Annotated in this window: 54 protein-coding genes and 1 pseudogene (1 of these 55 running past the window's edge); 24 read left to right on the top strand and 31 right to left on the bottom strand. The window is 72.1% G+C overall.

The features are described 5' to 3' along the window. The 4 genes and pseudogenes from D9C15_RS33300 to D9C15_RS02275 all read left to right on the top strand — a co-directional run. A pseudogene (locus tag D9C15_RS33300) lies at nucleotides 1–301 on the top strand (LPS-assembly protein LptD); the annotation flags it as partial. Further along, entirely contained in the window at nucleotides 294–1610 is a 1317-nt protein-coding gene (locus D9C15_RS02285; RefSeq protein ID WP_127995794.1) for a peptidylprolyl isomerase, read from the top strand. The pseudogene D9C15_RS33300 and the gene D9C15_RS02285, both read left to right, overlap by 8 nt. After that, a complete protein-coding gene (gene rsmA / locus D9C15_RS02280) occupies nucleotides 1607–2374 on the top strand; it encodes a 16S rRNA (adenine(1518)-N(6)/adenine(1519)-N(6))-dimethyltransferase RsmA (protein ID WP_127995793.1) in 768 nt (255 codons plus the stop codon). Before D9C15_RS02285 ends, rsmA begins: the two co-directional genes overlap by 4 nt. A 44-nt stretch (nucleotides 2375–2418) precedes the next feature. Continuing rightward, entirely contained in the window at nucleotides 2419–2607 is a 189-nt protein-coding gene (locus D9C15_RS02275) for a hypothetical protein (protein ID WP_127995792.1), read from the top strand. Here D9C15_RS02275 and D9C15_RS02270 read toward each other — a convergent pair. The 3 genes from D9C15_RS02270 to D9C15_RS02260 all read right to left on the bottom strand — a co-directional run bounded on the left by D9C15_RS02270 (nucleotide 2582) and on the right by D9C15_RS02260 (nucleotide 6037). Continuing rightward, a complete protein-coding gene (locus D9C15_RS02270; RefSeq protein ID WP_112188683.1) occupies nucleotides 2582–2977 on the bottom strand; it encodes a barstar family protein in 396 nt (131 codons plus the stop codon). The two genes, D9C15_RS02275 and D9C15_RS02270, sit on opposite strands and share 26 nt — an antisense overlap. A 45-nt stretch (nucleotides 2978–3022) precedes the next feature. Next, on the bottom strand, nucleotides 3023–3364 hold the full coding sequence (locus D9C15_RS02265) for a guanyl-specific ribonuclease (RefSeq protein ID WP_375138744.1): 342 nt from the start codon (nucleotides 3362–3364) through the stop codon (nucleotides 3023–3025). 354 nt (nucleotides 3365–3718) lie between these two features. Continuing rightward, complete coding sequence (locus D9C15_RS02260) at nucleotides 3719–6037, bottom strand: NADP-dependent malic enzyme (RefSeq protein WP_127995791.1); 2319 nt, start codon at nucleotides 6035–6037, stop codon at nucleotides 3719–3721. Between the two features lie 182 nt (nucleotides 6038–6219). On the opposite strand from D9C15_RS02260, the gene D9C15_RS02255 reads away from it, so the two are divergent. Genes D9C15_RS02255 through D9C15_RS02235 form a run of 6 tightly spaced genes read left to right on the top strand, consistent with a single transcriptional unit; the run spans nucleotide 6220 to nucleotide 11820 of the window. Further along, a complete protein-coding gene (locus D9C15_RS02255) occupies nucleotides 6220–8304 on the top strand; it encodes a sensor histidine kinase (RefSeq protein WP_127995790.1) in 2085 nt (694 codons plus the stop codon). Further along, the gene (locus D9C15_RS02250) at nucleotides 8301–8963 is read left to right on the top strand and encodes a response regulator transcription factor (RefSeq protein ID WP_127995789.1); all 663 of its coding nucleotides are present in this window, start codon (nucleotides 8301–8303) and stop codon (nucleotides 8961–8963) included. The genes D9C15_RS02255 and D9C15_RS02250 overlap by 4 nt, the downstream gene beginning before the upstream one ends. Before the next feature lie 16 nt (nucleotides 8964–8979). Continuing rightward, nucleotides 8980–9939: a thiamine-phosphate kinase gene (thiL, locus tag D9C15_RS02245; protein WP_127995788.1), complete on the top strand. Its 960-nt coding sequence runs from the start codon at nucleotides 8980–8982 to the stop codon at nucleotides 9937–9939. Then, nucleotides 9936–10445: a phosphatidylglycerophosphatase A family protein gene (locus D9C15_RS33885; RefSeq protein WP_240668257.1), complete on the top strand. Its 510-nt coding sequence runs from the start codon at nucleotides 9936–9938 to the stop codon at nucleotides 10443–10445. Before thiL ends, D9C15_RS33885 begins: the two co-directional genes overlap by 4 nt. Continuing rightward, entirely contained in the window at nucleotides 10436–10924 is a 489-nt protein-coding gene (locus tag D9C15_RS33880) for a CinA family protein (protein WP_240668256.1), read from the top strand. The genes D9C15_RS33885 and D9C15_RS33880 overlap by 10 nt, the downstream gene beginning before the upstream one ends. Next, nucleotides 10921–11820, top strand: coding sequence for a 2-hydroxyacid dehydrogenase (locus tag D9C15_RS02235; protein ID WP_127995786.1), 900 nt, complete (start codon nucleotides 10921–10923; stop codon nucleotides 11818–11820). Before D9C15_RS33880 ends, D9C15_RS02235 begins: the two co-directional genes overlap by 4 nt. Here D9C15_RS02235 and holA read toward each other — a convergent pair. From holA to D9C15_RS02200, 7 genes are all read right to left on the bottom strand, one after another. Continuing rightward, the gene (gene holA, locus D9C15_RS02230) at nucleotides 11814–12914 is read right to left on the bottom strand and encodes a DNA polymerase III subunit delta (RefSeq protein WP_127995785.1); all 1101 of its coding nucleotides are present in this window, start codon (nucleotides 12912–12914) and stop codon (nucleotides 11814–11816) included. The genes D9C15_RS02235 and holA overlap by 7 nt on opposite strands. Nucleotides 12915–12918: 4 nt before the next feature. Continuing rightward, nucleotides 12919–13410 (bottom strand): LPS-assembly lipoprotein LptE, encoded by a 492-nt coding sequence (locus D9C15_RS02225; protein ID WP_127995784.1) that lies wholly within the window; start codon nucleotides 13408–13410, stop codon nucleotides 12919–12921. Then, nucleotides 13407–16031, bottom strand: a complete 2625-nt coding sequence (leuS, locus tag D9C15_RS02220) for a leucine--tRNA ligase (protein ID WP_127995783.1) — start codon at nucleotides 16029–16031, stop codon at nucleotides 13407–13409. Before leuS ends, D9C15_RS02225 begins: the two co-directional genes overlap by 4 nt. 63 nt (nucleotides 16032–16094) lie before the next feature. Then, entirely contained in the window at nucleotides 16095–16517 is a 423-nt protein-coding gene (locus D9C15_RS02215; protein WP_127995782.1) for an ExbD/TolR family protein, read from the bottom strand. 1 nt (nucleotide 16518) lies between these two features. Beyond that, nucleotides 16519–17175, bottom strand: a complete 657-nt coding sequence (locus tag D9C15_RS02210; protein ID WP_127995781.1) for a MotA/TolQ/ExbB proton channel family protein — start codon at nucleotides 17173–17175, stop codon at nucleotides 16519–16521. After that, on the bottom strand, nucleotides 17175–17981 hold the full coding sequence (gene dapB, locus D9C15_RS02205; RefSeq protein ID WP_127995780.1) for a 4-hydroxy-tetrahydrodipicolinate reductase: 807 nt from the start codon (nucleotides 17979–17981) through the stop codon (nucleotides 17175–17177). The genes D9C15_RS02210 and dapB overlap by 1 nt, the downstream gene beginning before the upstream one ends. Further along, entirely contained in the window at nucleotides 17978–18499 is a 522-nt protein-coding gene (locus tag D9C15_RS02200; RefSeq protein ID WP_127995779.1) for an outer membrane protein assembly factor BamE, read from the bottom strand. Before D9C15_RS02200 ends, dapB begins: the two co-directional genes overlap by 4 nt. 100 nt (nucleotides 18500–18599) lie before the next feature. Here D9C15_RS02200 and fur point away from each other — a divergent pair, with 100 nt between their 5' ends. Further along, nucleotides 18600–19028 (top strand): ferric iron uptake transcriptional regulator, encoded by a 429-nt coding sequence (gene fur / locus D9C15_RS02195; protein ID WP_127995778.1) that lies wholly within the window; start codon nucleotides 18600–18602, stop codon nucleotides 19026–19028. 76 nt (nucleotides 19029–19104) lie between these two features. On the opposite strand, the gene hprK is transcribed toward fur, so the two are convergent. From hprK to hpf, 3 genes are all read right to left on the bottom strand, one after another. Next, nucleotides 19105–20055, bottom strand: a complete 951-nt coding sequence (gene hprK, locus D9C15_RS02190; protein WP_127995777.1) for an HPr(Ser) kinase/phosphatase — start codon at nucleotides 20053–20055, stop codon at nucleotides 19105–19107. Between the two features lie 10 nt (nucleotides 20056–20065). Next, nucleotides 20066–20536, bottom strand: coding sequence for a PTS sugar transporter subunit IIA (locus tag D9C15_RS02185; protein ID WP_127995776.1), 471 nt, complete (start codon nucleotides 20534–20536; stop codon nucleotides 20066–20068). A 221-nt stretch (nucleotides 20537–20757) separates the two neighbouring features. Beyond that, nucleotides 20758–21099, bottom strand: a complete 342-nt coding sequence (hpf, locus tag D9C15_RS02180; RefSeq protein WP_112188714.1) for a ribosome hibernation-promoting factor, HPF/YfiA family — start codon at nucleotides 21097–21099, stop codon at nucleotides 20758–20760. A 346-nt stretch (nucleotides 21100–21445) separates the two neighbouring features. Between hpf and corA the strand changes: the two genes are divergently transcribed. Next, nucleotides 21446–22408 carry a magnesium/cobalt transporter CorA gene (gene corA / locus D9C15_RS02175; protein ID WP_127995775.1) on the top strand — a complete coding sequence of 321 codons (963 nt, stop codon included), beginning with the start codon at nucleotides 21446–21448 and terminating at the stop codon, nucleotides 22406–22408. A gap of 9 nt (nucleotides 22409–22417) precedes the next feature. On the opposite strand, the gene D9C15_RS02170 is transcribed toward corA, so the two are convergent. The 9 genes from D9C15_RS02170 to D9C15_RS02130 form a co-directional block, all read right to left on the bottom strand. Further along, a complete protein-coding gene (locus D9C15_RS02170; protein WP_240668255.1) occupies nucleotides 22418–22831 on the bottom strand; it encodes a nuclear transport factor 2 family protein in 414 nt (137 codons plus the stop codon). Between the two features lie 23 nt (nucleotides 22832–22854). Continuing rightward, a complete protein-coding gene (locus D9C15_RS02165) occupies nucleotides 22855–23628 on the bottom strand; it encodes an SDR family NAD(P)-dependent oxidoreductase (RefSeq protein ID WP_127995773.1) in 774 nt (257 codons plus the stop codon). 9 nt (nucleotides 23629–23637) lie between these two features. After that, a complete protein-coding gene (locus D9C15_RS02160) occupies nucleotides 23638–24186 on the bottom strand; it encodes a DUF3833 domain-containing protein (protein WP_127995772.1) in 549 nt (182 codons plus the stop codon). Beyond that, a complete protein-coding gene (locus D9C15_RS02155) occupies nucleotides 24183–25454 on the bottom strand; it encodes an MFS transporter (protein WP_127995771.1) in 1272 nt (423 codons plus the stop codon). Before D9C15_RS02155 ends, D9C15_RS02160 begins: the two co-directional genes overlap by 4 nt. Then, nucleotides 25451–26011 (bottom strand): chalcone isomerase family protein, encoded by a 561-nt coding sequence (locus D9C15_RS02150; RefSeq protein ID WP_127995770.1) that lies wholly within the window; start codon nucleotides 26009–26011, stop codon nucleotides 25451–25453. Before D9C15_RS02150 ends, D9C15_RS02155 begins: the two co-directional genes overlap by 4 nt. A 7-nt stretch (nucleotides 26012–26018) precedes the next feature. Then, nucleotides 26019–27239 (bottom strand): SAM-dependent methyltransferase, encoded by a 1221-nt coding sequence (locus D9C15_RS02145; RefSeq protein WP_127995769.1) that lies wholly within the window; start codon nucleotides 27237–27239, stop codon nucleotides 26019–26021. Nucleotides 27240–27248: 9 nt separating this feature from the next. After that, nucleotides 27249–28016 (bottom strand): DUF1365 domain-containing protein, encoded by a 768-nt coding sequence (locus D9C15_RS02140; RefSeq protein WP_127995768.1) that lies wholly within the window; start codon nucleotides 28014–28016, stop codon nucleotides 27249–27251. Then, the gene (locus tag D9C15_RS02135) at nucleotides 28013–29314 is read right to left on the bottom strand and encodes an NAD(P)/FAD-dependent oxidoreductase (protein ID WP_127995767.1); all 1302 of its coding nucleotides are present in this window, start codon (nucleotides 29312–29314) and stop codon (nucleotides 28013–28015) included. Before D9C15_RS02135 ends, D9C15_RS02140 begins: the two co-directional genes overlap by 4 nt. A 318-nt stretch (nucleotides 29315–29632) precedes the next feature. Then, nucleotides 29633–30202 carry a glutathione peroxidase gene (locus D9C15_RS02130; RefSeq protein ID WP_240668254.1) on the bottom strand — a complete coding sequence of 190 codons (570 nt, stop codon included), beginning with the start codon at nucleotides 30200–30202 and terminating at the stop codon, nucleotides 29633–29635. A gap of 97 nt (nucleotides 30203–30299) precedes the next feature. Here D9C15_RS02130 and D9C15_RS02125 point away from each other — a divergent pair, with 97 nt between their 5' ends. From D9C15_RS02125 to rfaE2, 3 genes are all read left to right on the top strand, one after another. Beyond that, a complete protein-coding gene (locus tag D9C15_RS02125; RefSeq protein ID WP_240668253.1) occupies nucleotides 30300–31190 on the top strand; it encodes a MerR family transcriptional regulator in 891 nt (296 codons plus the stop codon). A gap of 69 nt (nucleotides 31191–31259) precedes the next feature. Then, entirely contained in the window at nucleotides 31260–32117 is an 858-nt protein-coding gene (locus D9C15_RS02120; RefSeq protein ID WP_127995765.1) for a ferritin family protein, read from the top strand. Next, entirely contained in the window at nucleotides 32114–32596 is a 483-nt protein-coding gene (gene rfaE2, locus D9C15_RS02115) for a D-glycero-beta-D-manno-heptose 1-phosphate adenylyltransferase (RefSeq protein WP_127995764.1), read from the top strand. The genes D9C15_RS02120 and rfaE2 overlap by 4 nt, the downstream gene beginning before the upstream one ends. Before the next feature lies 1 nt (nucleotide 32597). Here the strand turns inward: rfaE2 and D9C15_RS02110 are convergent, their stop codons facing one another. From D9C15_RS02110 to glnE, 3 genes are read right to left on the bottom strand one after another with little or no spacing between them, the layout of a single operon-like run. After that, complete coding sequence (locus D9C15_RS02110; RefSeq protein ID WP_127995763.1) at nucleotides 32598–33491, bottom strand: DMT family transporter; 894 nt, start codon at nucleotides 33489–33491, stop codon at nucleotides 32598–32600. Then, nucleotides 33484–34074 carry a rhombosortase gene (rrtA, locus tag D9C15_RS02105; RefSeq protein WP_127995762.1) on the bottom strand — a complete coding sequence of 197 codons (591 nt, stop codon included), beginning with the start codon at nucleotides 34072–34074 and terminating at the stop codon, nucleotides 33484–33486. The genes D9C15_RS02110 and rrtA overlap by 8 nt, the downstream gene beginning before the upstream one ends. Further along, nucleotides 34071–36824: a bifunctional [glutamate--ammonia ligase]-adenylyl-L-tyrosine phosphorylase/[glutamate--ammonia-ligase] adenylyltransferase gene (gene glnE / locus D9C15_RS02100; RefSeq protein WP_127995761.1), complete on the bottom strand. Its 2754-nt coding sequence runs from the start codon at nucleotides 36822–36824 to the stop codon at nucleotides 34071–34073. Before glnE ends, rrtA begins: the two co-directional genes overlap by 4 nt. Before the next feature lie 199 nt (nucleotides 36825–37023). Here glnE and D9C15_RS02095 point away from each other — a divergent pair, with 199 nt between their 5' ends. The 4 genes from D9C15_RS02095 (at nucleotide 37024) to D9C15_RS02080 (ending at nucleotide 46149) form a co-directional block, all read left to right on the top strand. Further along, complete coding sequence (locus tag D9C15_RS02095; protein ID WP_164886620.1) at nucleotides 37024–41088, top strand: YhdP family protein; 4065 nt, start codon at nucleotides 37024–37026, stop codon at nucleotides 41086–41088. A gap of 13 nt (nucleotides 41089–41101) precedes the next feature. Further along, a complete protein-coding gene (locus D9C15_RS02090) occupies nucleotides 41102–41914 on the top strand; it encodes a carbon-nitrogen hydrolase family protein (protein WP_127995759.1) in 813 nt (270 codons plus the stop codon). A gap of 121 nt (nucleotides 41915–42035) precedes the next feature. Beyond that, nucleotides 42036–44753, top strand: coding sequence for a DUF2339 domain-containing protein (locus D9C15_RS02085; protein WP_127995758.1), 2718 nt, complete (start codon nucleotides 42036–42038; stop codon nucleotides 44751–44753). Next, the gene (locus D9C15_RS02080; protein WP_127995757.1) at nucleotides 44740–46149 is read left to right on the top strand and encodes a DUF3999 family protein; all 1410 of its coding nucleotides are present in this window, start codon (nucleotides 44740–44742) and stop codon (nucleotides 46147–46149) included. The genes D9C15_RS02085 and D9C15_RS02080 overlap by 14 nt, the downstream gene beginning before the upstream one ends. 7 nt (nucleotides 46150–46156) lie before the next feature. Here D9C15_RS02080 and D9C15_RS02075 read toward each other — a convergent pair whose 3' ends face one another. The 6 genes from D9C15_RS02075 to D9C15_RS02050 are packed head-to-tail and all read right to left on the bottom strand — an operon-like array spanning nucleotide 46157 to nucleotide 51464. Beyond that, entirely contained in the window at nucleotides 46157–46960 is an 804-nt protein-coding gene (locus D9C15_RS02075; RefSeq protein ID WP_127995756.1) for a hypothetical protein, read from the bottom strand. A gap of 7 nt (nucleotides 46961–46967) precedes the next feature. Beyond that, complete coding sequence (locus D9C15_RS02070; RefSeq protein WP_164886619.1) at nucleotides 46968–47492, bottom strand: LemA family protein; 525 nt, start codon at nucleotides 47490–47492, stop codon at nucleotides 46968–46970. Nucleotides 47493–47497: 5 nt separating this feature from the next. Beyond that, on the bottom strand, nucleotides 47498–48199 hold the full coding sequence (gene queC / locus D9C15_RS02065) for a 7-cyano-7-deazaguanine synthase QueC (RefSeq protein ID WP_127995754.1): 702 nt from the start codon (nucleotides 48197–48199) through the stop codon (nucleotides 47498–47500). Nucleotides 48200–48204: 5 nt separating this feature from the next. Further along, complete coding sequence (locus D9C15_RS02060; RefSeq protein WP_127995753.1) at nucleotides 48205–49485, bottom strand: glutamate-5-semialdehyde dehydrogenase; 1281 nt, start codon at nucleotides 49483–49485, stop codon at nucleotides 48205–48207. 14 nt (nucleotides 49486–49499) lie between these two features. Next, the gene (locus D9C15_RS02055) at nucleotides 49500–50489 is read right to left on the bottom strand and encodes an AEC family transporter (protein ID WP_127995752.1); all 990 of its coding nucleotides are present in this window, start codon (nucleotides 50487–50489) and stop codon (nucleotides 49500–49502) included. A 48-nt stretch (nucleotides 50490–50537) separates the two neighbouring features. After that, nucleotides 50538–51464, bottom strand: coding sequence for a carbohydrate kinase family protein (locus D9C15_RS02050; RefSeq protein ID WP_127995751.1), 927 nt, complete (start codon nucleotides 51462–51464; stop codon nucleotides 50538–50540). A 184-nt stretch (nucleotides 51465–51648) separates the two neighbouring features. On the opposite strand from D9C15_RS02050, the gene D9C15_RS02045 reads away from it, so the two are divergent. The 5 genes from D9C15_RS02045 to D9C15_RS02025 form a co-directional block, all read left to right on the top strand. Continuing rightward, nucleotides 51649–52647 (top strand): sugar ABC transporter substrate-binding protein, encoded by a 999-nt coding sequence (locus D9C15_RS02045; RefSeq protein WP_127995750.1) that lies wholly within the window; start codon nucleotides 51649–51651, stop codon nucleotides 52645–52647. 96 nt (nucleotides 52648–52743) lie between these two features. Further along, nucleotides 52744–53703: an ABC transporter permease gene (locus D9C15_RS02040; RefSeq protein WP_127995749.1), complete on the top strand. Its 960-nt coding sequence runs from the start codon at nucleotides 52744–52746 to the stop codon at nucleotides 53701–53703. Continuing rightward, nucleotides 53703–54494: an ATP-binding cassette domain-containing protein gene (locus D9C15_RS02035; protein ID WP_127995748.1), complete on the top strand. Its 792-nt coding sequence runs from the start codon at nucleotides 53703–53705 to the stop codon at nucleotides 54492–54494. The genes D9C15_RS02040 and D9C15_RS02035 overlap by 1 nt, the downstream gene beginning before the upstream one ends. Before the next feature lie 15 nt (nucleotides 54495–54509). After that, a complete protein-coding gene (locus tag D9C15_RS02030) occupies nucleotides 54510–54965 on the top strand; it encodes an RbsD/FucU family protein (RefSeq protein ID WP_127995747.1) in 456 nt (151 codons plus the stop codon). Then, nucleotides 54965–55142: the 5' end (the start) of an ROK family transcriptional regulator gene (locus D9C15_RS02025; protein ID WP_127995746.1), read on the top strand. The gene runs 1052 nt beyond the window's last position; the window shows 178 of its 1230 coding nt (coding positions 1–178); the start codon lies at nucleotides 54965–54967; its stop codon lies beyond the right edge, outside the window. The genes D9C15_RS02030 and D9C15_RS02025 overlap by 1 nt, the downstream gene beginning before the upstream one ends.

Genomic DNA, 55142 nt, shown 5'->3' with positions numbered 1-55142 from the left:
CACGAACTGCCGCGGCAGCTGGTTCAGCGTGGGTCGCATCAACTACAGCATGCGCGACAGCCGCGTCACCGACTCCATCCTCGGCCTCGAGTACGACGCCGGCTGCTGGATCGGCCGCGTGGTGGCCGAGCGGCTGTCCACCGGGCGCAGCGAGGCCACCACGCGGCTGCTGCTGCAACTCGAGCTGGTCGGTCTCTCGCGGCTCGGCTCCAACCCGCTCCAGGTGTTGAAGGACAATATCCCCGGCTACCGGCTGCTGCGCGACGAGCGCAACCCGCCGGCGGCGACGACCTATGACTGATGTGCTGACCCGCTTCCGACCGCTGCTGCTGGCCGCCGCGCTGGCCCTGACCGCCCCGCTCCTGCAGGCGCAGGGGCGGGCCGCCGTCCGCAACGGCGACTTCATCGTCGCGGTCGTGAACCAGGAACTGGTGACGGCCTCCGAGCTCGACACCCGCCTGGCACGGGTGCGCCAGGAGGCCGCGCGCGGCCGCGCCTCGCTGCCGCCCGAGGACGAGCTGCGCCGCCAGGTGCTGGACACGCTGATCGACGAGCGGGTCCAGCTCACCTATGCGCGCGAGAACGGCCCGCGCGTGGACGAGGCCGAGGTCGACCGCGCCGTGGTCAACGTCGCGGTGCAGAACCAGCTCACGCCGGCACAGCTGCGCGAGCGACTGCGCCGCGAGGGCGTCGACTACGGCCGCTTCCGCAACAACGTGCGCGACCAGCTCGTGACCGAGCGGGTGCGCGAGCGCGAGGTGATCGCGCGCATCCGCGTCACCGACGCGGAGGTCGACGCCTTCCTCGACAAGCGGCGCGCCGAGTCCGGCAACGCGACCGAGTACAACATCGGGCAGATCCTGGTCAGCGTGCGCGAGGGGGCCGACGCGGCCGAGGTGGCGCAGCGCCGCGCCCGGGCCGACGCGGCGATGGCCCGCGTGCGCAACGGCGAGGCCTTCGAGGCGGTGGCGCGCGAGCTCTCCGAGGACCCGAACCGCCAGCAGGGCGGCACGCTCGGCATGCGACCGGCGGACCGGCTGCCCGACGTGTTCGTCGAGGCGGTGCGCGGGCTGAAGGTCGGCGAGACCGCGCCGGCCCTGCTGCGCACCGGCGCCGGCTTCCACCTGCTCAAGCTGGTGGACAAGCGCGAGGCCGATGCCTTCCGCGTGCCGCAGACCCGCGTGCGCCACATCCTGCTGCGCGTGTCGCCGCAGCTCAGCCAGGAGGCCGCACAGCGGCGCCTGTCCGAGTTCAAGCGCCGCCTCGAGGCCGGCAGTGCCAGCTTCGAGGCGCTGGCACGCGAGAACTCCGAGGACGGCAGCGCGCCGCAGGGCGGCGACCTCGGCTGGGCCGCGCCCGGTACCTTCGTGCCCGAGTTCGAGCAGGCGATGAACGCGCTGCCGGTCGGCGGCCTGTCCGACCCGGTGGTCTCGCGCTTCGGCGTGCACCTGCTGCAGGTGGTCGACCGGCGCCAGATCACGATGGACGTCAAGCAGCAGCGCGACATGGCGCGCAATGCCTTGCGCGAGCAGAAGTTCGACGACGCCTACGCCGAGTGGCTGGCGGACCTGCGCGCGCGCGCCTACGTCGAGATCCGCGAGGCTCCTTGAGCCATACCGCGCGCAAGCGCTTCGGGCAGCACTTTCTGGTCGACGACGGCGTGATCGCCGCCATCGTGCGGGCGATCGACCCGCGCCCCGGCGAGGCGATCGTCGAGATCGGTCCCGGCCTGGGCGCGCTGACGCAGCCGTTGCTGGAGCGCTGCGGTGCGCTGACCGTGGTCGAACTCGACCGCGACCTGGCCGCGCGGCTGCGCAAGCGAGCCGGGCTGGAGGTGGTCGAGGCGGACGTGCTGACGGTCGACTTCGCCACGCTGGCGCAGCGCCTCGCGCGGCCGCTGCGCGTGGTGGGCAACCTGCCCTACAACATCTCGACGCCGATCCTGTTCCACCTGCTCGGCGCGGTGGACCGGGTGGCCGACCAGCACTTCATGCTGCAGAAGGAGGTGGTCGAGCGCATGGTCGCCGGCCCCGGCGGCAAGGACTTCGGGCGCCTGACGGTGATGCTGCAGTGGCGCTACGAGATCGAGCCGGTGCTCGACGTGCCGCCCGAGGCCTTCGACCCGCCGCCGCGGGTCGATTCGGCGGTGGTGCGCATGACGCCGCTGCGCGAGGTGCCGGCGGTGGATGCGGCGCGCCTGTCGGAGATCGTCACGGTGGCGTTCTCGCAGCGCCGCAAGCTGCTGCGCCACACGCTCGGGCGCTGGCTCGAGCAGCACGGCCAGGGCGCCGGCTTCGACCTGCAGCGGCGCGCCGAGGAGGTGCCGGTGGCGGAGTACGTGGCGCTGGCCGCGCCAACGAAAACGGCGGCCTGAGCAGGCCGCCGTCCGGGTCGACAAGACGCCGCGCTCAGGCGGCGTTGAGCCACATCGCGGTGTCGAAGGCGCTGCTCATCATCGGCATGTTCATGCCGAAGTTGGGGTTGCCGGCGCTCTTGGCGCTCGGCTTCGCCGGCTTGTCCGCAACGCTGTTCTGGGCCGTTTCCGTCGCCCGCTCCCATGACCCGATTTCCTGGGAGCGGGCTACTGAAAAGAATAGAAGCACCTGAAGGGTATTCGTCGTTCGGCCCAGAAGTCGGCCGCGTCGCGGAACACGTCGAGCAGCTGCTCGCGCGCCTCGCGGTCGAAGCGCGGGTTGTCGGGCAGCTGCTCCAGCACGACCACGAAGCCCGGCTGCGTGCCGGCCTTGTGGACCAGATCGGTCATGCAGTCGTACAGCGCGTCCAGGTTCTTGCCGAAATGCGCCGGGAACAGGAAGGCCTGGGCGATCGCCTCCAGCACCTCCTGCTTGGACTGCGCATTGCTCAGGTTGGCGTAGAGGAAGTGCTGCCCCGCCGCCTGGGCGGCGTCGAGCAGGTCTTCCGGGCGGTAGGCACGTATCGACTGGACGATGTTGGGACGGACTGTCTGCAAGAGCATGGTCACGATCCTCCTCGAATCACAAGAACAATCTTCTGCTGCCGCTCAATCCACGATGAGCCGGAAGCTCGCGTAGTGGTCGGCGGTGTAGTAACAGGCATCCGGGGACTTCGGCCGCTCGCCGCCGCAGACGATGCGGCGCGCGCCACGGTCGGACGATCCCGGGGTCGGCACGGTGTACTCGCGGTAGTAGCCGCGCCGGCGGTCCGGCAGCAGGCTCTCGCGGTTGCCGAACACCGAGCCGTCCTTCTGGTACGGGAACGGGCCGCCGGCGTGGATCGCCCGATACGTCCTCACGCCTTCGGGCGGCAGTTCCAGCAGCAGGATCTTCGCTCTCGGGCCTTCGCGGGCCAACGTATCGCCCGGCATGAGCAGCGCGCCGAGCAGGCTGGCGCCGGCCACCACCGCCGCCAAGCCCGCCGCCCGAACGGCCCGGAGTGCCTGGAAACGCCCCTGGAAACGCACCTGCGAGCCGGCCGACCGGCCACACGTCGGAAGTGACGCCCGGTGAGTCGAAGACACGGGAAATCCCTGAATCCTGAAAACCCGGCATGGTACCGAATCGGGCCGCAAACCTCAAGCCGCTGCCTCAAAATGGGGCAGGATCACAGGAAAGTCAGTGTGTGCAAACTGTCACGAAAAGCCCTGAAATCGTGACTATCGAGCCACGTTAGTTCGGCCAGCTCAGCCGGTGACAAGGCGTCACCGCACTGCAGCATGGCCGTTCGAAAATTACGGACATCAACGGCCCGCGTTGGCGTCGGCCACGGTCAGCGCGGTCATGTTGACGATGCGCCGCACGGTGGCCGAGGCGGTCAGCACGTGCACCGGCTTGGCGGCACCCAGCAGCACCGGGCCGATCGCGATGCCACCGCCGGCCGCCGTCTTGAGCAGGTTGTAGGCGATGTTGGCCGCGTCGATGTTGGGCAGCACCAGCAGGTTGGCGTCGCCGCTGAGCGTGCCGTGGGGCATCAACTGTGCGCGTGCGGCGCCGTCCAGCGCCATGTCGCCGTGCATCTCGCCGTCCACCTCCAGCCAGGGCGCCTGGGCCTTCAGCAACGCCAGCGTGCGGCGCATCTTCACCGCGCTCGGGTGGTCGCTGGTGCCGAAGTTGGAGTGCGACAGCAGCGCCGCCTTGGGCTGCACGCCGAAGCGCAGCATCTCCTCGGCCGCCATCACGGTGATCTCGGCCAGTTCCTCGGCGCTCGGGTCGGCGTTGACATGGGTGTCGACCAGGAACACCTGGCGGCCCGGCAGCATCAGGCCGTTCATGCAGGCATAGACCTGCACGTCCTGCGGCGTGCTCGGGCTGCCGCCGGCGCGCTTGCCGATCACCTGGTCGATGTAGTGCAGGTGCGCGGCCGTGGTGCCCCAGGTGCCGCACAGCATGCCGTCGACCTCGCCCTTCTCGAGCAGCATCGCGCCGATCAGCGTCAGGCGGCGCCGCATCTCGATCTTGGCCACCTGCACCGTGATGCCCTTGCGCTCGGTGAGGCGGTGGTAGGTCTGCCAGAAGTCGCGGTAGCGGTGGTCCTGTTCGACGTTGACCACGTCGTAGTCCAGCCCTTCCTTCAGGCGCAGGCCGAACTTCTCGCAGCGTGCCGCGATCACCGCCGGCCGGCCGATCAGCGTGGGCCGGGCCAGGCCCTCGTCGACCACCACCTGCACCGCGCGCAGCACGCGCTCCTCCTCGCCCTCGGCGTAGGCGACGCGCTTGGCCGTGGCGCGCTTGGCGATGTTGAAGATCGGCCGCATGATCTGGCCGGACGCGTAGACGAAGCCCTGCAGCTTCTCCCGGTAGGCGTCGAAGTCCCGGATCGGCCGCTGCGCGACGCCGGAGTCGGCCGCGGCCTTGGCCACCGCCGGGGCGATCTTCATCATCAGGCGCGGGTCGAAGGGCTTGGGGATCACGTACTCGGGCCCGAAGCTCAGGTTCGCACCGACGTAGGCCGCCGCGACCACCTCGCTCTGCTCGGCCTGGGCCAGCTCGGCGATGGCGTGCACCGCGGCGATCTCCATCTCGTCGGTGATGGTCGTCGCGCCGGAGTCCAGCGCGCCGCGGAAGATGTACGGGAAGCACAGGACGTTGTTGACCTGGTTCGGGTAGTCCGTGCGGCCGGTGGCGATGATCGCGTCGTCGCGCACCGCCTTCACGTCCTCCGGCATGATCTCCGGGTTCGGGTTGGCGAGCGCGAAGATCAGCGGGCTCTTGGCCATGGTCGCGACCATCTCCTTCTTGAGCACGCCGCCGGCCGACAGGCCGAGGAACACGTCGGCGCCCTGCATCACCTCGGCCAGCGTGCGCAGGCTGGTCTTCTGCGCGAACTGGGCCTTGTCCTCGTCCATCAGCTCCTTGCGGCCTTCGTAGACCACGCCGGCCAGGTCGGTCACCCAGATGTTCTCGCGCGGCAGGCCGAGCTTGACCAGCAGCGACAGGCAGGCCAGTGCCGCCGCGCCGGCGCCCGAGGCCACCAGCTTGACCTTCTTGATGTCCTTGCCGTTGACCTTCAGGCCGTTGAGCAGTGCCGCGCCGACCACGATCGCGGTGCCGTGCTGGTCGTCGTGGAAGACCGGGATCTTCATGCGCGCGCGCAGCGCCCGCTCGACGTAGAAGCAGTCCGGCGCCTTGATGTCCTCGAGGTTGATGCCGCCGAAGGTCGGCTCGAGCGCGGCGATGTGGTCGATCAGCTTGTCGAGGTTCTTCTCGTCGAGCTCGATGTCGAACACGTCGATGCCGGCGAACTTCTTGAACAGCACGCCCTTGCCTTCCATCACCGGCTTGGCCGCCAGCGGGCCGATGTCGCCCAGCCCCAGCACCGCGGTGCCGTTGGTGATCACGGCCACCAGGTTGCCGCGCGAGGTGTAGCGGAACGCATTGGCCGGGTCGGCGACGATCTCCTCGCAGGCCGCCGCCACCCCGGGCGAGTAGGCGAGCGCCAGGTCGCGCTGGTTGACGAGCTGCTTGGTCGCGGCGATGGCCACCTTGCCGGGGGTCGGGAACTCGTGGTATTCGAGGGCGGCCTTGCGCAGCAGGGCGCGCTTGTCGTCGGCGGTGGACATGGTTCTTGTCTCGCGATGGTGGAGGTCGTGGGCCGCAGCGTACGCGGGGCACGGATTGTACGGAGCGCCCCGGCGCCGCGCGGCAGCACGCAGTGTGGCGCGCCGCGCGCCCCGCACCATGCGCGAAACTGCGTATCAGTTTTGACCCCGGCGGCGGAATACTCGCGTCTGCGGAACCTCCGATGACCGACCTGGCCGCCCCCACTCCCCCCGCGCGTGCGCCGAGCCGGCGCCTGCGCCGGGTGCTGCTGTGGGGCGCGCTGGTGGCGCTGCTGGGCGTGGCGCAGTCGCTGCTGGTGTTCCTCACCATCAACCACGAGCGCGTGCGCGCGCAGGAGCAGCTCGACACGGCGGCGGCCGAGGCCGCCAGCGACATCCGCAACGCGCTCGCGCGCCAGCAGCAGGGCCTGCAGGCGATGATGTGGAACGCGCCGCCGCCGCAGCGCTGGCGCATCGACGCCACCGAGCAGCTGCGCGCGCGCCGCGAGCTGCTGCGCCTGGAGCGGCGCGACGCGGCCATGCTGCTGCAGGACCACCTCGACTCGCCCTACGTCGCGCCGCCGTTCACCCGCATCCCGCGTGCCAGCATCGAACTGGAGGCGCACCTGGCCTGCAGCACCGCGCAGCGCCTGGCCGGGCCGGCCTATTCGCGCAGCTACTTCGTGCCGGTCGAGTCCGGCCTCGGCATGGAGGTGATGGACCTGTGCCTGCCCCTGCTGGCCAGCGGCCGGCCGGACGGCTTCATGGTCGCCACCGTCGCGCTCGGCCGGCTCCTGGAGGAGTCGGTCGGCCCGCAGCTGCTGCGCGGCCACGAGCTGAGCTTCGTCGAGGGCGACGGCACGCGCCTGGCCCGCGCCGGCGGCCGCCGCGGCTCGGGCGTCTACGTGTCCGAGCGCATCATCGACCTGCCGGGCCAGTCGCTGCAGCTGCGCGTGGACAGCAGCGCCGGCAGTCCGAGCCTGATCCCCAACCTCGCCGTCGCGCTGGTGCTCGGCCTCTCGCTCGCGTTGACCGGCGTGGTCGCGCTGCTGGTGGCCGACGTGCGGCGCCGCGCCGCTGCGGAGGCGCGTGTGGCCGAGGCGCTGGCCTTCCGCAAGGCGATGGAGGACTCGCTCGTCACCGGGCTGCGCGCGCGGGACCTCTCCGGCCGCATCACCTACGTCAACCCGGCGTTCTGCGAGATGGTCGGCTTCACGCCCGAGGAGCTGATGGGCCCGGCCACGCCGCCCTACTGGCCGCCCGAACATGCGCAGGAGTACGCGCGGCGCCAGAGCGTGCGCCTGGGCGGCCCGCCGTTCGCGCCGGGGCGCAGCGCGCAGGAGGCGCGCACCGGATTCGAGACGGTGTTCATGCGCCGCAACGGCGAGCGCTTCCCGGTGCTGATCTTCGAGGCGCCGCTGGTCGACGGCCAGGGCGTGCACACCGGCTGGATGAGCGCGGTGCTCGACGTCTCGGCGCAGCGCAAGGTCGAGGAACTGTCGCGCCAGCAGCAGGAACGGCTGCAGGCCACGGCGCGGCTGGCCACGGTCGGCGAGATGGCCTCGCTGCTGAGCCACGAGTTGAACCAGCCGCTGGCGGCGATCGCCAGCTACGCCGCCGGCTCGCTGAACCTGCTGAAGGACGGCACGCCCGACCCCGACACGCTGGCGCTGCTGCAGCAGGCCACCGGGCGCATCGCCGAGCAGGCCGAGCGGGCCGGGCGCGTGATCAAGAGCGTGCACGACTTCGTGCGCCGGCGTGAGCAGGCGCGCGAGGCGCTGCGTGCCGACGTGCTGTTCGATGCGGTGATGCCGCTGGTGCGCCTGCAGGCGCGCAAGAGCGGCGCACGCATTGAGCTCGACCTGCCCGACCCGCCGCCGCGCGTTCATTGCGACCGCACGATGGTCGAGCAGGTGCTGCTGAACCTGACACGCAACGGCATCCAGGCGATGGAGGGCGTGGCCGACCCGGCGCAGCGCGTGCTGACGCTCGCCGCGCGCCAGACGCACGAGCGCTGGGTCGAGTTCCGCGTCGCCGACCGCGGCCGCGGCATTGCGCCGGAGGTGGCGCAGCGCCTGTTCACGCCCTTCTTCACCACACGCAGCGAGGGCATGGGCCTGGGCCTGAGCCTGTGCCGCACGGTGATCGAGCAGCACGGCGGCGCGCTCGATTTCGAGTCGGCGCCCGGTGGCGGCACGGTGTTTCGGTTTACCCTACCGGCCGAACCGACCCCCCGGGGCGAGCGCGCCGGCCGCGAAGCCGGGCACGCGGCGCCCGTGTCCGGATGAACGCCTCCACGCCGCTGGGCCTGCCGATCGTCTACCTCGTCGACGACGAGGACGTGCTGCGCGACGCGCTGGCCTGGCTGCTGCGCTCGCGCCGCCTGCTCTCGGAGGGTTTCGCCAGCGCCGAGGCTTTCGAGGCCATGCTCGCCGCCAAGGGGCCGGGCGGCCTGGCCGACTGGCCGCCCGCGCCGAGCTGCCTGCTGCTGGACGTGCGCATGCCCGGCATGAGCGGGCTGGCGCTGTTCGAGCGCCTGGTCGAGCGCGGCCTGACCGAGGCGCTGCCGGTGATCTTCCTCACCGGCCACGGCGACGTGCCCACCGCCGTCTCGGCCGTCAAGCGCGGCGCGTTCGACTTCGTCGAGAAGCCCTTCTCCGACAACGCGCTGGTCGATCGAGTCGAGCAGGCGCTGGGCAAGAGCGAGCAGGCCATCCGCGCCCGGCTGCAGCGCCACGGCCTGCGCCAGCGCCTGGCCGAGCTGACCGAGCGCGAGCGCGACGTGATGCGCCTGGTGATCGACGGCCGGCCCAACAAGCTGATCGCCGACGACCTGGGCATCAGCGTGCGCACCGTCGAGGTCCACCGCGCGCGCGTGTTCGAGAAGATGGAGGTGCGCTCGGCGGTGGAGCTGGCCAACCTGCTGCGGGAAGGCGGCGCGGCGTAGGGGCGACAATCGCCGCATGTCGCTCGGCGAATTCGACCTCATCGCGAAGTACTTCACCCGGCCCGTGGCGCGGGCCGCGCTCGGTGTGGGCGACGATTGCGCACTGCTGGCCGTGCGGCCCGGCATGCAACTGGCCGTCTCGAGCGACATGCTGGTCGAGGGCCGGCACTTCCTGTCCACCGTCGCGCCCGATCGGCTCGGCCACAAGGCCCTGGCCGTCAACCTGAGCGACCTGGCCGCCTGCGGCGCGGCGCCGCTCGGCTTCACGCTCGCGTTCTCGCTGCCGCGCGCCGACGAGGCCTTCCTCGAGGGCCTGGCGCGCGGGATGTTCGCGCTGGCCGACGAACACGGGATCGAGCTGGTCGGCGGCGACACCACGCAGGGCCCGCTGAACCTGTGCCTCACCGTGTTCGGCGAGGTGCCCGCGGGCGGCGCACTGCTGCGGTCGGGCGCGCGGCCGGGCGACGACCTGTACGTCAGCGGCACGGTCGGCGATGCGCGCCTGGCGCTCGAGGCCTTCCGCGGCACGCTCGCGTTGCCGGGCGAGCAGTTCGATCGCGTGCGGGTGGCGATGGAGCGGCCGCAGCCGCGTGTGGCGCTCGGCCTCGCGCTGCGGGGCGTCGCCACCAGCGCGATCGACGTCTCCGACGGCCTGCTCGGCGACCTCGGCCATGTCCTGAAGCGTTCCGAGGTCGGCGCCTGCGTGGAGGTCGATGCCGTGCCGCGCAGCGCCGTGCTGGCTGCGCAGCCGCCGGCCTGGCAGCGCGAATGCACGCTGGCCGGCGGCGACGACTACGAGCTGCTCTTCACCGCCGCGCCGGGCGACGCCGAGCGCGTGCGTGCGGCCGGGCGCAGCGCCGGCGTGGCGGTCACGCGCATCGGCCGCATCGAGGCCGCGCGCGGACTGCGCCTGGTCGATGCGGCCGGTGCGCCGGTGGCGCACACCTTCGGCTCGTTCGACCACTTCCGCTCGTGAACCCGACCTGGCGCTTCCTGTTCGCGCACCCGGCGCACCCGATCGCGCTCGGCTTCGGCAGCGGGCTCGCGCCGCGGGCGCCCGGCACGGTGGGCACCCTGTGGGCCTGGCTGGTGTTCTGGCTGTTCCGCGAGGGCTTCAGCGACACGCAGTTCGCGCTCGTGCTTGCAGCCGCGCTGGCGATTGGCTGGTGGGCCTGCACCGCCACCGCACGCCACCTGGGCAGTGCCGACCCGGGCGCGATCGTCTGGGACGAGGTGGTCGCCTTCTGGCTGGTGCTGTGGCTGGTGACGCCGGCCGGCTTCTGGGCCCAGGCGGTGGCCTTCGTGCTGTTCCGCTTCTTCGACGCCGCCAAGCCCGGCCCGGTGGCCTGGGCCGACCGCCTGTTCAAGGCGCGCGGCGGTGCCGCGCCCGGCTGGGCGCAGGGCTTCGGCATCCTGTTCGACGACCTGGTGGCGGCCTTGTGCACGCTGCTGGTGATCGCGTTGTGGCGGTGGTGGTGGTGACCTCGTTCGAGCCCGCGGTGCTCGCGCTGGCCGAGCGCCTGCGCGCGCGCGGGCTGCGGCTCGCGACGGCCGAGTCCTGCACCGGCGGGCTGATCGCCGCGGCCTGCACCTCGGTGGCCGGCTCGAGCGACTGGTTCGAGCGTGGTTTCGTGACCTACTCGAACGAGGCCAAGGTCGAGTCGCTCGGCGTGCCGGCGCCGCTGATTGTGGCGCACGGCGCGGTCAGCGAGCCGGTGGTCTGCGCGATGGCCGAGGGGGCGCTCGTGCACTCCCGCGCCGACCAGGCGGTGGCCGTGACCGGCATCGCCGGCCCGGGCGGCGCGGTGCCGGGCAAGCCGGTGGGCACGGTCTGGCTCGCGCTCGCGCAGCGCGGCGGCGCCACGCAGGCCTGGCGCTGCCGGTTCGACGGCGACCGCACGGCCGTGCGCGAGCAGACGGTGGCCGAGGCGCTGCGGGCGCTGCTGGACGCGCTGCGATGACCATCCTGCTGGCGACCAGCTTCGAGCCGGACGAGCGCGCGCAGTGGCTCGCGCTGCTGCGCGAGCGCCTGCCCGGAGAGTCGATCACCGATCGGCGCGAGGGCGGCGACGCCGCCCATGTCGACATCGCGCTGGTCGCCAACCCGCCGCGCGGGGCGCTCGCGGGCCTGCCCGGGCTGCGCCTGATCCAGTCGCTCTGGGCCGGCGTCGACCGGCTGCTGGCCGACCCGACGGTTCCCGCCGACGTGCCGCTGGCGCGCATGGTCGACGCTGCGATGAACGAGGCGATGGCCGAGACCGCGCTGTGGGCGGTGCTCGCGCTGCAGCGCGACTTCTTCGACTACGCCGCGCAGCAGCGCCACGCGCACTGGCTGCACCGGCCGCAGCGGCGTGCCGACGAGACGCGCGTCGTCGTGCTCGGGGCCGGGCAGATGGGCGGCACGGTGCGGCGCCGGCTCGAGGCCAACGGCTACCCGGTGCGTGCCTGGAGCAGCCGCGAGGGCGCCTGGCCGCAGGTGCTGCACGGCGCCGACATCGTGATCAACCTGCTTCCGCTGACGCCGGCCACGCGCGGCCTGCTGAACGCACACGCCTTCGCCGCTCTGCCACGCGGGGCCAGCCTCGTTAACCTGGCACGGGGCGCGCACGTGGTCGAGGCCGACCTGCTCGCCGCGCTCGACCTCGGTCCGCTGCGCCATGCGGTGCTCGACGTGTTCGATGTCGAGCCGCTGCCGGCCGATCATCCCTACTGGTCGCACCCGCAGGTGACCGTGCTGCCGCACGTGGCAGCGCAGACCGATGCGCGCAGCGCCGCCGATGTCGTCGCGGCGCAGGTGCGTGCCGTGCGCGCGGGCGCGCCGCTGCGGCACCTGGTGGATCGGCGCAGGGGTTACTGAGCCTGCAGCGCGAGCCGCGGCGGCGCGCTGCGCGTGCGGCCGGTGCCCGGCGCCGCGGCCAGCGGCTCGACCAGCATCAGCACCAGCCGGCGCAGGCCGGCCCAGGGATCGAGCGGCCAGTCCGGATGCTTCAGGCCCTTGACCAGGCCGTCGCACACCTGCGCGGCCTCGAGCAGCGCGGCCAGGGTGTTCTCGGTCAGCACCGGCACGGCGCGTTCGAACAGGCGTTCCTTGACGCCCCAGACCCGCTGCTCGCGCAGCGCCATCGGCAGCGGCTTGCCGGCGGCCACGGCGTCCTTGACGCGCTTGAGCGCGCGGATGTCCTCGGCCAGCGACCAATGCACCAGCACCGCCGCCTCGCCCTCGGCCTCCAGGCCCTCGAGCATGCGCAGCGCACGCGCCACCTGGCCGGCGAGCACCGCCTCGCCGAGCTTGAACACGTCGTAGCGCGCCACGTTCAGCACCGCCGACTCGACCTGCTCGAAGCCCAGCTCGCCGGGCGGGTAGAGCAGCGCCAGCTTGCTGATCTCCTGGTGCGCCGCGAGCAGGTTGCCCTCGACGCGATCGGCGAAGAAGGCGAGCGTGCGCTGCCCCGCCTCGCCGGCCTCGACACGCTGCTGCTGGCGCGCCAGGCGCTGCGCGATCCACTGCGGCAGCGCCTTGCGCTCGATCGGGTCGACGCGCAGCGTGACGCCGGCGCCGTCCAGCGCCGCGAACCAGGCGCTGCCCTGCTGCTGGCGGTCCAGCCGCGGCAGCTGCACCAGCGTGACCACGTCGTCGGACAGCTGCTCGCAGTAGCGCTGCAGCGCCTCCGAGCCGTCCTTGCCCGGCTTGCCGCCGGGAATGCGGATCTCGATCAGCTGGCGCTGCGCGAACAGGCTCATCGCCTGCGAAGCGCCGAGCAGGCTGCTCCAGTCGAAATGCGCGCCGCTGACGGTGTGGACCTGGCGCTCGCTGCAGCCGCTGGCGCGCGCCGCGGCGCGGATCGTGTCGCAGGCCTCCTGCGCGAGCAGCGGCTCGTCGCCCCACACCGTGTACAGCGGCTTGAGGCCGCGGGCCAGGTGCTGCTCGAGCTGGTCGGGGCGGACCTGCATGGGGCTACAGGCTGACCGACGCCAGGCGACGCATCACCTGCGCGACGATGTCGCCCTGCATCGCGCGGTACAGGAAGGCCTCCTCCTGCTCCTTGGCCAGGGCCGCGGTCTCGCTGTAGCTGAGGTCGCGGCTGAGCAGGATCTCGGTCTCGGGGATCAGCTCGCGCCCGGCCGGCGTGCGCAGGCGGAACTTGAAGCGCGAGCGCAGCTGCAGCTCGCGCACCTGGCCGGCCGCGGTGCTGGCCACCACGCTCTTCTCGCGGTTGTCGGTCAGCGACTCGAGCACCACCTGCGCCTGCAGCGGCGACTCGACCACCTGCGTGGTGCGGCTGGCGGCGATGCTGTCGCGCAGCTCGGCGGCCAGCAGCGAGTTCGGCCCGAAGCCGCTCAGCGCGACGGTCTTGAAGCGCAGCTCCGGCGCACGGCGCAGCTCGAAGCCGCAGGCGGCCGGCAGCACGGCGGCGGCGGCCAGCAGCGTGCGCCGCGTGATCCTCATCCGACCACGATGTTGACCAGCCGCCCGGCCACCACGATCACCTTCTTGATCGCCAGGCCGACCGAGAACTTGTGCAGGTCCGGGCTCTGCAGCGCGATCGCCTCGATGGCGCTCTTGTCGGCGCCAGCCGGCACGCGGATCGCGCCGCGCAGCTTGCCGTTGACCTGCAGCATCAGCTCGATCTCGTCGCGCGCCAGCGCGGCCGGGTCGGGCTCGGGCCAGGGCGCGTCGAGCAGGTCGCCCAGCGGCTTGGCGTAGCCGAGCTCGTTCCACAGCACCCAGGTGGTGTGCGGGCAGGCCGGGTAGAGCGCGCGCAGCAGGATGCCGAAGCCCTCGCGCAGCAGCGCCGGCGCCTGGCCCTTGAAGCCCTCGAGCGCGTTGAGCAGCTTCATCGCCCCGGAGACGACGGTGTTGTACTGCATGCGCTCGTAGTCGTAGCCGATCTGCCTGAGCACCGAGTGCAGCTCGTAGCGCAGCGCCTTGGCATCGGCATCGAGCGCGGCATGGTCCGGCGCGCCGGCGCCGCGGATCGCTTCCGCGTTCTTCGCGCCGAAGTTCCACAGCCGCTTCAGGAAGCGGTTCGCACCTTCGACGCCGGCGTCGTTCCACTCCAGCGTCTGCTCCGGCGGCGAGGCGAACATCACGAACAGCCGCGCGGTGTCGGCGCCGTAGCGGTCGATCAGCTCCTGCGGGTCGACGCCGTTGTTCTTCGACTTCGACATCGTGCCCACGCCCTCGTAGGTCACGGCCGAGCCGTCGCTCCTGAGTTTCGCGCCGGTGACCTTGCCGTCCGCGTCGAAGGTGTTCTCCACCTCGTGCGGCCAGAAGTACTCGATGCCGCCCTTCTCGCCCTTGCGCGAGTAGATGTGGTTCAGCACCATGCCCTGCGTCAGCAGGCGCGTGAAGGGCTCGTCGACCTTCACCAGGTGCAGGTCGCGCATCACCTTGGTCCAGAAACGCGCGTACAGCAGGTGCAGGATGGCGTGTTCGATGCCGCCGATGTACTGGTCCATCGGCATCCAGTACTGCGTGCCCGCGCCGACCATCGCCAGGTCGTTCTTCGGGTCGCAGTAGCGCATGAAGTACCACGAGCTGTCCACGAAGGTGTCCATCGTGTCGGTCTCGCGGCGCGCGGGCTGGCCGCACTGCGGGCAGGCCACCTTCAGGAAGCTCTCGCACTTGTTCAGCGGGTTGCCCGAGCCGTCCGGGATCAGGTCTTCCGGCAGCACGACCGGCAGGTCGCGCTCGGGCACCGGTACCGCGCCACAGTCGTCGCAGTGGATGATCGGGATCGGCGTGCCCCAGTAGCGCTGGCGGCTGATGCCCCAGTCGCGCAGCCGCCAGGTGACCTTCTTCTCGCCCAGGCCCTTGGCATGCAGCGCCTTGGCCACCGCATCGACGGCGCGTGCGTAGGGCAGGCCGCTGTACAGGTCGGAATTGATCGTGACGCCGCGCTCCTTGTCGGCGTACCACTCCTGCCAGCGCTCGTAGTCGTAGTGCTCGCCGTCGACATGCACCACCTGCAGGATGTCGATGCCGTACTTCTTGGCGAACGCGAAGTCGCGCTCGTCGTGCGCCGGCACGCCCATCACCGCGCCGTCGCCGTAGCTCATCAGCACGTAGTTGCCCACCCACACCGGCACCGGCTCGTGTGTCAGCGGGTGCTCCACCGTCAGCCCGGTGGGCACGCCCTTCTTCTCGAGCGTGGCGAGTTCGGCCTCGGTGGTGCCGCCGGCCTTGCATTCCTCGAGGAAGGCGGCGACCTTCGGGTCGCGCTGCGCCGCGTGCAGCGCGATCGGGTGCTCGGGCGCGACGGCGCAGAACGTGACGCCCATGATGGTGTCGGCGCGCGTCGTGAAGACGTACATGCGGCCGCCGCCGATGAGCTGGCCATCGGCGCCGGCGATGTGGTGCGGGAAGGCGAAGCGCACGCCCTCGCTGCGGCCGATCCAGTTCTCCTGCATCAGCCGCACCCGCTCCGGCCAGCCGGGCAGCTGCTGCTGCACGTGGTCGAGCAGTTCTTGCGCGTACTGCGTGATCTTCAGGTAGTAGCCCGGGATCTCGCGCTTCTCGACCAGCGCGCCGGAGCGCCAGCCGCGGCCGTCGATCACCTGCTCGTTGGCCAGCACGGTCTGGTCGACCGGGTCCCAGTTGACCACCTGCGTGCGGCGCTCGGCGATGCCGGCCTTGAGCATCTGCAGGAACAGCCACTGGTTCCACTTGTAGTACTCGGGCGAGCAGGTCGCGACCTCGCGGCTCCAGTCGATGGCCAGGCCCATGGCCATCATCTGGCCCTTCATGTGGGCGATGTTCTCGTAGGTCCACTTCGCCGGCGGGACCCGGTTCTTCATCGCCGCGTTCTCGGCCGGCAGGCCGAAGGCGTCCCAGCCCATCGGCATCAGCACGTTCATGCCCTTCATGCGCAGCTGCCGCGCGAGCATGTCGTTGATGGTGTAGTTGCGCACATGCCCCATGTGCAGCTTGCCGCTGGGGTAGGGCAGCATCGAGCAGGCGTAGAACTTCGGCTTGCGCGGGTCCTCCGTCACGCGGTACGCGTCGGCGGAACGCCACGCGGCCTGTGCGGCACGCTCGATCTCGCTGGGTTTGAAGTCGGGGCTCATGGCGTGCGCAGCGGCGCGTCGGAGTTGGCCTGCGATTATAGAAACCGGGCCTGCGCCCGCCGGTCAGCGCGCCGGCGGCTCGGCGACGAAGGCGATCCGGCTCAGCCCGGCCTGCTGCACCAGGCCGATCAGACCGGCGACGCGGCCATAGGGCACGCGGCGGTCGGCGCGCAGCTGCAGCTCGGCCTGCGGGTTGGCGCGGGCCAGCGCGGCGGCACGCTCGCGCAGCGTGGCCTCGTCGATGCGTTCGTCGCCGAGGAAGAGCGCGCCGTCGGCGTCCATGGACAGCAGCAGGGCTGGCACGGCCTCGCCGGGCGGCTGCGCGCCCTCGGCCTGCGGCAGGTCCAGCTTCAGCGAGGCGCTCAGCAGCGGCGCCGTGATCATGAAGATCACCAGCAGCACCAGCATCACGTCGATCAGCGGCGTCATGTTGATGTCGCTCATCGGCTGCGGGCCGGGGGTGCGCTCGAGGCGGCCGAAGGCCATGTCAGCTCTCGGAGGCGGTGTCGGCGAGCATCTCGCGCAGATCGTGCGCGAAGCCTTCGAGATCCGCCTCGCAGGCGCCCACCAGCTTGCCGAAGACGTTGTAGGCCAGCACGGCGGGGATGGCGACGGCCAGGCCGGCCGCCGTCATCACCAGCGCCTCGCCGACCGGGCCCGAGACCTTCTCGATCGTGATGGTGCCGGCCGCCGAGATGCCCACCAGCGCGTGGTAGATGCCCCAGACCGTGCCGAACAGGCCGACGAAGGGTGCGGTGCTGCCGATCGAGGCGAGCAGCACCTGGCCGAACTGCAGCTGGGCCAGCACCGCATGCAGCGCGTCGCGCAGCCGGCGCGTGAGCTGCGAGGCGAGCCGCCCGTGCGACTCGAGCGAGGTGCCGGAGGGCTGCGCGACCGCCGCCTCCAGCAGCGGCCGCAGCACGCCCTCGCGGTCGAATCCGGGCATCTGCGCACGCGCCGCCTCGAGCGAGGGCGCGGCCCAGAACGCCGGCACCGCGCGCGCCAGGTCGTGCCGCACACGGCGCAGCAGCCAGCCCTTCCAGAAGATCAGCACCCAGGCGCTGACCGACATCAGCAGCAGCAGCGCCGCCACCCCGCGCGTGATCGCGTCGCCCTGCTCCCAGAAATGGGCCAGGCCCTCCATCAGCGCAGGCCCAGCACCTCGTCCATGCCGTACAGCCCGGGGCCGCGGCCGGCCAGGAAGCGCGCCGCGCGCAGCGCGCCCTGGGCGAAGTTGGCCCGGCTGGTGGCCTGGTGGCGGATCTCCACGCGCTCGCCGGTGCCGGCGAACAGCACGGTGTGGTCGCCGACGATGTCGCCGCCGCGCACGGTGGCGAAGCCGATGCTGCCGGCGCGGCGCTCGCCGGTGATGCCCTCGCGGGCGTAGACGGCGCAGTCCTTTAGCTCCTGGCCGAGCGCCTGCGCCAGCACCTCGCCCATCTTCAGCGCGGTGCCGCTGGGGGCATCGACCTTGTGGCGGTGGTGCGCCTCGACGACCTCGATGTCGTAGCCCTCGTTGAGCGTGCGGGCGGCCAGGTCGAGCAGCTTCAGCACGACGTTGACGCCGACGCTCATGTTGGGCGCCAGAACGATGCCGACGGCCTTCGCGTGCTCGGCGATCTGCGCCCTCTGCGCTTCGCTGAAGCCGGTGGTGCCGATCACCGCGCGCACGCCGAGCTCGCGGCAGACCGCCAGGTGGGCGAGCGTGCCCTCGGGCCGGGTGAAGTCGATCAGCACGTCGCAGCCGGCCAGGCCGGCGCGCAGGTCGGACGTGATCGCCACGCCGCAGGGGCTGCCGAGGAAGGCGCTGGCGTCCTGGCCGAGCGCCGGGCTGCCGGGGATGTCGAGTGCGCCGCCGAGCACGAGGTCGGCGCTGCCGCGCACCGACTCGATCAGCATGCGCCCCATGCGGCCGGACGCGCCGGCCACGGCCACGCGCAGCGCGCTCACGGCGCGCCCTCCAGCGGCGGGTAGCTGCGCGCCGGACCGATCGGCTCCGGCTCCGCCGCGGGCGGCTTGCGCGGCACCGGCAGGGCCTTGAGCTGCTCGTCATTGAGCGCCAGCGGCGGCGCCTGGCGCGAGGTCTTGAAGGTGTCGATCGAGGCGACGAACTCGCGCTCGGCGGGCAGATCGCCGCCGGTCTCGATGCTCTTGAGCGTCTCGCCGTCGAAGCGCACCACCACGCGGCGCAGCTGCGGCTCGGCGCCCTGGCGGCGGATCGTGAAGACGTAGTCCCAGCGGTCGGCGTGGAAGGCGTCGGTCAGCAGCGGCGAGCCGAGGATGTCGCGCACCTGGGTGCGGTTCATGCCGACGCGCACCGCCTCGGCCTGCTCGCGCGTGACGACGTTGCCCTGCACCACCTCGACGCGATAGGGCGTGACCACGCCGAGGAAGTTGTCCGAGGACTGCAGCGAGCTGCAGCCGGCCAGCACGGCCAAGCCGGCGGCGAGCAGGAGACGAGAGGACATGATGCGCCTGGGGACGGCCGCGCGGCCGCGCGGGCAACCTCGATATGATCGGCGCATTCTAGCGTTCGGCCCTCCGCGGCCGGGCCCGTGACGAGCCCCCATGAGCCACGCCGACGAACTCAAGAACAGCGGCCTGAAGGCGACGCTGCCGCGCATCAAGGTGCTGGAGGTGTTCCAGCGCAGCACGCAGCGCCACATGAGCGCCGAGGACGTCTACAAGCACCTGCTGGCCGAGGGCGCGGACGTGGGCCTGGCCACCGTCTACCGCGTGCTGATGCAGTTCGAGCAGGCCGGCATCCTGTCGCGCAACCACTTCGAGAGCGGCAAGGCGGTCTTCGAGCTCAACGAGGGCAAGCACCACGATCACCTGGTGTGCCTGGACTGCGGCCGGGTCGAGGAGTTCTACGACCCGGAGATCGAGAAGCGCCAAAAGTCCATCGCGCAGACCCGCGGCTTCGAGCTGCAGGACCATGCGCTGGCCCTGTACGCCAACTGCACCAAGAAGGCCTGCCCGCACCGGGGCAAGTAGGCGGGGTCGGCCGCAGGGCCGCCCCAAGGCCGACCGCGCCCCTCGGGGGCAGGAGCGAAGCGACTGGGGGGCCAGGTCACTCCGGCTTCTGCATCGCCTTCTGGTGGCGCTCGATGAACTCCTGGTAGGTGTCGATGCCGCGCAGCTGCAGGATGGTGTTGCGCACCGCGGCCTCCACCAGCACGGCCAGGTTGCGGCCCGCGTCGACCGCGATCACCGCCTTGCGCACCGGCACGTCGAGGATGTCCTCGTACAGCGGCTCGTAGGGCAGGCGCTCGAACTCGCGCTCCATCGTCTCCTTGCGCACCAGGTGGACGATCAGCTTCAGCCGCATCTTGCGACGCACCGCGGTCTCGCCGAAGATGGCCTTGATGTCCAGCAGCCCGATGCCGCGCACCTCGAGCAGGTTGAGCAGCAGCTCCGGGCAGCGGCCCTCCAGCGAGGTCTGCGAGACGCGGTACAGGTCGACCGCGTCGTCGGCCACCAGGCCGTGGCCGCGCGAGATCAGCTCCAGGCCGAGTTCGCTCTTGCCCAGGCCCGACTCGCCGGTCAGCAGCACGCCCAGGCCGAGGATGTCCATGAACACGCCGTGGCGGGTGGTGCGCTCGGCGAAATGCTGGCTCAGGTAGCCGCGCACCACGTCGATCACGTGGCCGGCCGATTCGGCGGTGGAGAAGAGCGGGATGTCGGCCCGGTCGCACATCGCGACCAGCTTGTCCGGCGGCACCTGTCCGTCGGCCACGATCAGCACCGGCGGCTCGAGCGTGACGATGCGCGAGATGCGGCGTTCGGCCACCTCCGGCGTGGCCTCGCCGAGATAGGCCACCTCGCGCCGGCCGACGATCTGCACGCGGTACGGGTGGATGTAGTTGAGGTAGCCGACCAGGTCGGCGGCCGACTGCGCGTTGCGCACCGCGGCCTCGTCGAAGCGCCGCTCCGGATGCGCGTGCCCGGCGATCCATTCCCACTGGAGGGCCTGCCGGTGCTCCTCGAACAGCGCCTCGGCGCTGATGACGGTGGGCTTCACTGCGGCGGCGTCAGGCGACCGACTTGAGCGGCTCCCAGTTGGCGATCAGCTCGTGCACCTTGGCGGCATCGCCTTCGGTCTTGAGCCGCTCGCGCAACTCGCGGTCGGACAGCATTTCCGCGATCTCGGAGAGGATCTCCAGGTGCCGCTGCGTCGCTGCCTCGGGCACCAGCAGGAAGATCAGCAGCACGACCGGCTCGTCGTCCGGGGCGTCGAAGGGAATGGGCTGCTGCACGCGCAGCACCGCGGCCAGCGGATTCTTCAGGCCCTTGATGCGGCCGTGCGGGATGGCCACGCCGTGGCCGAGGCCGGTGGAGCCCAGGCGCTCGCGCGCGAACAGGTTGTCGGCCACCGTGGCACGCGCGATCGCGTGCTGGTTCTCGAACAGCAGGCCGGCCTGCTCGAAAGCCCGCTTCTTGCTCGTGGCATCGACATCCACGAGCACGTTGGTGGGCGGCAGGATGGCGGCGAGACGGTTCATCGTGGGAACGAATCGGGAGCCGGGGCTCGTGACGGCCGACGGGTTGTCGACCGGGCCATGAATTATGGAGTCGCCTCCTGCGGATGGGTTCAACCGGAGGGGGCGGGCGAGAAGCATTCTGCACTTGGTGCTGCGTCGCAGCAACGGTCCTCGCCCCCCGGCTCGCGGGCCGGCCAAACAAAAAGCGGCCGCAGGGGCCGCTTTCTCGGGGTGAGTCCGGATCAGGGCGCCGGGGCGTCGATCCGCTTGGCCGCGAGATGGTGATGGTCCTGAAGCTTGTCCTTGTGGCGGCAGACCTGCCGGTCGAGCTTGTCCATCAGCTGGTCGATCGCCGCGTACAGGTCTTCGTGCGACTGCTCGACGAAGATGTCCTTGCCCTTGACATGCAGCGTGACCTCTGCCTTCTGCCTTCGTTCCTTTTCCTTGAGCTTTTCCACCGTCAGCAGCACGTTGACATCCACCACCTGGTCGAAATGTCGTGTGACCCGTTCCAGCTTCGTGAGCACATACTCACGCAAAGCCGGGGTCACCTCGAGGTGATGTCCGCTGATCGTCAGGTTCATCGAGGACTCCTTTCGCGGGGGAAGAAAGCGCGGGGGATGCAGGGGGATGAGGAGCGGGGAGGGGGCGGGTCTCGGGCCTTCCCGCGGCGGGGTAGGCGAGGCCAGTGTGCCGGCTATCCCTCGGGGTGACAAGCGGGAGACACCAAGCGTCACGGTGCAATAATGCGCGCTGGTCCCCTCGCGGAGATGTTGTTGGACAGCACCCCTACGCAGTGACCGTCCGCTCCCGGCAGGCCGCCTTCCCTGGCGGTCCCGGCCTGGAGTGAGGCGGTTCCCGGCCCTTCACCAGCCCACCGTTGCACCCAGGTCCGCCGGCGCCTTGCGCCGGCTCGCCGACGGAGCCTCCATGCTGAACGTCTTCACGCTGGCCAATGGCCGGCTGTTCCAGGAAGAGATCGAGAGCCTCGACGCGCTCGCCGGTCTGAAGCCGATCTGGGTCGACCTGGACGCACCCACGCCGGAGGAGAAGGGCTGGATCTCGCAGCACTTCGGCCTGACCATCCCGCAGGACGTGGTGGACGACGACCTGGAGGAGTCCGCCCGCTTCTACGAGGAGGACAACGGCGAGCTGCACATCCGCTCGGACTTCCTGATCGACGACGAGGAGCGCTCGCGCAACGTGCGGGTGGCCTTCATCCTCTTCAAGAACGTGCTGTTCTCGGTGCACGGCGAGGACCTGCCGGTGTTCCGCCTGCTGCGCCTGCGCGCGCGCCGCATCCCGGCGCTGATCGAGGACGCCAAGGACGTGCTGCTCAAGCTCTACGACGCGGACGCCGAGTACAGCGCCGACGCGCTCGAGGGTGTGTACGACAGCCTCGAGGCGGTCAGCGCGCGGGTGCTCAAGCAGGACGTGAACGACCAGGTCGCTGCCGAGGCGCTGGCCGCGATCGCGCGCGAGGAGGACCTGAACGGCCGCATCCGCCGCAACGTGATGGACACCCGCCGCGCGGTCAGCTTCATGATGCGCAGCCGGCTGCTGAACGCCGAGCAGTTCGAGGAGGCGCGCCAGATCCTGCGCGACATCGACTCGCTCGACTCGCACACCACCTTCCTGTTCGACAAGATCAACTTCCTGATGAACGCCACGGTCGGCTTCATCAACATCAACCAGAACAAGATCATCAAGATCTTCTCCGTGGCCAGCGTCGCGCTGCTGCCGCCGACGCTGATCGCCAGCATCTACGGCATGAACTTCCAGGCCATGCCGGAGCTGAACTGGCGCTTCGGCTACCCGTTCGCGCTGGCGCTGATGATCGCCTCGGTGGCCGCGCCGTTCATCTACTTCCGCCGCAAGGGCTGGCTGCGCTGACCGGATGGGTCAGGCGTTCGCGCGCCGCTTCAACCAGCGCATCAGCGCGCCGACCGCGGGCAGCTTCTCGTACAGTTCCTCGGCCGCGTCCCAGTAGTCGCGGTGCAGGGCGACGAGCCCGTGGGCGTCGAAGCGCAGGTGCGAGGCGCCGCGCACCACCTGCTCGCCGCGCGCGAAGCGGCGCATGCGGAACAGGAAATCCCAGGTCAGGAAACACTGGTCGCCCTGCACCAGGATGTCGTGCACCACGAAGCGCGGCGACTCGAGCGCCTCGAACATGTGGGTGAACACGTGCTGGATCGCGGCCACGCCCTGCACCTCGTTGAACGGGTCCTTGAAGCGCGCGTCGGCGGCGTAGTAGCGCGGCAGGCGCACCACGTCGCCGGGCGAGAGTGCCTCGAAGAAGTCCACCAGGCGCGCCACGCGCGCATCGGGGTGACGCTGGTTCACAGTCCGGTGGCGCGGCGGATCGCCTTGAAGTAGAGCGTGTCGCCCACGTGGCTGAGCGCCTTCAGCCACAGCGTGAAGCGCTTCGGGAAGTGGATCTCGAAGCGGCCCGCCTCCCAGCCGCGCACGATCTCCGCGGCGGCCTGCACCGGCGAGATGAGCGCCGGCATCGTGAAGCGGTTCTGCGAGGTCAGCGGCGTCTCGACGAAGCCCGGGTTGACCAGCGACACGCCGACGCCCTGCGGCTGCAGGTCGAAGTACAGCGTCTGCGCCAGGTTGATCAGCGCCGCCTTGGTCGGCCCGTAGGCCAGCGAGTTGGGCAGGCCGCGGTAGCCCGCCACGCTGGCCACCAGGCTCAGGTGCCCGGCCTTCTGGCGCAGCAGGTGCGGCAGCACCGCGTCGAGCAGGTGCAGCGCGCCGACGTAGTTGACCTGCTGGTGGCGGATCGCGTCGTCGAGGTCGAAGGCGGTCGCGCGCATCGCCTTGTAGTGGCCGGCGCAGTAGACCGCCATGTCGAGTCGGCCGAAGCGCTGCACGATCTCGTCGGCCGCGGCGCGCATCGCGGCGCGGTCGGTCGCGTCCAGCGGCAGCGCCAGGCTGCCGGCATGCTGGTGCGCGAAGGCCTGGATGGTGGCGCCGCTGCGCGCGGAGACCACCACCACCGCGCCGCGCTGGTGCAGCAGCTCGGCGGTGGCGCGGCCGATGCCGGTCGAGGCGCCGACCAGCCAGACGACGCGGCCGCTCCAGTCCTCGATGCGGGGGTTCAGGGGCATGCGCATCTTTCAGGGTTTGGTGAAGGCGAGCGTCACCTCGCCGAGGCGGATGCCGAACTTGCTCATCACCGCCTTGTTGAGCATGACCTTGTCGTCGACCAGGAACATCCAGTCGTCGAACTGCACCTCGTAGACCTTGTCGTCCACCGGCAGGCGCAGCGTGTAGGCCCACTGGAAGGCGTTGCCGGCGGCCTGGCCCTGCGCGGTGCCGACCACGTCGTCGGCGGTGCCGGTGTAGCGGCCCTCGTTTCCAGCGCCTCGCAGCTTCTTCAGCCGCCACACGCGGCGCTGCGTCGAGCCGTCGCTGTAGGTGAAGGCCTCGTCGAGCACGCCCTCGTCGCCTTTCCAGGTGCAGTCCATGCGGACCGTGAAGCGGCGCACCACCTTGCCGGAGCGGTCGGTGAAGATGCCGTGGGCCAGCACCAGGCCGTCGAAGTAGCGCTCGAGCGCGAGCACGGGTTTCTCGGCGGCGTAGTCGGCCGGCGTCGGTGCAGAGGCGCAGCCGGCCAGCAGGGCGGATGCGGCCGCGGCCGCGAGGAACAGGCGTCGGTGGTTCATCGTTCGCGCCCCGGGCGGATCCAGAGCAGGTAGAGCAGCGCGGCCGCGCCGAGCTTGAGGGCGCAGGGCAGCAGCGCGTAGGCCAGCGTGAGGGCGTCGAGCGCGGCGGCGTCGCGGCTGCCCGGCGCGTAGCCGAGCGCCTGCAGCGCCGGCAGCGCCAGGCCGGCGGCCAGCGCGAGGTTGAGCTTGGTGGCGAAGTTCCACCAGCCGAAGTAGGCGCCCTCGGCCCGCCCGGCATGGCCGGCACGCTGCACCACGCCGGCCAGCAGCGCCGCCGGCAGCGTGAGGTCCGCGCCCAGCGCGATGCCGCTGCCGATGCACACCGCGGCATAGGCGAGCGTGTCGCCGCGGCCGAGTGCGGCGGCCCAGGCGAACACGCCGATCGCCAGCAACATGCCGGCGAGCCAGCTGCGCGCCAGCCCGAAGCGCTTCACCAGCCGCACCCAGAGGGGAATCGACAGCGCTGCGGCGGCGAAGTAGGCGGCCAGGAACAGCGGCTCCCAGGCCGGCGCCTCGAGCCGGTCGCGGATGAAGAACAGCACCAGCGTGGCCGGCACCGCGCCGGCGATGCCGTTGACGAGGTAGATCGCGAGCAGCCGGCGGAAGTCGCCCGACGCGAACGGCAGGGCCATCGACGCGCCGGGCGCGCCGGGCGCCGCGGCGGGCGGCTGCGGCGCCCGGGCCAGCGCGGCCAGGGCGGCCAGCAGCAGCAGTGCGAACAGCAGCGTGCTCGCCTCCAGCCCGGCCAGCGAGGGCAGCAGGCTGGCCAGCAGCACGCCGATCAGCGCCAGGCCCTCGCGCCAGGCGACGATGCCCGCCCGGCCGGCCGCGTCGCCGCCGAGCCGGGCGCCCCAGGCCTGGTGGATCACGCTGACCACGCTGTAGGCGAGGTAGGTGACGACGAGCGCCGCGGCGCACCAGGCCAGCAGCGCCGCGGTGCCGTTGACCGACGGGAAGAACAGGGCCCGGAAGCCGAGCGCCAGCAGCACCGCCGCCGCCGCCGCCGCCAGCCACGCGTGCCGGGCCGAGCGGGTGAACAGCGCGTCGGCGGCCCGGCCGATCAGCGGGTCGGCCACCGCGTCGAGCACGCGCGCGGCCAGCAGCACCGCGCCGAGCGCGGCCAGCGGCACGCCGAACTGCGTCGCGTAGTGGTTCGGCAGGATCACGTACAGTGGCAGTGCGACGAAGGCCAGCGGCAGTCCCGGTGCGCCGTAGGCGAGCCCGTCGCGCCAGGTCGACCGGGCGAGCGGCACGGCCAGGCTGCTCACGATCGCGTGCCCGGGCCGCCGAGCAGCGCCAGGCGCAGCGCCGGCTCGGAGGTCTGCGGGCCGAGCCAGATGGCGAAGAAGCGGCGCGCGAACTCGGCATCGCGCACCTCGCCGCGCAGGCGGCCGTTGACGAAGAAGCGCGCCGCCTCGAGCGGCTGGTGCACGCCGGTGATGCGGTCGCCCTTGGTCACGTCCGGGAACATGCGCTTCATCTCGTCGAGCCAGCGTTGCTGCAGCGCGTCGTCGACATCGCCCAGGCGTTTCATCTCCTCCAGGCTGCGTTCGGCAATCAGCCGGCCGTAGAGCGTGCGGGCGTACTCGAGCTCGAGCGCCAAGGGCTGCTGCTCGAAGCGCGCCGCATCGAAACCCTCGCGCACCCACAACCGAGCGTCGTAGACCTGCAGTCCGAAGAAGGTGAGCCGGCCGCTGCCTTGCAGCCGTGCCCCCGGCAGTTCGGCCGCCACCTCGGCGGGCACGGTGGCGGGCGTCGCGCGGCGCGCCCGGGCCGCGAGCGGCGCCAGCGCCAGGCCGATCAGGCAGGCACGTCGGGTGGTCATGGCTCGCTCAGTCGCGCTGCAGCGTGAACTGCACGACGCTGGTGTTGCCCGTGGCGAAGGCCGCCTCGCAGTAGGCGAGGTAGAACTCCCAGATGCGCACGAAGCGGGTGTCGAAGCCGAGCTGGCGCACGCGCGGCTCCTCGGCCAGGAAGCGTTCGCGCCAGCGGCGCAGCGTCTCGGCGTAGTCGAGCCCGAACTCGAACTCGTCGACCACGCGCAACCCGGCCTGCCCGGCCGCCGCTCGGAAGGCGCTGCGGCTGGGCAGCAGGCCGCCGGGGAAGATGTACTGCTGGATGAAGTCGGTCGACTTCACGTAGCGTTCGAACAGGTCGTCGCGGATCGTGATGCTCTGGATGCAGGCGCGCCCGCCCGGCCTGAGCTGGCGCTGCACGGTGGCGAAGAAGCCCGGCCAGTACTCGCGGCCGACGGCCTCGAACATCTCGATCGAGGCGATCGCGTCGTACGGACCGTCGGCGATGTCGCGGTAGTCCTGGAAGCGCAGGTCCGGCGCCGGCTCGAGCGCGGCGACGCGCTCGCGGGCCCAGGCGAGCTGCTCGGTCGAGATCGTCACGCCGGTGACCCGCGCGCCGAACTCGCGCGCCGCGGTCTCGGCCAGCGCGCCCCAGCCGCAGCCGATCTCGAGCAGGCGCTGCCCGCGCTGCACGCCGCACTGGCGCAGCGCGCGGCGCACCTTGGCGTGCTGCGCGGCCACCATGTCGCCCGAACGCTCGCCTTCGAACCAGGCGCTGCTGTAGTTCATGGTCGGGTCGAGCCAGAGCCGGTAGAAATCGTTGCCCAGGTCGTAGTGGGCGTGGATGTTCTTGCGGCTGCCGCCGCGCGAGTTGCGGTTGAACAGGTGCCGCGCGCGGTACAGCAGCGAGCCCCACCAGCGGCCGTAGATCACCTGCTCGACGGCGTCGCGGTTGGCGACGAACAGCGTCAGCAGCGTGGTCAGGTCCGGCGAGGTCCAGTCGCCGGCGATGTAGCTCTCGGCGAAGCCGATGTCGCCGGACTTCAGCGCCGCCGCGCAGACCTTCCAGTTGCGCAGGCGGATCGCGGCACGCGGCTCGCCCTCGCGCAGCGCGCCGAAGTGCAGGCTGCCGCCGTCGGGCAGCTGCACGTCCAGGCTGCCGTGGCGCAGGCCGCGCAGGAGGTGGAACACGGCCCGCGCCGCGGGCGGTGCCGACTCGGGCAGGGTCGGCAGGGCGACGCCGGTGATGCTGTTCATGGGGACGGCTCAGCGGGTGACGAATTGCCCGGGGGCGGGCGGTTTGGAGAAGAAGGGCACGCGCTTGACCCACAGCCGCAGCGCCTGCCAGTGAATGCGCGCGATCACGCCGAGGGTCATCAGCGGCATGCCGAAAAAGGCCTGGCGCGCTCGCGCCGGCGTGAGCGGCGCGAGCGCGCCGGAGACGCTGGTCTGCAGCAGCGCGCCGGCGCCGTCGTGGTGGTCGACCCGCGCCACTGTGCGCCCGGGCGTGCGCATGAAGCGGAAGCGGTAGTCGCCCTCGACCGAGCAGAACGGCGAGACGTGGAACACCTTGGCCGCGCGCAGTTCGCGCCCGTAGCCGAGCTGCGGCCCCTGCAGCAGGTAGCAATGGCGCTCGCCGAAGGTGTTGTTGACCTCGGCGACGATGGCCGCGAGCGAGCCGTCGGCGCGCTCGCAGTACCAGAAGCTCACCGGCTTGAAGGCGTAGCCGAGCACGCGCGGGTAGGTGTGCAGCCAGACCTCGCCGTTGGCGTCGTGCACGCCTTCGCGCAGCAGCAGCTCGTCGAGCCAGGCCAGGCAGTCGGCGCGGCCGTCGCCGTGGTCGCGGTCGTGGAAGCTGACCAGCGCGGTGCGGTTGCGCGCCAGCGCCGCGTGCGGCTGGGCGCGCAGTCGCCGCATCGGCAGCAGCAGGAACCAGGTCGGGTAGGCGAATCGGTTCAGCGCCGGGCGCAGGCGCGCATGGCGCACCTGCCCGATGCCGAGCTGTGGTTCGGCCAGCGGCGCGCTGGTGCTCACGCCGCCTCCTGCTGCGCGCCGATCACGCCGCGGCCGCGCAGGCCCTCGAGCACCGCGAGCGAGGAGCGCAGTCCGTCCTCGTGGAAGCCGTAGCGCGTCCAGGCACCGCAGAACCAGGTGTGCGCGATGCCCTGGATCTGCGGCACGCGCTTCTGCGCCTCGATCGCGGCGAGGTCGAACACCGGGTGGTCGTACTGCCACTCGCCGACGATGCGGGCCGGGTCGATGGGGGTGGTCGGATTGAGCGACACCAGCACGGGCGTGCTGAAGGGCAGCGGCTGCAGCTTGTTGAGCAGGTAGTGCAGGCACACGGCCGCCTGCTCGCGCGAATCGTCGGCCGCGCGCTGGTAGTTCCAGGCGGCCCAGGCCGGGCGGCGCTGCGGCAGCACGCGCGTGTCGGTGTGCAGCACGGCCCGGTTGGGCTGGTAGCGGATCGCGCCGAGCACGGCCCGTTCGGCCTCGCTCGCGTCGGCCAGCAGCGCGAGTGCCTGGTCGGTGTGGCAGGCGAGCACGAGTTCGTCAAAACGTTCCTCGCCGCGGTCGGTGGCGACCCACACGCCCGCCGCACCACTGCCCGGCGGCACGCGCCGCACCCGCCGCACCGGCGTGCGCAGCCGCGCATCCGGCACCGCGGCGACGATCTTCTCGACGTACTGGCGTGCGCCGCCGCGCACGGTGAACCAGCGCGGCCGGGTCGCCACCTGGATCAGCCCGTGGTTGTGGCAGAAGCGGATCATCGTGGCCACCGGGAAGCGCAGCATCTGGTCGGTGGGGCAGGACCAGATGCAGCCCAGCATCGGCAGCAGGTACCAGTCGCGGAACGCCGCGCCAAAGCGCTGGCGCGTCAGGAAGTCGCCCAGCGGCTCGGCGAGTTCCTCCTCGCGGCCGGCCTCGGCGATGGCGCTGGCCACGCGGTTGAAGCGCAGCAGGTCGGCGAGCATGCCCCAGAAGCGCGGGCGCAGCAGGTTGCGCTTCTGCGCGAACACGGTCGCGAGGTTCGAGCCGCTCCATTCGAGGGCATGCCCGGGGACCTGGACCGAGAACGACATGTCCGAGGGCGCCAGCGCGATGCCGAGTTCGGCGAACAGCGCCAGCAGGTTCGGGTAGGTGCGTTCGTTGAGCACCAGGAAGCCGGTGTCGACGCCGTGGGTCACGCCATCGAGCGTGACATCGACGGTGTGGGTGTGGCCGCCGAACCAGTCGCCCGCCTCGAAGAGCGACACCCGGGCCTGTCCGCGCAGGCCGTGGGCAACGCCCAGCCCCGCGATGCCGGAGCCGACGACGGCTATGCGGCGCATCGCGCGCCCCCGGGGGACGGACCGATGCCGCCCCAGGCGGCATCGGTCGGAAGGAAGAATGCTGCGGAGCGCCCCCGGGCGAAGGAGGGAGGAGGGAGGGAGGAGGAGAACCGCCCGGGGATTTCAGCCTGCCGAAGCAGGAGGCTCCGCAACAGAAAACTCGCTCGGCCGGCACTCCGATCACCCGGCCACGCCACCTTGGACTCGCTCTTGGCGGCAAGTTCCCTGCCGTTGGCGGGCATTGGTGCCGAGAAGATCTCGAAATGCATCTGGCTGTTCCGCTTGAACTGAACAGTATTAATCATAACCGATCGGTATTCACTTTGCATCGAGTAGTTTTTCGATGCGCGCCGCGAAGGCCGGATCCGCGGGGTCCACGTCGCTCGCGAACGAGCTGACGGCCTGGCCGTCGCGCGCCACCAGGTACTTGTGGAAGTTCCAGCGCGGCGCCTGGCCGGTGCGCCGGGCCAACTCGCCGAACAACGGGTTCTGCGCCGAACCGGCCGAAGCGGCCACACGGGTCTTGGCGAACATCGGAAAGCGCACGCCATAGGTGTTCTCGCAGAACTCGGCGATCTGCTTCGCATCGCCCGGCTCCTGGCTGCCGAAGTCGTTGGATGGGAACCCGAGCACCACCAGGCCGCGGCCGCGGTAGCGGTCGTACAGTGCCTCGAGCGACTTGTACTGGGGCGTGTAGCCGCAGAAGCTGGCCGTGTTCACCACCAGCAGCACGCGGCCGGTGTACTGGCACAGGTCCTGGGGCTTCTCGTCCTGCAGGCGCGGGAACTGGCGCGCCAGGAGCGATGGGCATTCGGCCGGGGCGGCCCAGGTCGCCGGCGCGGCCGCCATCGCGAGGCCCGCCAGGGCAGCGGTGAGGGGTGTCTTCATGTGATCGATACTAAGCGGTACACTTGAAGACTGCAAGGTCATGTCTTGGACAACAGAGGCTTCCATGAAGGCCGGAACCGTTCCGCTCGATCTCCCCATGACGATCGCTGCCGTCGAGCGCGACACCGGCATCGGCAAGGACACGCTGCGCGCCTGGGAGCGTCGCTACGGCTTTCCGCAGCCCGTGCGCAGCGACTCGGGTGAGCGCCTGTACCCGGCCGAACAGGTGCACAAGCTGCGCCTGCTCAAGCGCCTGGTCGAGCGCGGTGGCCGGCCCGGGCAGCTGGCGCGGCTGGACATCGCGGCGCTGGTCGCGCTGCAGGACGAGGCCGCGGCATCCACGCCGCGGCGCGCAGGCACCGACGGCTTCCTGGAGCTGATCCGGGCGCACGACGTGGCCGCGCTGCGGCGCCGCCTGCGCGAGCGGCGCAGCCGCCTCGGGCTGGCCCGGTTCGTCACCGAGCTGGTCGCGCCGCTGAATACGCAGGTCGGCGAGGCCTGGATGCGTGGCCAGCTGCAGGTGTTCGAGGAGCACCTGTACACCGAGTCGATCCAGCTGGTGCTGCGCGAGGCGGTGGCCGCGCTGCCCGCGGGACGGACGGTCGACCGGCCGCGGGTGCTGCTGACCACCTTCCCCGGCGAGCCGCACGGCCTCGGGCTGCTGATGGCCGAGGCCCTGTTCACGCTCGACGGTGCCGCGGTCACCTCGCTGGGCGTGGCCACCCCGCTGTGGGACATCGTGCTGGCGGCCCAGGCGCTTGCGGCCGACATCGTGGCGCTCAGCTTCAGCGGCTGCATGAACCCGGGCCAGGTGGTGGACGGGCTCGCCGAGCTGCGCAGCCGCCTGCCCTCGCGCATGGCGTTGTGGGCCGGCGGCGCCGCACCGGTGCTGCACCGGTGCCCGGTGCCTGGCGTCACCGCGATCGCCGAGCTGGAGCAGATCGGGGCCGGCCTGCAGCGCTGGCGGCAGACCACGGCAAGGCCCTGAGGCGCGGCAGGACGCGGTGTCCCGCGGTCACGAGGCGACCCTAGAATCGGCGCGCAGACGAGGCCGGCCATGATCTATCCAGAACTCTTCAAGCAGCTCGAAGCGGTCCGCTGGAGCATGGACAAGGACATCCCCTGGGACCAGTTCGACGCCAGCAAGCTCAGCGACGAGCAGGCCCAGACGATCAAGATGAACGCGATCACCGAGTGGGCGGCGTTGCCGGCCACCGAGATGTTCCTGCGCGACAACCGCGACGACAGCGACTTCTCCGCGTTCATGAGCGTGTGGTTCTTCGAGGAGCAGAAGCACTCGCTCGTGCTGATGGAGTACCTGCGCCGCTTCCGCCCCGACCTCGTGCCCACCGAGGCCGAGCTGCACGAGGTGCGCTTCGAGTTCGACCCGGCTCCCGCGCTCGAGACACTGATGCTGCACTTCTGCGGCGAGATCCGCCTGAACCACTGGTACCGGCGCGCCGCCGAGTGGCACAGCGAACCGGTCATCAAGGCGATCTACGAGACGCTGGCGCGCGACGAGGCGCGTCACGGCGGCGCCTACCTGCGCTACATGAAGCGTGCGCTGCAGCGCTTCGGCGACGAGGCGCGCGCGGCCTTCGCGAAGGTCGGCGTGCTGATGGCCAGCGCGCGCCGCACCGCGCAGGCGCTGCACCCGACCAACCTGCACGTCAACGTCAAGCTGTTCCCGCGCGACACGGTGCAGAGCCGGCTGCCGAATCCGGAATGGCTGGAGCAGTGGCTCGACAAGCAGATCCAGTTCGACGCGGTGTGGGAGACCAAGGTGGTCGACCGCATCCTGCACAACATGAGCCTGCTGATGGAGCGCAGCTTCGCGAGCGTGCAGGAGCTGAACCGCTTCCGCAAGGAAGTCACCGCCAAGCTCGGCGCGGCCCCCGGGGCACAACCGGCTTGAGCGGCGAGCCGGGCTTCCTCGCCAAGCTCTGCTCCCGCGGCGAGCTGGCGGCGCGCCTGGCCGCGCTGCCGAAGCCGGTGGTCTTCACCAACGGCGTGTTCGACATCCTGCACCGCGGCCATGTCAGCTACCTGGCGCAGGCACGCGCGCTCGGCGCGAGTCTCGTGATCGGACTGAACAGCGACGCCTCGGCGCGCGGGCTCGGCAAGGGCCCGGACCGCCCGCTCAACGCCGAGGCCGACCGTGCCTGCGTGCTGGCGGCGCTCGAGAGCGTCAGCCTGGTGACGCTGTTCGACGAGCCGACGCCGGTGGCGCTGCTCGAGCTGGTGCGGCCGCAGGTCTACGTCAAGGGCGGCGACTACGACATCGAGACGCTCGAGGAGACGAAGCGTGTGCGCTCCTGGGGCGGCACCGCCGTGGCGCTGCCCTTCGTCGACGGCTACTCGACCACGGCGCTGGTGCGCCGCATCCGCGGCTGAGTCACCTCCGATTCACGATCACGATGCCCGCGGCCACGGCCGCCAGGGCCACCAGCAGCCGTGCCGTGACCGGCTCGCCCAGCAGCAGCGCGCCCAGCAGCAGGCCGAACACCGGCGTCAGCAGCGTGAACGACGCGAGCCGCGTGGCCGGGTAGTGGCGCACCAGCCAGAACCACAGCAGGTAGCTGGCGAAGGTGACCACCACGATCTGGAAGAACAGCGAGGCCCAGGTCAGCGGCGACAGGGTCGGCGCCCAGGGTTGGCCGTCCAGCAGCGCGGCCAGGCCGAGCGCGAGCCCGGAGATCGCGAGCTGGTAGAGCAGCGTCTTCTCGGCCGAGGCGCTGGCCAGCCGGCTACCGCGGATCGCCAGCGTGGTCGCCCCCCACAGCACGCCGGCGGCCACGCCGAGCGCGTCGCCGAACCACTGGCGCTCGCCCGCGGCCGGGCGGCTGAAGCCCTCGGCGAAGCCCCAGGCCACGCCGCCGAAGGCGATCGCCAGGCCGGCCAGCTGCAGCGGCGTCAGCCGCTCCGAGCGTGCGATGAACGGCATGCCGAGCGCGACGACGAAGGGCGAGATGTAGATGAACACCGCCATGCGCGAGGCGGTGGTGTGCTGCAGGCCGACGAAGATGCAGCCGAACTCGGCGGCGAACAGCAGCCCCGCGAGCAGCCCGCCGGGCAGCGAGCCGTCGCGCTCGAACAGCGCGATGCCGCGCGCGCGTGCCCACAGCGCCACCAGCGCGGCACCGCCGAGCGAGCGCAGCGCCGCCTGGGCCAGCGGCGGCACCTCCGCGATCGCGACCTTGGCGGCGACCTGGTTCAGGCCCCACAGGAAGCAGCAGAAGACGAGCAGCCCGACGGCGCGGCCGTCGAGGCGGGTATGGCGATCAGGCATGCGGGCGGTTCGGGAGCAGGCTGGCGAGCAGGCCACACAGCACGCCCGCGACGAGGCCGGTGGCATGCGCGAACGGAGCGATCGGGATGTCCCAGCCGGTACGGTATTGCAGCACGGCGCCGCCCGGATCCTCCCCCAGGACCTTCACCAGCAGTCCCGCCAGCAGCGCCGCGCCGACCAGGCGGCGCCGGCCCCGGCCGGTAACGAGGAGGTGCAGAGCGGCGACCGCCACGCCGGCGTGCAGCACGCCGGAGAGCCCGCCGAAATGCGCCAGCTCCGGGCGCAGCAGCAGGCCGAGCTGCGTCAGCGGCCAGGCGGCAAGCCAGGCCAGCGCGCTGCGCAGCGGCACCTCGGCCTGCACGCCGAGCACCGCCACCAGCGCCGCGCCGGCCAGGTTGGCGCCCAGGTGCAGCGCGCTGTAGTGCACCGCTGCGGCCGTGACGGCGCGCCACGGTTCGCGCCCGGCCAGGCCCGGCTGCCACTCGAGCCCGCTGGGCGGGTGTCCCCAGGCCAGCAGCGAACCGGCGGCCAGCAGCAGCGCCAGCGCGAGCCAGGCGCGCGCGCCGGGACGCGCCGGGATCAATCGAACACCGCGCGCCAGAGCGCCAGCACGGCGTCGCGGTGCTCCGCCAGCGTGGCCGGGTCGACCTGCGTGGGCTGCTCGTCCAGGCGTGCCTTGTGCTGCGCGCGGCGCAGCTCGCGGTAGGCGTCGGCCGCATGCGTGCCGACGTGGTCGGGCAGCAGCCCGGCGTCCTGCGCACGCTGCAGCAGCGCGATGTTGCCCTTGTTGTCGAGCAGCTCGGGATGCTTCGCGCTGTGCGCGAGCACCAGGAACTGCACCGCGAACTCGACGTCCACCATGCCGCCCGGGCTGTGCTTGACGTCGAAGCGCCCGGCCGGCACCGGGCGCGCTGCGCGCAGCTTCTCGCGCATCGAGTGCACCTCCTGGCGCAGCGCGAGCGCGTCGCGCGGCGCGGCCAGCACGGCGCGCCGCACGGCCTCGAAGCGCGGTTCGAGCTCGGGCAGGCCGGCGCACCAGCGCGCCCGTGTCAGCGCCTGGTGCTCCCAGGTCCACGCGGTGTTGCTGCCGCGGCCGGTCTGGTACTTCTCGAACGCGGCCATCGAGGTGACCAGCATGCCGGAGTTGCCGTTGGGCCGCAGCGCGGTGTCGATGTCGAACAGCTCGCCGGCCGGCGTGCGCAGCGTCAGCCAGCTGATCAGCTTGCGCACGAAGGCGCTGTAGGCCTCGGGGGCACGCTCGTCCTCGTCGTCGAACAGGAACACCAGGTCGAGGTCGCTGCCGTAGCCGAGCTCCTTGCCGCCCAGCTTGCCGTAGGCGATCACCGCGAAGCGCGGGTCGGGCCGGTGGGCCTGCTTCAGGTGTTTCCAGGTCCACAGCAGCGTGCGGTGCAGCGTGGCGTCGGCCAGCGCGGACAGCTCGTCGGCCACCTGCTCGACCGTGATGCGACCCTCCACGTCGCGCACCAGCGTGCGGAACACCTCGGCGTGGTGGGCACGGCGCAGGGTGTCGAGCAGCGATTCGGGGTCGGCCTGGCCGGAGCGCTCCCAGGCCTCGTGGCGCTGCTCGAGCTCGGCCTCGAACTCGGCCGCGTCGAAGCCGCTGTGCAGCAGCCGCTCGTCGGCCAGTTCGTCGATCACGCCGGGGTGGCGCATCATGTAGCGCATCGGCCAGCGCGCCAGGCCGAGCAGGCGCAGCAACCGGTGCTGCACCTCGGGCCGCTCGACCAGCAACGCCAGGTAGCTCTCGCGCCGCAGCAGCGGCTCGAGCCAGTCGATGAAGCGCACCGCCGCCTCTTGCGTGCAGTCGCCCTGGCGCGCCGACGCGGCGGCGCGGGCGATCAGGCGGCCCAGGCGCGCCTTGCTCTCCTCGCGCAGCGAGCGGATCTTGGCCTGCCCGCACAGCGGGCGCACCCGCTCGGCCAGCTCGGGCGGCAGCTGCTCGAGGAAGCTGTCGCTGTCCAGCGGCGCGGGCGGCGCGCCGCAGGGCTTGCAGCCGACGTTGCCGTTGCAGCCGCCGGCCGGGGTGCGGCCGTCGTGCAGCAAGGCGTCGAACTCGAGCGCGACGAACTCGCGGATCTCGCCCAGCTTGTCGAGCAGCTCGCAGGCGTCGGCGCGGCAGGTCAGGCCGAGGCTGCGCGCGATCCAGTTCAGGTCGGCGTCGGCCGTGGGCAGCAGGTGGGTCTGCTGGTCGTCCAGGTACTGGATGCGGTGCTCGACGCGGCGCAGGAAGACATAGGCCTCGGCCAGGCGCCGCGCGCTCTCGGGCTTCATCAGCGCGCCGGCGGCCAGCTTGTCGAGCGCCTTCAGCGTGGCACGCGTGCGGATCTCGGGGAAGTGGCCGCCGCGCACCACCAGCAGCAGCTGCACGATGAACTCGATCTCGCGGATGCCGCCGCGCGAGAGCTTGACGTCGTTGGCGCGCTCGGGCCGCCCGGCGGCGCGGCGCTGCGCCTCGTCGCGCACCTTGCGGTGCAGCTGGCGCAGGCCCTCGAACACGCCGTAGTCGAGGTACTTGCGGTAGACGAAGGCGTTGATGATGGCGCGCAGCGGCAGCGGACGGCCGGCCGCGACGCTGGCGCGCGGCGCGACCACCCGGCTCTTCAGCCAGGCGAAGCGCTCCCACTCACGGCCCTGCGCCTGCAGGTAGTCCTCCAGCATCGACAGGCTGACCACCGGTGGTCCGGAGTTGCCGTTCGGGCGCAGCGCCAGGTCGACGCGGAACACGAAGCCGTCCTCCGTGGTGTCGCCGATCAGCGTGTACAGGCTGCGCGCGACGCGGGCGAAGAACTCGTGCGCCGACAGCGGCTGCGCCCCGTCGGTCTGCCCGTCTTCCTCGTAGACGTAGACCAGGTCGATGTCGGAGGACACGTTCAGCTCGCGCGCGCCGAGCTTGCCCATGCCGACGACCCAGAAGTCGATCTCGGCGCCGGACTCGCCGCGCGGCGTGCCGTGGCGTGCGCGCTGGTCGGCCAGCGCCTGGGCCAGCGCCAGGTCGAGCGTGGTCTCGGCCAGCTCGGTCATCGCGAGCGTGATGTCCTGCATCGCGGCGTCGCACTCGACGTCGAGCACCGCCAGGCGCTCCAGCACCAGCTGGCGCGCCACGCGCAGCGCCGAGGGCAGCGCCCGGCCGCCGGCGCCCAGCGCCTCGATCAGGCCGACGATCGCCTCGCGCCGCGGCAACCCCGGCGGCAGCAGCGGCAGCTCGGCCGCGTAGCGGCGCCGGATGCGCTGCACGAAGCGGCTGTGGTCGGCGCTGCAACGTGCAGTGACGATTGCTTGCGAATCGCTGGACGGAGTCGAAGGGGAACCCATCGGTTGGCCGGCGGTCTGCTCTTACATTGACTTCCGCGGCCCGGCCGCTGCGGCCAGCGGCGACAATCCGGTGCTGCGTGGCGGCATGGCCTGGCCCGGCGCTCGCCGCACGTGTCCCGTCACCGTCATGCCCTCCACTCCCACTGCCGTTGCCGATGCCGCCCAGCGCCCCCCGGCGGCCTCCTCGCGGTGGCGGCCCGTGCGAACGCTGCTGCGTGTCGCCTCCGGTCTGTTGCTGGCGGCGACGAGCTTATTGGTCATCGCCTGGTTGACACTGCACTGGGGGATTCTGCCGCGAATCGAGCAGTGGCGCCCGCAGATCGAGGCACGGGCCAGTGACGCACTGGGCATTCCGGTGCGCATCGGGGCGATCGCGGTGCGCTCGGGCAGCTGGGTGCCGGCCGTCGAGCTGCGCGACGTGCGCCTGCTCGACGCGCAGCAGCGCCCGGCGCTGCAGCTGCCGCGCGTGGCCGCCGCCCTCTCGCCGCGCTCGCTGCTCTCGTTCGAGCTGCGCTTCGCCCAGCTGCTGATCGAAGGCGCGCAGCTCGACATCCGGCGCGACGCCGACGGCCGCATCTTCGTCGCCGGGCTGGACCTGTCCGCCGCCGGCCGAAGTGCGGCCGAGGACGACGGCAGCGCGCTGCGCGACTGGGTGTTCGAGCAGCACGAGTTCGTGGTGCGCGGCGGCAGCGTGCGCTGGATCGACGAGCTGCGCCACGCGCCGCCGCTGGCGCTCACCGACGTGCAGTTCGCGCTGCGCAACGGCCTGCTGTCGCACGAGCTGCGCCTGGACGCCACGCCGCAGGCCGAATGGGGCCAGCGCTTCAGCCTGCGCGGACGCTTCCGCCAGCCGCTGCTGGCGCGTGCCGGCGACTGGCGACGCTGGAGCGGCGACGCCTTCGCCGAGCTGCCGCACGTGGACGTGCACGAGCTGCGCCGCTACGTCAACCTGCCGTTCGAGCTGGACGACGGCGAGGGGGCGCTGCGCGCCTGGGTCGAGCTGGTCGACGGCCGGCCGCGCAGCGGTACCGCCGACGTGGCGCTGCACCAGGTGGCGGTGCGCCTGGCGCAGGACGTCGAGCCGCTCACCTTCGCGCAGGTGCAGGGCCGCGTGGTCGCGGCGCGCCAGGACGAGGGCATGACGATCGCCCTGCAGCGCTTCGCCTTCGAGACCGGCGACGGCCTGCGCTGGCCGGCCAGCGAGATGTCGCTCGCCTGGCGCCAGCGCGCCGGCCAGCCGGCTGGCGGCGGCGAGTTCCGTGCCGACCGGCTCGACCTCGCACTGATGGCACAGGTGGCGGGCCGCGTGCCGCTCGGCGAAGCCGTGCGGCGCCTGCTGGCCGAGCTGCAGCCGCAGGGCATCGTCGACGGCCTGGTGGCGAGCTGGGACGGGCCGCTCGACGCGCCGACCCGCTACCGCGCCAAGGCCGGCTTTCGCGGCCTGGCGCTGGCGGCCAAGGCGGCCTCCGAGCCCGGCGCGGTCGGTCGGCCGGGGCTGCGCAACGCCAACCTGCAGGTCGAGGCCAGCGAGTCCGGCGGCACGGCCAGCCTGGCCATCGACGACGGCGCGATCGAGTTCCCGGGCGTGTTCGACGTGCCGCTGATCCCGCTGAACACGCTCGCGGCCGAGCTGGCCTGGAAGATCGAGACGCCGCGCGGCGCGCTGCGCAGCCAGGTCAGCGTGCAGGTGAAGGACGGGCGCTTCGCCAACGCCGATGCCCAGGGCGAGCTCGCCGCCACCTGGCGCACCGGGCCGGGCGAAGGCTTCGGTCGCGGCGGGCGCTACCCCGGCCGGCTCGAGCTCGACGGCCGCATCCTGCAGGCCGACGCCACCCAGGTGGCACGCTACCTGCCGCTGCAGCTGCCCGACACCCGTGGCTACCTCGGCCGCGCCATGCAGGGCGGCACGCTGCGCGACGCCGGCTTCCGGGTCCGCGGCGACCTGTGGGACGTGCCCTTCGTCGGCGCGCGCAGCGCGAAGGAGGGCGAGTTCCGCATCGCCGGCCGGCTGGAGGACGGGACCTTCGCCTACGTGCCCGACGAACCGGCCGAGGGCGACCGTCCGGCCTGGGTCTCGCCCTGGCCCGCGTTCGGCAAGGTGCAGGGCGAGTTCGTGGTCGACCGCGGCACGCTGGAGATCCGTGCGGCGCGTGGCCAGCTCGGCAACGTGGCCCTGTCCAACGTGCAGGGCGGCATCCGCGACATGATCGAGCGGCCGGTGTTCCGCATCGAGGGTCAGGCACGCGGCCCGCTGGCCGAGATGCTGCGCTTCGTCAACACCACGCCCGTCGGCGAATGGACCGGCCATGCGCTGGCGCGCACCAGCGCGACCGGCAACGCCGATCTGAAGCTGGCGCTGGCCATGCCGCTGCAGGACCTGCCGGCCAGCACCGTCAAGGGCAGCGTCACGCTGGCCGGCAACGACCTGCGCCTGGTGCCCGGGGCGCCGCTGTTCGGCGCGGCCCGCGGGCGGGTCGACTTCAGCCAGCAGGGCTTCGCGGTGGTCGACGGCCGGGCGCGCGTGCTGGGCGGCGAGCTGGTCTTCGACGGGGGCTCGCAGGGCGACGGCAGCCTGCGCTTCAACGGCCAGGGCAGCGCCACCGCCGAGGCGCTGCGGCGCGCCGAGGAACTCGGCCCGCTGGCCCGGCTGGCCGGCACGCTGAGCGGGCAGACCAGCTACCGGGCGAGCCTCGGCTTCGTGCGCGGCCTGCCCGAGTTCAGCCTGACCAGCAGCCTCGCGGGGCTGGCCATCGACCTGCCGCCGCCGCTGCGCAAGCCGGCCGAGGCGAGCCTGCCGCTGCGCGTGCAGAGCACGCTCGCGGCCGGCGACGCGCGCGACACCCTGCGCATCGAGCTCGGCACGCTGCTGCAGGCCCAGTTCCAGCGCGATCTCTCCGGCGACACGCCACGGGTGCTGCGCGGCGGCATCGGCCTGAACGAGGCGGCGCCCTGGCCCGAGGCCGGCGTGCATGCCAACCTCAACCTCGGCGTGCTGCGGGTCGACCCGTGGGAGCACGTGGCCGAACGGCTGTTCCCGTCCGCCCCCGGGCCGGGACCGGCGGGTGATGCCGGCGGCTACCTGCCGACCCGTCTGGCCCTGCGCGCGCAGGAGCTGCACAGCGGCGCGCGGCGCTTCAACCAGGTGGTGGCCGGCCTGTCGCAGGACGACGGCAACTGGCGCGGCAACGTCGAGGCCGAGCAGCTCAACGGCTACGTCGAGTACCGTCCCGCGCGCGCCGGCGGTGCCGCCGGGCGCGTGTACGCGCGGCTGGCACGGCTCGCGCTGCCCAAGGGCGATGCCGAGCAGGTCGAGACCCTGCTCGACCAGCAGCAGCCCACCAGCGTGCCGGCGCTGGACATCGTGGTCGACGACTTCGAGCTGCGCGGCAAGCGGCTCGGCCGCGTCGAGATCGTCGCCGTCAACGGCGTCGCCGGCGAAGGCCGCGATGCGGTGCGCGAGTGGCGGCTCGACCGCTTCAGCGTCAGCACGCCCGAGGCGCAGCTGAGCGGCAAGGGCCGCTGGGCCGAGGTCGGCGGGCCCTACCTGACGGTGCCCGGCGGCGCGGCCAGCGCGCGGCGCCGCGCGGTGCTGGACTTCAGGCTCGAGGTCGCCAACGGCGGTGCGCTGCTCGAGCGCCTGGGCATGGGCCACGCGGTGCGTGGCGGCAAGGGTCAGCTGGCCGGGCAGCTGTCCTGGCTCGGCTCGCCGCTGGCGCTGGACTACGGCAGCATGGGCGGCAACATCAACGTGGCGATCGACGCCGGCCAGTTCCTCAAGGCCGAGCCGGGCGCCGCGCGGCTGCTCTCGGTGCTCAGCCTGCAGTCGCTGCCGCGCCGCCTGGCGCTGGACTTCCGCGACGTGTTCCAGGAGGGCTTCGCGTTCGACAACCTCACCGGCGACGTGACGGTCGAGCAGGGCGTGGCCCGCACCAACAACCTGCGCATGCGCGGCGTGCAGGCCGTGGTGCTGATGGAGGGCAGCGCCGACATCGCGCGCGAGACGCAGGACCTGCGCGTGATCGTGGTGCCCGAGATCAACGCCGGCACCGCCTCGCTGGCCTATGCCGCGATCAACCCGGCGCTCGGCCTGGGCACCTTCCTCGCGCAGGTGTTCCTGCGCCGGCCGCTGATCCAGGCCGGCACGCGCGAGTTCCATGTCAGCGGCTCGTGGGACGACCCCAAGGTGGAGAAGGTCGAGCGCAAGCCGGGTGACGAAGTGCCGGATGTCGACGCGGCCGCGTCCGCGCCGCGGCCGGCGCAATGAGCCGGAGCACGCCATGAAGATCGCCGCCCTGCAGATGGTCTCGACGCCGGACGTGGCACGCAACCTGGCCACGGCGCGGCGCCTGCTCGCCGAGGCGGCGGCGCAGGGCGCGCGCCTGGCCGCGCTGCCCGAGTACTTCTGCTTCATGGGCCTGAAGGACAGCGACAAGCTCGGCGTGGCCGAGCCGCCGGGCGCCGGGCCGATCCAGGCCATGCTGGCCGAGGCAGCGCGCACGCACGGCCTGTGGATCATCGGCGGCACGCTGCCGCTGGTCAGCCCGGACCCGCAGCGCGTGCTCAACGCCTGCGGCGTGTGGGCGCCGGACGGCTCGCTCGCCGCGCGCTACGACAAGATCCACCTGTTCCGCTTCGAGCGCGACGGCGCGGGCGGCCGCGAGCGCTACGACGAGGGCGCCTCGATCCGCGCCGGTCGCCAGCCGACCGCGCTGGCGGTCGACGCCTTGCGCCTGGGCCTGAGCATCTGCTACGACCTGCGCTTCCCCGAGCTGTACCGCGCGCTGATGACGCCGCCCTGCGACCTGATCGCGGTGCCCTCGGCCTTCACCTACACCACCGGCCAGGCGCACTGGGAGACGCTGCTGCGCGCCCGGGCGATCGAGAACCAGTGTTACGTGATCGCGCCGGCCCAGGGCGGGCGGCACGAGAACGGCCGCCGCACCTGGGGGCACAGCCTGATCGTCGACCCCTGGGGCGAGGTGCTCGCCGTGCGGCCCGAGGGCGAGGGCGTGGTGCTTGCCGAGCTCGACCCGGCGCGCCTGGCCGAGGTGCGCGGCCAGCTGCCGGCACTGTCGCACCGCTGCCTGTAGGCGCAGCCGGCGACGCCGCCGGTGGCGCCCTGCGATACCGCCGCGCGGCGGCGCGGCGGCGCGGTGCAGACTGCTAGAGTGCCCGCGCATTGGAGGACGGACGAGGACGGGAGGCCCGGTCGTGCATGTGATCCTGGCGGTGCTGTTGGGGGCGATCGGCGGCGCGCTGGCCGGCGAGAACGAGTTCGGCGCCGCGGTCGGCGCGCTGCTGGGCGGTCTGATCCACCGGGCGTTGCGCCAGCAGCGCGAGATCGCGGCCCTGCAGCAGGCCTTGAAGGCACAGCCGGCGGCGGCCCCGGCGATCAAGGCACCCGCACCGGAGCCCGAGCCGGCCGCCGAACCCGTGCCGCCGGCCGCGGAGGTGTCCGTCGAGAGGCCGCCCGCGGTGGCGCCGGAGCCGCTGCCCGACATCGGCCCCGGCGCCGTGCCCGACGTGATGCCCGACGTGGTGCCCGACGCGGTGCCCGACCGGGTGCCGGCTGCCGCACCGCTGCCGCCGCCCGCGCCGCCCGCGCCGGCCGCCCCGGCGGCGCCCGGTCTCGTGACCACGCTGCGCGACTGGTTCTTCGGCGGCAACACCATCGTCAAGGCCGGCGTCGGCATCCTGTTCATCGGCCTGGCCTTCCTGGCCAAGTACGCCTCCGAGCATGTGCAGTGGCCGATCGAGCTGCGCCTGGCGTCGGTCGGCGCCGCGGCGCTGGTGCTGCTGGTGCTCGGCTGGCGGCTGCGCCAGCGCCGGCCCGGGTACGCGCAGGCGCTGCAGGGCGGCGCGGTGGCGGTGCTGTACCTGACGCTGTTCGTCGCCTTCCGCGCCTACGGCGTGCTGGGCGCGGTGCCGGTGTTCGCGCTGATGGTGGTGGTCGCGGCCCTCGCCGCCGCGCTGGCGGTGCAGCAGGACGCGCTGGCGCTGGCGGTGATCGGCGCGCTGGGCGGCTTCGCCACGCCGCTGCTCGTCTCCACCGGCAGCGGCAACCATGTCGCGCTGTTCGCCTACTACCTGGTGCTCGACCTCGGCATCGCGGCGGTCGCCTGGTTCCGCACCTGGCGCGTGCTGAACCTGGTCGGCTTCGTGTTCACCTTCCTGGTCGGCAGCGCCTGGGGCGTGCTGCAGTACCGCGCCGAGCACTACGCCAGCGCGCAGGCCTTCCTGATCGCCTTCTTCCTGCTGTTCGCCGCCATCCTGCTGCTGCCGGCGCGGCGTGCCGCCGAGGTCGCGGCCTCGTCGCGCTGGGTGCACGGCACGCTGCTGTTCGGTCTGCCCACCGTCGTCTTCGCGCTGCAGTACGGCCTGGTGCGCGACGTGACCTACGGCCCGGCGCTGTCGGCCCTGGCCATGGCGGCGTTCTACGTCGCGCTGGCCGTCGCGCTGCGCGGGCGTGCGCCGCTGGCGCTGGTGTTCGAGGGCAGCCTGGCGATCGGCACGGTGCTGCTGACCCTGGTGATCCCGTTCGCGCTGGACGCGCGCAGCACGGCCGGCGCCTGGGCGCTGGAGGGCGCCGGGCTGGTGTGGCTCGGCTACCGGCAAGCGCGCCGCCTGGCACGCGCCTTCGGCGCCGTGCTGCTGCTGCTCGCCGGTTTCGCGCTGCTGCATGCGATCGACCGCCACCCGTCGCCCGACACCTGGGCCAACGCCCTGCTGTTCAACGGCGTGATGCTGGCGTTGGCGGCCCTGGCCGGCGCGCTGTTCGTGCACCGCCATGCCGCGCCGGACGGCCCGGAACGCTGGGCGGAGCCGCTGCTGATCGGCTGGGCGCTGCTGGCCTGGGCGACCACCGCGGTGCTGCATGTGGAGGCGCTGGTCGAGGCCGACACGCGCCTCGCGGCGCTGGTCGGCGCGGCCGCGCTGGTGGCGCTGGTGCATGCGCTGCTCGGGCGCCGCTTCGGCTGGCGCACGGTCACGCTGCCGCTGATCGGCTACCTGCCGCTGCTGGGCCTCGCGCTGCTGGCCAGCGTGCTGTTCCAGGATGGGCCCTTCGAGCATGGAGGTGCCTGGGCCTGGCCGGCCGCGCTGGCGGTGCAGGCCTTCGTGCTGGCCAGCGCGCTGCCGCGCTGGGCGCCGGCGGCCCAACACCTCGTGCATGTGTTCGGCGTCTTGCTGGTGGCCGGCCTCGGGGCCCAGCAGGGCCGCGCGCTCACCGCCGACTGGGGCGAGAGCGGCAGCGCCTGGCCCTGGCTCGGCTGGCTGGCGGTGCCGGCGCTGCTGCTGATCGTGCTGCCGCGCCCCGGGACGGCGCGCCGCTGGCCGGCGGCGCTGCTGCCGGCGGCCTACCAGCGCAGTGCTGCCGGCGTGCTGGCGGGGGTGGGTGTGCTGTGGACCCTGCTGGCCAACCTGGTCTCCGACGGCTCGGCCCGGCCGCTGCCCTACCTGCCGCTGCTCAGCCCGCTCGACCTGGCCATCGGCGTCGCGCTCGTCGCCGCCTGGGCCTGGGCGCGCTCGGTGGCCTGGCCTGCGGCGCCGACCGCCGGCGTGCTCGGCGGCGCAGGCTTCGTGTGGCTCAACGCGATGCTGCTGCGCAGCTTCCACCACTGGGGCGGCGTGCCGCTCGAGGTGGCCGCCTGGAGCGCCGCGCCGGCGGTGCAGACCGGCCTGACGCTGCTGTGGACCAGCACCGCGCTGGCGCTGATGTGGGGGGCCGCGCGCCGCGCGCTGCGCGTGCCGTGGATCGTCGGCGCGGTGCTGCTCGGCGTGGTGGTGCTCAAGCTCCTGCTGGTCGACCTGTCGGACAGCGGCACCGTGACGCGCATCGTGTCCTTCATCGGCGTGGGTGTGCTGATGCTGGTGATCGGTTACGTGGCGCCGCTGCCGGCGGCCCGGGAGAAGGCCCATGCGCCCTCGTGAGTTCGCGCTGGCGCTGGCCGGTGCCGCGCTGGCCTTCGTCGCCGCGGCGGCCGACGAGGAGCCGCTGCTGCGCCACCGCGCCGACATCGTGGTCGAGCGGCCCGGCGCCTTCGTGCAGCTGCCGCTGCCGGTGGCGGCCTACGCGCGCACCCAGCAGCCCGGCCTGGCCGACCTGCGCGTGGTCGACGCCCGCGGCGCCAACGTGCCGTTTGCGCTGCTCGCACCGCGGCCCGACGAGGAACTGCGCCGCGAGCGCCTGCGCGAGGCCGCGCTCTACCCGCTGCCGCCGCGCCCGCCGGGCAGCACCGCCTGGCCGCTGCCGCTGGAACTGACGGTCGAGGGCGAGCGCATCCGCGTCACGCGCCGGCCCGGCGCGCCTGCGCTGGCGGGCGTGCCGGCCGGCTGGGTCATCGACCTCGGCGACCCTGCCGCCCGTCCGGCGGACGAGCCGGCGCCGCAGGCGCTCGAGCTGCAATGGTCCGGCCCGGCCGAGTTCAGCGCGGCCTACCGGCTCGAGCAGAGCGCCGACCTGCGCAGCTGGCAACCGGCCGGCGCCGGCCAGTTGCTGGCGCTGGCCGCCCCCGGCGGCGCGCTGACGCAGCCGCGGGTGCCGCTGCCCGCCGCACCGGCGCGCTTCCAGCGCCTGGTCTGGAGCGACCCGGCCGCGGCGCCGGCCCTGAGCGGCGCGCACAGCGTGCGGGTGGAGCAGCGCTCGCGCGTGCTCGACGAGCCGGTCGAGATCGAGGTCGCCGCCAGCCCCGAGCCGCCCGCGCCGGACTCCAAGCAGGCCGCACCCGGCGCGCTGCACTACGACCTCGGCGCCGTGCTGCCGCTGGTGCAGCTCGAGCTGCAGTTGCCGGCCGGCACGCAGGTGGCGCCGGTGCACGTGCAGGCGCGCGAGCGCAGCGACCAGCCCTGGCAGGGCCTGGCCGGCGCGGTGGCCTACCGCATCGAGCGCGACGGCGTGCTGAGCCGCTCGCCGCCGCTCGCGCTGCAGGCGCGGGCGCGTTACCTGCGCATCGTGCCGGACCCGCGTGCCGGCACGCTCGACCCGGCGCGGGTGCCGATCAGGCTGCGCGTGCAGCTCAGCAGCGTGCTGTTCGCGGCCCAGGGCGAGCCGCCGTATGCGCTGCTGGCCGGCTCGGCCCAGGTGCGGCCCGGGGCGCTGCCGCTGGCCACGCTGGTGCCGGCGCTGGACGACGAGCGCGCGCGCTTCGGCCGCGCGCGCCTGGGCGACTGGCAGGAATCGGAAGCCGCGCTGCGCCAGGCCGAGGCCGGCGAGCGCCGCGAGGCGCTGCGGCGCTGGCTGCTGTGGGCGGTGCTGCTGGCCGGCGTGGGCGGGCTGGGCTGGATGGTCTGGCGCCTGGCGCGCGGCGCCGCGAAGCCGGCTCAGTGAAGCCGGCTCAGTGAAGCGACACCTCGACGTACTGGCGCGCCAGTTCGGCCGGCATCGGTGAGTCGAGCAGCAGGCAGCTCAGCCGCAGCGCATCGGCCGCGGTCTGCGGCAGCGGCCCGGGCCGGCCGGGCGGGAAGGCGCAGATCACCCAGGCGCGCACGATCTGCGGCCGCTGCATCCACGACATCGCCTGCAGCCCGTTGAGGGCCTGCACCAGCGCGTCGACGTCGGGCTTCTCCCAGGGCGGGATCTCGTCGGGCTTCATCCAGCGGGTCATCACGGCCAGGTACCAGCGCCGGCCCTCCTGCGGGTCGTCGCTCGGCACCATGCGCGCGAGGTGCGCGGTGTAGCGCTGGATGTGGACCATGTCGTTGGGCGGGAAGCGCGAGATCTCGGTGTCCGGCGCCGCCTGAACCAGGCCGACCGCGTGATCGCCGAAGTGGCGCCGCATCGCCAGCAGCAGCAGCCGGTCCAGCGGGTGCCCGGGCGGGGCCAGCACGCGCCGCGCCGAGCGCAGCAACGCCTGGCGCTCGGCCAGCGGCGTGCCGCCCAGGCGCGCCAGCAGCAGCTCGAACCAGGGCAGGCGGCTCGGGCCGCCGAGCGTCTCGATGTCGGCGCGGATCTCCTCGGCCTCGTGCACCAGCACCGTCTCCTCGCGCCAGGCGCGCAGGCGAGCCACATGGCCGGGCGTGAGCAGCAGCGCGAGCAGCGCGGCGCGCATGCCGCCCGCGCCGCGCACCCGGTCGAGCCGGCCCATAGCGCGGCGTTCGTCGTCCGACAGCGCGACGGTGGGCGGGGCAGGGCGGGTCATGGCCGGATCACAGCAGCGCGGCGCTGCGGAAGCCGAACGGACCGGCGATCAGCCAGGTCGGGAACTGCGCGATGGCTTGGTTGTAGGCGGCGGCCGCATCGTTGAACTGGCGCCGCGCGAAGTCGAGCGTGTTGTCCGCCGCCGCCAGTTCGGCACGCAGCGCGAGCCCCGCCTCGTCGGCCGGCAGGGCCTCGGCCAGGCGCGCGCGCGCTTCGGACAGGATGGTCTCGGCCAGGCGCAGGCTGGTCAGCGCGGGCGCCTCGCTCGGCCGGCTGCGCGCGTGGGCGCGCGCCGCGTCGCACTGCGCCAGCGCGGCCTGGACGATCGGCGCCGCCGCCTCGCTGCCGGGCAGCGCGGCGAGCTGCTCGGCCAGGCGCTGCAGCAGGGCCTGGCGTGCGTCGCACTGCTGGTCGAGCACCGCGAAGCGCCGCGCCAGCGCATGGCGCAGCCGCACCAGGCGGTTGTAGGCGCCGACGGCCCAGAACAGCAGCACCGCCGCCGTGACCCACAGGGCGATCGTGGAGGTGGCCACCGGTGCTAGCTCTGAACCCAGGCGTTGTAGCCCGACCGGCGCAGGTCGCAGGCCGGGCACAGCCCGCAGCCGTAGCCCCACTCGTGGCGGCGCGAGCGGTCGCCGACGTAGCAGGTGTGGGTGTGTTCGGCCACCAGGTCGACGAAGGCGGCGCCGCCGAGCCGCTCGGTCAAGGCCCAGGTCTGCGCCTTGTCGAACCACATCAGCGGCGTCTCGATCGTCATCGGCGCGTCGAGCCCGAGGCTGATCGCCACCTGCAGCGCCTTGAGCGTGTTGTCGCGGCAGTCGGGGTAGCCGGAGAAGTCGGTCTCGCACATGCCGCCGACCAGCACGTTGAGCCCGCGCCGGTAGGCCACCGTCGCCGCGAAGGTCAGGAACAGCAGGTTGCGGCCGGGCACGAAGGTGTTGGGCAGGCCGCCCTCGCGCATCTGGATCTCGCGTTCGTCGGTCAGCGCGGTGTCGGAGATCTGGCCGAGCAGCGCCAGGTCGAGCCGGTGGTCCTCGCCCAGGCGCTTGCCCCATTTCGGGAACTGCGCGCGCAGCTCGTCGCGCACCTTGTCGCGGCAGGCGAGCTCGACTTCGTGGCGCTGGCCGTAGTCGAAGCCGATGGTCTCGACGACCGGGTAGCGCTGCAGCGCCCAGGCCAGGCAGACGGTCGAGTCCTGCCCGCCGGAGAACAGCACCAGGGCGCGGCGTTCGTCGGCCATGCGTGTCAGCTCCGCACTTCGCCCTGGCCGAGCACGATCCACTTCATCGAGGTCAGCCCCTCCAGACCGACCGGCCCGCGGGCGTGGAACTTGTCGGTGCTGATGCCGATCTCGGCGCCCAGCCCGTACTCGAAGCCGTCGGCGAAGCGCGTGCTGGCGTTGACCATCACGCTGGCGGAATCCACCTCGCGCAGGAAGCGCATCGCGTTCGCGTGGCTGTCGGTCAGGATCGCGTCGGTGTGGTGCGAGCCGTGGCGGTTGACGTGGGCGATCGCCTCGTCGAGCGAATCGACGACCTTCACGCTGATGATCGGTGCGAGGTACTCCTCGCCCCAGTCGGACTCGGCGGCCGGCACCACCTGCGCGCCGGCCACTTCGCGCAGCAGCGCCGCGGCGCGCGGCTCGCAGCGCATCTCCACGCCCTTGGCCGCGAAGATGGCGCCGATGGCCGGCAGGAAGCGCGGCGCGATCGCCGCATGCACCAGCAGCGATTCGGCCGCGTTGCAGGGGCTGTACTTCTGCGTCTTGGCGTTGTCGGTCACCTTGACCGCGAGCGCGAGGTCGGCGCTCTCGTCCACGTAGACGTGGCAGTTGCCGTCCAGGTGCTTGATGACCGGCACTTTCGCCTCGCGGCTGATGCGCTCGATCAGGCCCTTCCCGCCGCGCGGGATGATCACGTCCACCGCCTCGGGCGAGGCGATCAGGTGGCCGACCGCGGCACGGTCGGTGGTCTGGATCAGCTGCACCGCATCGGGCGGCAGGCCGGCATCGGCCAGCGCCGCCTGCACGCACTGCCACAACGCGAGGTTGGAGCGGATCGCCTCCGAGCCGCCGCGCAGGATGCAGGCGTTGCCGCTCTTGATGGCCAGCGACGCGGCCTCGATCGTCACGTTCGGCCGGCTCTCGTAGATCATGCCGAACACGCCCAGCGGCACGCGCATCTGGCCGACGCTGATGCCGGTCGGGCGGCGCCGCAGGTTGGTGATCTCGCCGATCGGGTCGGGCATCGCGGCGATCTGCTCGCAGCCTTCGGCGACGGTCTCGATCACCTTGTCGGTGAGCTTCAGACGGTCGACCATCGGTTCGGCCAGGCCGGCCGCACGCGCGGCCTCGAGGTCCTGCGCATTGGCGGCCTGCAGCGCGGCGCGGCCCGCGCGCAGGCGCCGGGCGAGCGCCAGCAGCGCGGCGTTCTTGGCGGCGGTGGAGGCCGCGGCCATCACGGTAGCGGCAGCGCGGGCGGCCACGCCCAGGTGGGCGACGGTGGCCTGGAGGTCGGCGGCGGTCATGCCGCGATTCTCCCTCAGGCGAGCAACGCGAGCACGGCGAGCCAGAGCGCCGCGGTGGCGACGAAGGCCAATGTCGAGAACACGATCGCGGCGGTCGCTTCCGCCTGCAGCGCGCCGTAGCGCTGCGAGAAGATCAGCGCGTTGCTGCCCACCGGCAGGGCGGCCATCATCACCACCACTGCCAGCGGCAGCCCATCCAGCCCGAAGCCCCAATGGGCGACCGCCAGCACCAGCGCCGGCTGCACCACCAGCTTCAGCACCGAGATCACGACGGCGCCGCGCGCCGCGCCTTCCAGGCCGTAGTAGGCCAGCGACATGCCGATCAGCACCAGGCACAGCGGCACGACCGCCGCGCCGAGCGTGGCGAGGATCTCGTCGGCCACCGTCGGCAGCGGCCAGCCGGTCAGGTTCCAGGCGAGGCCCGCCAGCACCGGCAGCACCACCGGGTGGATGATGGTGTTGCGCAAGGTGCGGCCGAGAGTCTTGACGAGGTGCGCGTTGGAGTGGCCGAGCGTGCGCCGCTCGCGCGCCAGGTCGAGTTCCACCAGCGCGGTCAGCAACGTCAGCAGCACCATCGCGTGCAGGCTGACGATGGCCACGTGGATCGCCAGGCCGGTTTCGCCGAACAGTGCCGCGGCCATCGGGATGCCGACCTGCACCGAGTTGCCGAAGGTGGCCGAGATGGCGCGCACGCTGGGCGCCGCGGCCGGCAGGGCGCCATGCCGGTTGGCGAGCCGCTCGCGCAGGTAGACGATGCCCAGCAGCACCAGCACCGGCACGAAGAACGCGATCACGGTGCGCCAGGGCAGCGCGGCCAGGTCGATGCGTGCCGTGGTGCGCACCAGCAGCGCCGGCACGAAGATGTAGAAGGCCGCGTTGGCGAGCGTGCGGGCCGGATCGCTGGTTTCCGTGTGCGGGCCGAGCCAGCGCAGCTTGCCCACCACCCAGCCGAGCGCGACGACCACGAAGATCGCCAGCAGCTTCAGGAAGACGAGGGTCGACATGCGCCGCGAGTATGGCCTCGCGGCGCGCGGCGATTGACCTGAATCAGGTCATTGCAACTCTGCGCGGCGCGGCATGTCGGCGCCACGCCGGGAACAGGTGATCGCCGCGGCGCGCGCCGCGAAGCCGAGCGCATCGCGCAGATCGTCGGCCGACAGCGCGGTCAGCGCGGCGCCGCTCAGTCGGTCGTGCTCCGCCAGCCAGGTCAGCAGCGCGCACTGGAAGGTGTCGCCTGCGCCGACGGTGTCGATCACCTTCACGGGGATCGGCGGCACGCTCACCTCGTGCCGTGCCGTCCAGCCGAGCGCGCCCTCGCCACCGCGCGTCACCACCACGAGCTTGACGCCCTGGGCCAGCGCCTGGGCGGCGAAGTCCTTCGGCGCGGTGCCGGGCACGACGAGCTGCAGATCCTCCTCGCTGACCTTCAGCAGCTGGGTGTGCGGCAGCATCCAGTCGATCTGCTCGCGCCAGACCTCGAGATCGGGCTCGACGTTCAGGCGGATGTTCGGGTCGTAGGCGATCAGCGTGCGCTGGTACTCGCGCTCGACCAGCATGCGCTGGGTCACCGCGGTCGGGCCGACCACGGTGGCGTAGGAGCCGAAGTTGATTGCCTTCACGCCATCGGGCAGGGTCGCCAGCGCGTCGGGCGTCAGGCGGCGGTCGGCACAGCCTTCGCCGTAGAAGGAGTAGGAGGGCACGCCCTTGGCGTCCAGGCCGATCAGGCTCAGCGTGGTGGGCGCCTCGGAACGCTGCACCGTCGAGGTGTTCACACCCTCCTCGTGCAGGGTGCGCATCAGGCGCTCGCCCAGGAAGCCCGTGCCGACCTGGGACAGGAAACTCACCGGCTGAGCCAGCCGCGCCAGGCCCACCGCCACGTTGAACGGCGAGCCGCCGACACGGGCGTCCAGCGTCATGCCGGTGGGTGTGTCACCGGCCGCGAAGACGTCGAACAGGGCTTCACCGCAGACCACGAACATGAGCTTGTCTCCTCGTCGAAATGGCCGCGAGCATCCTCCGAACCGGTTCGGGGCGCATCCGGGTTTTCCATTAATAAATCAACTTGATTTATTAAACACGGCCGACCAGAATTCGTTCCAGCCCGCCACCCCGGCGGTGCTGCCGAATCCACCACCAGACACTGTCATCCCGAGGAGACACTCGATGCACTTCAAGCACACCGCCCTGATCGCCGCCCTGTTCGCCACCGCCGGCTCTGCCCTGGCGGCCGACCAGGTGGTGATCGGCCTGATCACCAAGACCGAGACCAACCCCTTCTTCGTGAAGATGAAGGAGGGCGCCACGGAAGCGGCCAAGGCCAAGGGCGCGAAGCTGCTGTCCGGCGCCGGCAAGGCCGACGGCGACAACGCCGGCCAGGTGACCGCGATGGAGAACATGATCGCCGCCGGTGCGAAGACCATCCTGATCACCCCGAGCGACTCCAAGGCCATCATCCCGGCGATCAAGAAGGCGCGCGAGAAGGGTGTGCTGGTGATCGCGCTGGACAGCCCGACCGACCCGGCCGACGCCACCGACGCGCTGTTCGCCACCGACAACTACAAGGCCGGCGTGCTGATCGGCCAGTACGCCAAGGCGGCGATGGCGGGCAAGCCGGTCAAGATCGCCACGCTCGACCTGTTCCCCGGCCACCCGGTGGGTGCGCAGCGCCACAACGGCTTCCTGCAGGGCTTCGGTCTGCAGAGCTTCGACGCGAAGAACAACGAGCTGGCCAAGCCGGCCGAGGTGGTGTGCATGGCCGACAGCTTCGGCGACCGCGCCAAGGGCCAGACGGCGATGGAGAACTGCCTCCAGAAGAACCCGGACATCAACCTCGTCTACACCATCAACGAGCCCGCCGCGGCCGGCGCCTTCAACGCGCTGCAGAAGGCCGGCAAGGAGAAGGGCGTGATGATCGTGTCGGTGGACGGCGGCTGCGACGGCGTGAAGGACGTCGCCGCCGGCAAGATCGCCGCGACCTCGCAGCAGTACCCGCTGAAGATGGCCGCGATGGGCGTGGAAGCGGGTGTCGAGTACGCCAAGACCGGCAAGAAGCCGAGCGGCTACACCGACACCGGCGTGACGCTGATCGCCAAGAACCCGATCGGCGGTGTCGACAGCAAGGACACCAAGACCGGCCTGGACCTCTGCTGGGGCAAGAAGTAAGCCCTCTGCGTCGCTGACGCTTCGCACGGCCGCCCCCGGCCGGCCCGCCGGGCCGGGGGTCGCGCCGCCGCATTCCCCTCCCGCGGAGAGACCATCGTGGACACCCTGAAGAGCAAACTGCCGCCCATCGGCCAGCTCGGACCCTTCATCGCCCTCGTCATCGCCTGCGCCGTGTTCGGCCTGACGACCGAGCGCTTCTTCAGCGCCGAGAACTTCTCGCTCATCCTCCAGCAGGTGATGGTGGTCGGCGTGATCGCCATCGGCCAGACGCTGATCATCCTGACCGCCGGCATCGACCTGTCCTGCGGCATGCTGATGGCGCTGGGCAGCATCGTGATGACCAAGTTCGCCGCCGACCTGGGCATGCCCGCGCCGCTGGCCATCCTGTGCGGCATCGGCGTGACGGCGCTGTTCGGGCTGGTCAACGGCCTGCTGGTCACGCGCATCAAGCTGCCGCCGTTCATCGTCACGCTGGGCACCTTCAACATCGCCTTCGCGATCACCCAGCTCTACTCGGGCTCGCAGACCGTCACCGAGGTGCCGCCGCTGATGACCTGGCTGGGCGGCACCTTCAGCCTCGGCGGCGCCAACGTGGCCTACGGCACGGTGCTGATGATCCTGCTCTACCTCGGCGCCTGGTTCTGGCTGCGCGAGACCGCCGCGGGCCGCCATGTCTACGCGGTGGGCAACAACCCGGAGGCGACCCGCCTGGTCGGCATCCCGACCGACCGCGTGCTGCTCGGGGTCTACGTGCTGGCCGGCATCTTCTACGGCATCGCCTCGCTGCTGGCGGTCTCGCGCACCGGCGTCGGCGACCCGAACGCCGGCCAGACCGAGAACCTCGACGCGATCACCGCGGTCGTGCTCGGCGGCACCAGCCTGTTCGGCGGCCGCGGCGTGATCCTCGGCTCGCTGATCGGCGCGGTGGTCGTCGGCGTGCTGCGCAACGGCCTCACCCTGATGGGCGTCTCGTCCGTCTACCAGGTGCTCATCACCGGCATCCTCGTGATCCTGGCGGTGGCGATCGACCAACTGTCTCGCAAGGGAGGCCGCTGATGGCTGCTCCGCAACTCGTGATGCAGGCCCGCGGCCTGGTCAAGCGCTACGGCCAGGTCACGGCCCTGGACGGCGCGGACTTCGAACTGCGCGCCGGCGAGATCCTCGCCGTGATCGGCGACAACGGCGCCGGCAAGTCCTCGCTGATCAAGGCGCTGTCCGGCGCGACCATCCCCGACGAGGGCGAGATCTTCCTGGACGGCAAGCCGATCAAGTTCGGAAACCCGATGGACGCGCGTCGCGCCGGCATCGAGTGCTGCTACCAGGACCTGGCGGTCGCCCCGGCGATGACGATCGCCGAGAACCTGTTCCTCGGCCGCGAGCTGCGCCGCGAGGGCTTCCGCGGCAATGCACTGCGCATGCTGGACAAGAAGAAGATGCTCGAGGTGGCGATCCAGCGCATGGCCGACCTGAAGGTGGGCATCCGCTCGATGACGCAGGCGGTGGAGACGCTCTCCGGCGGCCAGCGCCAGTGCGTGGCGGTGGCGCGCGCGGCGGCCTTCGCGCAGCACGTGGTCATCCTCGACGAGCCGACCGCGGCGCTGGGCGTCAAGGAGGGCAACATGGTGCTCGAGCTGATCCGCCGGGTGCGCGACAAGGGCCTGCCGGTGATCCTGATCTCGCACAACATGCCGCACGTGTTCGAGATCGCCGACCGCATCCACGTGGCCCGCCTGGGCCGCCGGGCCGCGATCCTGAACCCGAAGAAGATCAGCATGAGCGACACCGTGGCGGTGATGACCGGCGCCATGCCGCCGGAGAAGATCCCGGCCGAGTGCCTCGCGCACTGACGGGAGGCGACCACCATGCTCAAGGGAATCAACCCGCTGCTCGGGCCGGACCTGCTGAAGGTGCTGGCCGAGATGGGCCACGGCGACGAGATCGTGCTGGCCGACGCCAACTTCACCGCGGCCTCGCTCGGGCGCGGCAAGCCGGTGATCCAGATGCCGGGCGTCGGCGTGGCGGCGTTGGCCGAGGCGGTGCTGTCGCTGTTCCCGCTCGACCAGTACGTCGAGCGGCCCTGCGCCTTCATGCACGTGGGTGGCCAGGCGCCGGACTACCGCTCGGCGCTTCAGCGCGAGGTGATCGCCGCAGCGGTCTCCGCCGGCCACGCGCAGGACGCACAATTCGAGGCCATGGAACGCTTTGCCTTCTACGACCGGGTGCGCAACGCCTTCGCCATCGTGCAGACCGGCGAGCTGCAGGCCTACGCGAACTTCCTGTTCAAGAAGGGCGTGATCGCACAGCCGCTGCGCCCCTGATGATGAAGAGCGCACATGCCGGCGGCGAGACGCGGCTGCGGCCGCGGGGCTCGAACCATGTCGGCATGCGCCAGTTCAACGAGCGTGTCGTGCTGCAGGCGATCCGCCTGCACGGCAGCCTGCCCAAGGCCGAGATCGCCCGGCTGACGCACCTGACGCCGCAGACGGTGCAGATCA

Origin of the sequence: Piscinibacter defluvii (assembly GCF_004011805.1) — a bacterium.
Lineage (GTDB): Bacteria > Pseudomonadota > Gammaproteobacteria > Burkholderiales > Burkholderiaceae_C > Piscinibacter > Piscinibacter defluvii.
This window is presented reverse-complemented; position numbering and strand designations above follow the sequence as displayed.

Bases quoted from the DNA above. Each gene is read 5' to 3' on its own strand.
- D9C15_RS02285 (WP_127995794.1), top strand. From the start codon at position 294: ATGACTGATGTGCTGACCCGCTTCCGACCGCTGCTGCTGGCCGCCGCG.
- D9C15_RS02270 (WP_112188683.1), bottom strand. From the start codon at position 2,977: ATGCTCTTGCAGACAGTCCGTCCCAACATCGTCCAGTCGATACGTGCC.
- D9C15_RS02260 (WP_127995791.1), bottom strand. From the start codon at position 6,037: ATGTCCACCGCCGACGACAAGCGCGCCCTGCTGCGCAAGGCCGCCCTC.
- D9C15_RS02255 (WP_127995790.1), top strand. From the start codon at position 6,220: ATGACCGACCTGGCCGCCCCCACTCCCCCCGCGCGTGCGCCGAGCCGG.
- D9C15_RS02250 (WP_127995789.1), top strand. From the start codon at position 8,301: ATGAACGCCTCCACGCCGCTGGGCCTGCCGATCGTCTACCTCGTCGAC.
- thiL (WP_127995788.1), top strand. From the start codon at position 8,980: ATGTCGCTCGGCGAATTCGACCTCATCGCGAAGTACTTCACCCGGCCC.
- D9C15_RS02235 (WP_127995786.1), top strand. From the start codon at position 10,921: ATGACCATCCTGCTGGCGACCAGCTTCGAGCCGGACGAGCGCGCGCAG.
- holA (WP_127995785.1), bottom strand. From the start codon at position 12,914: ATGCAGGTCCGCCCCGACCAGCTCGAGCAGCACCTGGCCCGCGGCCTC.
- D9C15_RS02225 (WP_127995784.1), bottom strand. From the start codon at position 13,410: ATGAGGATCACGCGGCGCACGCTGCTGGCCGCCGCCGCCGTGCTGCCG.
- leuS (WP_127995783.1), bottom strand. From the start codon at position 16,031: ATGAGCCCCGACTTCAAACCCAGCGAGATCGAGCGTGCCGCACAGGCC.
- D9C15_RS02215 (WP_127995782.1), bottom strand. From the start codon at position 16,517: ATGGCCTTCGGCCGCCTCGAGCGCACCCCCGGCCCGCAGCCGATGAGC.
- D9C15_RS02210 (WP_127995781.1), bottom strand. From the start codon at position 17,175: ATGGAGGGCCTGGCCCATTTCTGGGAGCAGGGCGACGCGATCACGCGC.
- D9C15_RS02200 (WP_127995779.1), bottom strand. From the start codon at position 18,499: ATGTCCTCTCGTCTCCTGCTCGCCGCCGGCTTGGCCGTGCTGGCCGGC.
- fur (WP_127995778.1), top strand. From the start codon at position 18,600: ATGAGCCACGCCGACGAACTCAAGAACAGCGGCCTGAAGGCGACGCTG.
- D9C15_RS02185 (WP_127995776.1), bottom strand. From the start codon at position 20,536: ATGAACCGTCTCGCCGCCATCCTGCCGCCCACCAACGTGCTCGTGGAT.
- hpf (WP_112188714.1), bottom strand. From the start codon at position 21,099: ATGAACCTGACGATCAGCGGACATCACCTCGAGGTGACCCCGGCTTTG.
- corA (WP_127995775.1), top strand. From the start codon at position 21,446: ATGCTGAACGTCTTCACGCTGGCCAATGGCCGGCTGTTCCAGGAAGAG.
- D9C15_RS02165 (WP_127995773.1), bottom strand. From the start codon at position 23,628: ATGCCCCTGAACCCCCGCATCGAGGACTGGAGCGGCCGCGTCGTCTGG.
- D9C15_RS02160 (WP_127995772.1), bottom strand. From the start codon at position 24,186: ATGAACCACCGACGCCTGTTCCTCGCGGCCGCGGCCGCATCCGCCCTG.
- D9C15_RS02150 (WP_127995770.1), bottom strand. From the start codon at position 26,011: ATGACCACCCGACGTGCCTGCCTGATCGGCCTGGCGCTGGCGCCGCTC.
- D9C15_RS02145 (WP_127995769.1), bottom strand. From the start codon at position 27,239: ATGAACAGCATCACCGGCGTCGCCCTGCCGACCCTGCCCGAGTCGGCA.
- D9C15_RS02135 (WP_127995767.1), bottom strand. From the start codon at position 29,314: ATGCGCCGCATAGCCGTCGTCGGCTCCGGCATCGCGGGGCTGGGCGTT.
- D9C15_RS02130 (WP_240668254.1), bottom strand. From the start codon at position 30,202: ATGAAGACACCCCTCACCGCTGCCCTGGCGGGCCTCGCGATGGCGGCC.
- D9C15_RS02125 (WP_240668253.1), top strand. From the start codon at position 30,300: ATGACGATCGCTGCCGTCGAGCGCGACACCGGCATCGGCAAGGACACG.
- D9C15_RS02120 (WP_127995765.1), top strand. From the start codon at position 31,260: ATGATCTATCCAGAACTCTTCAAGCAGCTCGAAGCGGTCCGCTGGAGC.
- D9C15_RS02110 (WP_127995763.1), bottom strand. From the start codon at position 33,491: ATGCCTGATCGCCATACCCGCCTCGACGGCCGCGCCGTCGGGCTGCTC.
- glnE (WP_127995761.1), bottom strand. From the start codon at position 36,824: ATGGGTTCCCCTTCGACTCCGTCCAGCGATTCGCAAGCAATCGTCACT.
- D9C15_RS02090 (WP_127995759.1), top strand. From the start codon at position 41,102: ATGAAGATCGCCGCCCTGCAGATGGTCTCGACGCCGGACGTGGCACGC.
- D9C15_RS02080 (WP_127995757.1), top strand. From the start codon at position 44,740: ATGCGCCCTCGTGAGTTCGCGCTGGCGCTGGCCGGTGCCGCGCTGGCC.
- D9C15_RS02075 (WP_127995756.1), bottom strand. From the start codon at position 46,960: ATGACCCGCCCTGCCCCGCCCACCGTCGCGCTGTCGGACGACGAACGC.
- queC (WP_127995754.1), bottom strand. From the start codon at position 48,199: ATGGCCGACGAACGCCGCGCCCTGGTGCTGTTCTCCGGCGGGCAGGAC.
- D9C15_RS02060 (WP_127995753.1), bottom strand. From the start codon at position 49,485: ATGACCGCCGCCGACCTCCAGGCCACCGTCGCCCACCTGGGCGTGGCC.
- D9C15_RS02055 (WP_127995752.1), bottom strand. From the start codon at position 50,489: ATGTCGACCCTCGTCTTCCTGAAGCTGCTGGCGATCTTCGTGGTCGTC.
- D9C15_RS02050 (WP_127995751.1), bottom strand. From the start codon at position 51,464: ATGTTCGTGGTCTGCGGTGAAGCCCTGTTCGACGTCTTCGCGGCCGGT.
- D9C15_RS02045 (WP_127995750.1), top strand. From the start codon at position 51,649: ATGCACTTCAAGCACACCGCCCTGATCGCCGCCCTGTTCGCCACCGCC.
- D9C15_RS02035 (WP_127995748.1), top strand. From the start codon at position 53,703: ATGGCTGCTCCGCAACTCGTGATGCAGGCCCGCGGCCTGGTCAAGCGC.
- D9C15_RS02030 (WP_127995747.1), top strand. From the start codon at position 54,510: ATGCTCAAGGGAATCAACCCGCTGCTCGGGCCGGACCTGCTGAAGGTG.